Annotated in this window: 53 protein-coding genes and 1 pseudogene (2 of these 54 only partly in view); 39 read left to right on the top strand and 15 right to left on the bottom strand. The window is 61.4% G+C overall.

The annotated features are described in order from the left end of the window. The 11 genes from AB4O22_RS14220 to AB4O22_RS14170 form a co-directional block, all read left to right on the top strand. Window positions 1–414 carry the final stretch of an aromatic ring-hydroxylating dioxygenase subunit alpha gene (locus AB4O22_RS14220; protein ID WP_223471244.1) on the top strand. Its footprint begins 630 nt before the window's first position, so only the last 414 of its 1,044 coding nucleotides appear in the window; its start codon lies beyond the left edge, outside the window; the stop codon is at window positions 412–414. Next, window positions 414–1,367: a PDR/VanB family oxidoreductase gene (locus AB4O22_RS14215; RefSeq protein WP_460096543.1), complete on the top strand. Its 954-nt coding sequence runs from the start codon at window positions 414–416 to the stop codon at window positions 1,365–1,367. The genes AB4O22_RS14220 and AB4O22_RS14215 overlap by 1 nt, the downstream gene beginning before the upstream one ends. 63 nt (window positions 1,368–1,430) lie before the next feature. Then, a complete protein-coding gene (locus AB4O22_RS14210; RefSeq protein ID WP_003200380.1) occupies window positions 1,431–2,003 on the top strand; it encodes a cupin domain-containing protein in 573 nt (190 codons plus the stop codon). After that, window positions 2,000–2,992 (top strand): fumarylacetoacetate hydrolase family protein, encoded by a 993-nt coding sequence (locus AB4O22_RS14205; protein WP_003200383.1) that lies wholly within the window; start codon window positions 2,000–2,002, stop codon window positions 2,990–2,992. The genes AB4O22_RS14210 and AB4O22_RS14205 overlap by 4 nt, the downstream gene beginning before the upstream one ends. After that, on the top strand, window positions 2,983–3,990 hold the full coding sequence (locus AB4O22_RS14200) for an NAD-dependent epimerase/dehydratase family protein (RefSeq protein ID WP_460096541.1): 1,008 nt from the start codon (window positions 2,983–2,985) through the stop codon (window positions 3,988–3,990). Before AB4O22_RS14205 ends, AB4O22_RS14200 begins: the two co-directional genes overlap by 10 nt. Next, the gene (locus tag AB4O22_RS14195) at window positions 3,977–4,762 is read left to right on the top strand and encodes a cyclase family protein (protein ID WP_223471241.1); all 786 of its coding nucleotides are present in this window, start codon (window positions 3,977–3,979) and stop codon (window positions 4,760–4,762) included. The genes AB4O22_RS14200 and AB4O22_RS14195 overlap by 14 nt, the downstream gene beginning before the upstream one ends. Further along, window positions 4,759–5,673 (top strand): LysR family transcriptional regulator, encoded by a 915-nt coding sequence (locus tag AB4O22_RS14190; RefSeq protein ID WP_046062819.1) that lies wholly within the window; start codon window positions 4,759–4,761, stop codon window positions 5,671–5,673. Before AB4O22_RS14195 ends, AB4O22_RS14190 begins: the two co-directional genes overlap by 4 nt. Window positions 5,674–5,772: 99 nt before the next feature. Beyond that, window positions 5,773–6,783 carry an ornithine cyclodeaminase family protein gene (locus tag AB4O22_RS14185; RefSeq protein WP_460096539.1) on the top strand — a complete coding sequence of 337 codons (1,011 nt, stop codon included), beginning with the start codon at window positions 5,773–5,775 and terminating at the stop codon, window positions 6,781–6,783. Between the two features lie 28 nt (window positions 6,784–6,811). Beyond that, window positions 6,812–7,828 (top strand): dihydrodipicolinate synthase family protein, encoded by a 1,017-nt coding sequence (locus tag AB4O22_RS14180; protein WP_223471237.1) that lies wholly within the window; start codon window positions 6,812–6,814, stop codon window positions 7,826–7,828. A 16-nt stretch (window positions 7,829–7,844) separates the two neighbouring features. Then, window positions 7,845–9,314 carry an NAD-dependent succinate-semialdehyde dehydrogenase gene (locus AB4O22_RS14175; protein ID WP_460096537.1) on the top strand — a complete coding sequence of 490 codons (1,470 nt, stop codon included), beginning with the start codon at window positions 7,845–7,847 and terminating at the stop codon, window positions 9,312–9,314. Between the two features lie 315 nt (window positions 9,315–9,629). Next, window positions 9,630–10,763 (top strand): FAD-dependent oxidoreductase, encoded by a 1,134-nt coding sequence (locus AB4O22_RS14170; protein WP_223471233.1) that lies wholly within the window; start codon window positions 9,630–9,632, stop codon window positions 10,761–10,763. Window positions 10,764–10,861: 98 nt separating this feature from the next. Here the strand turns inward: AB4O22_RS14170 and AB4O22_RS14165 are convergent, their stop codons facing one another. Further along, window positions 10,862–11,596, bottom strand: coding sequence for an EthD domain-containing protein (locus tag AB4O22_RS14165; protein ID WP_460096535.1), 735 nt, complete (start codon window positions 11,594–11,596; stop codon window positions 10,862–10,864). A 267-nt stretch (window positions 11,597–11,863) separates the two neighbouring features. Then, window positions 11,864–12,004, bottom strand: coding sequence for a hypothetical protein (locus tag AB4O22_RS14160; protein WP_155252598.1), 141 nt, complete (start codon window positions 12,002–12,004; stop codon window positions 11,864–11,866). 734 nt (window positions 12,005–12,738) lie between these two features. Between AB4O22_RS14160 and AB4O22_RS14155 the strand changes: the two genes are divergently transcribed. Together AB4O22_RS14155 and AB4O22_RS14150 are read left to right on the top strand one after the other, a co-directional pair. Further along, on the top strand, window positions 12,739–13,758 hold the full coding sequence (locus AB4O22_RS14155) for a substrate-binding domain-containing protein (RefSeq protein ID WP_028236553.1): 1,020 nt from the start codon (window positions 12,739–12,741) through the stop codon (window positions 13,756–13,758). Continuing rightward, entirely contained in the window at window positions 13,746–16,769 is a 3,024-nt protein-coding gene (locus AB4O22_RS14150) for an EAL domain-containing protein (RefSeq protein ID WP_460096534.1), read from the top strand. Before AB4O22_RS14155 ends, AB4O22_RS14150 begins: the two co-directional genes overlap by 13 nt. Window positions 16,770–16,814: 45 nt before the next feature. Here AB4O22_RS14150 and AB4O22_RS14145 read toward each other — a convergent pair whose 3' ends face one another. The 4 genes from AB4O22_RS14145 to AB4O22_RS14130 all read right to left on the bottom strand — a co-directional run bounded on the left by AB4O22_RS14145 (window position 16,815) and on the right by AB4O22_RS14130 (window position 20,438). Further along, entirely contained in the window at window positions 16,815–17,303 is a 489-nt protein-coding gene (locus AB4O22_RS14145) for a hypothetical protein (protein WP_460096533.1), read from the bottom strand. Between the two features lie 191 nt (window positions 17,304–17,494). Beyond that, window positions 17,495–18,295, bottom strand: a complete 801-nt coding sequence (locus AB4O22_RS14140; RefSeq protein ID WP_223471225.1) for an autoinducer binding domain-containing protein — start codon at window positions 18,293–18,295, stop codon at window positions 17,495–17,497. An 80-nt stretch (window positions 18,296–18,375) separates the two neighbouring features. Continuing rightward, on the bottom strand, window positions 18,376–18,960 hold the full coding sequence (locus AB4O22_RS14135) for an anthranilate synthase component II (protein ID WP_003200640.1): 585 nt from the start codon (window positions 18,958–18,960) through the stop codon (window positions 18,376–18,378). Beyond that, window positions 18,957–20,438 (bottom strand): anthranilate synthase component I family protein, encoded by a 1,482-nt coding sequence (locus tag AB4O22_RS14130; protein WP_460097822.1) that lies wholly within the window; start codon window positions 20,436–20,438, stop codon window positions 18,957–18,959. Before AB4O22_RS14130 ends, AB4O22_RS14135 begins: the two co-directional genes overlap by 4 nt. A 645-nt stretch (window positions 20,439–21,083) precedes the next feature. Here AB4O22_RS14130 and AB4O22_RS14125 point away from each other — a divergent pair. The 7 genes from AB4O22_RS14125 (at window position 21,084) to AB4O22_RS14095 (ending at window position 27,462) form a co-directional block, all read left to right on the top strand. After that, window positions 21,084–22,436 (top strand): phenylacetate--CoA ligase family protein, encoded by a 1,353-nt coding sequence (locus AB4O22_RS14125; RefSeq protein ID WP_460096532.1) that lies wholly within the window; start codon window positions 21,084–21,086, stop codon window positions 22,434–22,436. A gap of 8 nt (window positions 22,437–22,444) precedes the next feature. After that, complete coding sequence (locus AB4O22_RS14120; protein WP_223471223.1) at window positions 22,445–22,990, top strand: GNAT family N-acetyltransferase; 546 nt, start codon at window positions 22,445–22,447, stop codon at window positions 22,988–22,990. A 1-nt stretch (window position 22,991) separates the two neighbouring features. After that, window positions 22,992–23,675 carry an iron-containing redox enzyme family protein gene (locus AB4O22_RS14115; RefSeq protein ID WP_003200648.1) on the top strand — a complete coding sequence of 228 codons (684 nt, stop codon included), beginning with the start codon at window positions 22,992–22,994 and terminating at the stop codon, window positions 23,673–23,675. Window positions 23,676–23,678: 3 nt separating this feature from the next. Continuing rightward, on the top strand, window positions 23,679–24,290 hold the full coding sequence (locus AB4O22_RS14110) for a flavodoxin family protein (RefSeq protein WP_003200650.1): 612 nt from the start codon (window positions 23,679–23,681) through the stop codon (window positions 24,288–24,290). A 5-nt stretch (window positions 24,291–24,295) separates the two neighbouring features. Then, the gene (locus AB4O22_RS14105) at window positions 24,296–25,201 is read left to right on the top strand and encodes a DMT family transporter (RefSeq protein ID WP_003200651.1); all 906 of its coding nucleotides are present in this window, start codon (window positions 24,296–24,298) and stop codon (window positions 25,199–25,201) included. Beyond that, window positions 25,188–26,072 carry an alpha/beta fold hydrolase gene (locus AB4O22_RS14100; RefSeq protein WP_460096529.1) on the top strand — a complete coding sequence of 295 codons (885 nt, stop codon included), beginning with the start codon at window positions 25,188–25,190 and terminating at the stop codon, window positions 26,070–26,072. The genes AB4O22_RS14105 and AB4O22_RS14100 overlap by 14 nt, the downstream gene beginning before the upstream one ends. A gap of 184 nt (window positions 26,073–26,256) precedes the next feature. Next, window positions 26,257–27,462 (top strand): DSD1 family PLP-dependent enzyme, encoded by a 1,206-nt coding sequence (locus tag AB4O22_RS14095; RefSeq protein WP_460097821.1) that lies wholly within the window; start codon window positions 26,257–26,259, stop codon window positions 27,460–27,462. A gap of 44 nt (window positions 27,463–27,506) precedes the next feature. On the opposite strand, the gene AB4O22_RS14090 is transcribed toward AB4O22_RS14095, so the two are convergent. Next, window positions 27,507–28,727, bottom strand: a complete 1,221-nt coding sequence (locus AB4O22_RS14090; RefSeq protein WP_460096527.1) for a multidrug effflux MFS transporter — start codon at window positions 28,725–28,727, stop codon at window positions 27,507–27,509. Window positions 28,728–28,952: 225 nt separating this feature from the next. Between AB4O22_RS14090 and AB4O22_RS14085 the strand changes: the two are divergent. The 11 genes and pseudogenes from AB4O22_RS14085 to AB4O22_RS14035 all read left to right on the top strand — a co-directional run bounded on the left by AB4O22_RS14085 (window position 28,953) and on the right by AB4O22_RS14035 (window position 40,768). Then, window positions 28,953–30,015, top strand: a pseudogene (locus AB4O22_RS14085) (M28 family peptidase). A 181-nt stretch (window positions 30,016–30,196) separates the two neighbouring features. After that, window positions 30,197–31,615, top strand: a complete 1,419-nt coding sequence (locus AB4O22_RS14080) for an LLM class flavin-dependent oxidoreductase (RefSeq protein WP_223471213.1) — start codon at window positions 30,197–30,199, stop codon at window positions 31,613–31,615. 4 nt (window positions 31,616–31,619) lie between these two features. Beyond that, window positions 31,620–32,591, top strand: coding sequence for an AMP-binding protein (locus tag AB4O22_RS14075; RefSeq protein ID WP_223471212.1), 972 nt, complete (start codon window positions 31,620–31,622; stop codon window positions 32,589–32,591). Next, window positions 32,588–33,358, top strand: a complete 771-nt coding sequence (locus tag AB4O22_RS14070) for an ABC transporter ATP-binding protein (protein WP_003200664.1) — start codon at window positions 32,588–32,590, stop codon at window positions 33,356–33,358. Before AB4O22_RS14075 ends, AB4O22_RS14070 begins: the two co-directional genes overlap by 4 nt. Then, window positions 33,336–34,235, top strand: a complete 900-nt coding sequence (locus AB4O22_RS14065; protein WP_460077209.1) for a branched-chain amino acid ABC transporter permease — start codon at window positions 33,336–33,338, stop codon at window positions 34,233–34,235. Before AB4O22_RS14070 ends, AB4O22_RS14065 begins: the two co-directional genes overlap by 23 nt. Window positions 34,236–34,239: 4 nt before the next feature. Beyond that, window positions 34,240–35,304, top strand: coding sequence for a branched-chain amino acid ABC transporter permease (locus AB4O22_RS14060; protein ID WP_003200668.1), 1,065 nt, complete (start codon window positions 34,240–34,242; stop codon window positions 35,302–35,304). Between the two features lie 78 nt (window positions 35,305–35,382). Next, on the top strand, window positions 35,383–36,723 hold the full coding sequence (locus AB4O22_RS14055; RefSeq protein WP_223471211.1) for an ABC transporter substrate-binding protein: 1,341 nt from the start codon (window positions 35,383–35,385) through the stop codon (window positions 36,721–36,723). Window positions 36,724–36,788: 65 nt separating this feature from the next. Continuing rightward, complete coding sequence (locus tag AB4O22_RS14050) at window positions 36,789–38,123, top strand: ABC transporter substrate-binding protein (RefSeq protein WP_460096524.1); 1,335 nt, start codon at window positions 36,789–36,791, stop codon at window positions 38,121–38,123. 64 nt (window positions 38,124–38,187) lie between these two features. Further along, complete coding sequence (locus AB4O22_RS14045) at window positions 38,188–38,964, top strand: ABC transporter ATP-binding protein (RefSeq protein WP_223471209.1); 777 nt, start codon at window positions 38,188–38,190, stop codon at window positions 38,962–38,964. Window positions 38,965–39,135: 171 nt separating this feature from the next. Then, window positions 39,136–40,368, top strand: coding sequence for an SfnB family sulfur acquisition oxidoreductase (locus AB4O22_RS14040; protein WP_460096522.1), 1,233 nt, complete (start codon window positions 39,136–39,138; stop codon window positions 40,366–40,368). 10 nt (window positions 40,369–40,378) lie between these two features. Further along, the gene (locus tag AB4O22_RS14035; protein ID WP_223471206.1) at window positions 40,379–40,768 is read left to right on the top strand and encodes a hypothetical protein; all 390 of its coding nucleotides are present in this window, start codon (window positions 40,379–40,381) and stop codon (window positions 40,766–40,768) included. A 223-nt stretch (window positions 40,769–40,991) separates the two neighbouring features. Here the strand turns inward: AB4O22_RS14035 and ssuD are convergent, their stop codons facing one another. From ssuD to AB4O22_RS14010, 5 genes are all read right to left on the bottom strand, one after another. After that, on the bottom strand, window positions 40,992–42,128 hold the full coding sequence (ssuD, locus tag AB4O22_RS14030) for an FMNH2-dependent alkanesulfonate monooxygenase (protein WP_460096520.1): 1,137 nt from the start codon (window positions 42,126–42,128) through the stop codon (window positions 40,992–40,994). Window positions 42,129–42,245: 117 nt separating this feature from the next. After that, entirely contained in the window at window positions 42,246–43,349 is a 1,104-nt protein-coding gene (locus tag AB4O22_RS14025) for a sigma-54 interaction domain-containing protein (protein ID WP_460096518.1), read from the bottom strand. Between the two features lie 8 nt (window positions 43,350–43,357). Continuing rightward, complete coding sequence (locus AB4O22_RS14020) at window positions 43,358–44,545, bottom strand: acyl-CoA dehydrogenase family protein (RefSeq protein ID WP_038856383.1); 1,188 nt, start codon at window positions 44,543–44,545, stop codon at window positions 43,358–43,360. 59 nt (window positions 44,546–44,604) lie between these two features. Next, window positions 44,605–45,168, bottom strand: coding sequence for an FMN reductase (msuE, locus tag AB4O22_RS14015; protein WP_223471669.1), 564 nt, complete (start codon window positions 45,166–45,168; stop codon window positions 44,605–44,607). A 275-nt stretch (window positions 45,169–45,443) separates the two neighbouring features. Next, window positions 45,444–46,085 carry a LysE family translocator gene (locus AB4O22_RS14010; protein WP_053162357.1) on the bottom strand — a complete coding sequence of 214 codons (642 nt, stop codon included), beginning with the start codon at window positions 46,083–46,085 and terminating at the stop codon, window positions 45,444–45,446. A 210-nt stretch (window positions 46,086–46,295) separates the two neighbouring features. On the opposite strand from AB4O22_RS14010, the gene AB4O22_RS14005 reads away from it, so the two are divergent. The 4 genes from AB4O22_RS14005 (at window position 46,296) to AB4O22_RS13990 (ending at window position 49,126) form a co-directional block, all read left to right on the top strand. Continuing rightward, a complete protein-coding gene (locus AB4O22_RS14005; RefSeq protein ID WP_460096516.1) occupies window positions 46,296–47,069 on the top strand; it encodes an SDR family oxidoreductase in 774 nt (257 codons plus the stop codon). A gap of 133 nt (window positions 47,070–47,202) precedes the next feature. Continuing rightward, window positions 47,203–48,096 carry a LysR family transcriptional regulator gene (locus AB4O22_RS14000; protein WP_223471671.1) on the top strand — a complete coding sequence of 298 codons (894 nt, stop codon included), beginning with the start codon at window positions 47,203–47,205 and terminating at the stop codon, window positions 48,094–48,096. A gap of 56 nt (window positions 48,097–48,152) precedes the next feature. Beyond that, a complete protein-coding gene (locus AB4O22_RS13995; protein ID WP_223471672.1) occupies window positions 48,153–48,422 on the top strand; it encodes a YceK/YidQ family lipoprotein in 270 nt (89 codons plus the stop codon). Window positions 48,423–48,511: 89 nt separating this feature from the next. After that, window positions 48,512–49,126, top strand: a complete 615-nt coding sequence (locus tag AB4O22_RS13990; RefSeq protein ID WP_003200694.1) for a LysE family translocator — start codon at window positions 48,512–48,514, stop codon at window positions 49,124–49,126. An 86-nt stretch (window positions 49,127–49,212) separates the two neighbouring features. Here AB4O22_RS13990 and AB4O22_RS13985 read toward each other — a convergent pair whose 3' ends face one another. Then, entirely contained in the window at window positions 49,213–50,082 is an 870-nt protein-coding gene (locus tag AB4O22_RS13985) for an NmrA family NAD(P)-binding protein (protein WP_223471673.1), read from the bottom strand. A gap of 143 nt (window positions 50,083–50,225) precedes the next feature. Here AB4O22_RS13985 and AB4O22_RS13980 point away from each other — a divergent pair, with 143 nt between their 5' ends. Beyond that, window positions 50,226–51,101, top strand: a complete 876-nt coding sequence (locus AB4O22_RS13980; RefSeq protein WP_003200698.1) for a LysR family transcriptional regulator — start codon at window positions 50,226–50,228, stop codon at window positions 51,099–51,101. A gap of 12 nt (window positions 51,102–51,113) precedes the next feature. Here AB4O22_RS13980 and AB4O22_RS13975 read toward each other — a convergent pair whose 3' ends face one another. Next, complete coding sequence (locus tag AB4O22_RS13975) at window positions 51,114–51,572, bottom strand: winged helix-turn-helix transcriptional regulator (RefSeq protein WP_038856378.1); 459 nt, start codon at window positions 51,570–51,572, stop codon at window positions 51,114–51,116. 125 nt (window positions 51,573–51,697) lie between these two features. Between AB4O22_RS13975 and AB4O22_RS13970 the strand changes: the two genes are divergently transcribed. Beyond that, complete coding sequence (locus AB4O22_RS13970; protein WP_460096515.1) at window positions 51,698–52,984, top strand: MFS transporter; 1,287 nt, start codon at window positions 51,698–51,700, stop codon at window positions 52,982–52,984. On the opposite strand, the gene AB4O22_RS13965 is transcribed toward AB4O22_RS13970, so the two are convergent. Further along, window positions 52,909–53,799: a LysR family transcriptional regulator gene (locus AB4O22_RS13965; protein ID WP_003200706.1), complete on the bottom strand. Its 891-nt coding sequence runs from the start codon at window positions 53,797–53,799 to the stop codon at window positions 52,909–52,911. The genes AB4O22_RS13970 and AB4O22_RS13965 overlap by 76 nt on opposite strands. A 169-nt stretch (window positions 53,800–53,968) precedes the next feature. On the opposite strand from AB4O22_RS13965, the gene AB4O22_RS13960 reads away from it, so the two are divergent. Both AB4O22_RS13960 and AB4O22_RS13955 read left to right on the top strand, forming a co-directional pair. Next, window positions 53,969–55,051 (top strand): 4-oxalomesaconate tautomerase, encoded by a 1,083-nt coding sequence (locus tag AB4O22_RS13960; protein ID WP_003200708.1) that lies wholly within the window; start codon window positions 53,969–53,971, stop codon window positions 55,049–55,051. 41 nt (window positions 55,052–55,092) lie between these two features. Then, on the top strand, window positions 55,093–56,092 hold the 5' portion of the coding sequence (locus tag AB4O22_RS13955; RefSeq protein WP_003200711.1) for a dicarboxylate/amino acid:cation symporter. 326 nt of this gene lie beyond the right edge of the window; the window shows 1,000 of its 1,326 coding nt (coding positions 1–1,000); it begins with the start codon at window positions 55,093–55,095; its stop codon lies beyond the right edge, outside the window.

The raw sequence follows: 56,092 nt of genomic DNA, 5'->3' as shown, positions 1-56,092 counted from the left end.
CAGGGTACGCCGGTGGACCGTTGGATCGATGTGCGTTGGGATGCGCCTGCGAACATGTTGCTGTTTTCCGGTGCAGTGGCGACCGGTCTCCCCAGGGATAAGGGCGTTTCCACACCGATTCCGCACCTCTTCACCCCGGAGACCGAGACCACGACTCACTATTGGTTCTCAGTCTGTTTTCCCAAGGCAATGGGCGAATTCGCCGAGCGATTCGCTGACGAACAAGCGGCCGCGATCAACCGGCCCTTTACCGATGAAGACTTGCCAATGCTCGAGGCTCAGCAACGCATGATGGGCGATGCTTCGTTCTGGGACTTGAAACCGGTCCTGCTGATCGGTGATGCAGGCGCCATCCGCGCGCGGCGTGTACTCGATCGGATGATTGCTGCCGAGCAGCCTGCGGGTGCCAAGTGATGATTGAAGTCATCGTCACCCGCAAGCGTCGCGAAGCCGAAGGCATCTACAGTTTCGAACTGGCCCCGGTCGACGATTCCATGCTGCCTGCCTTCAGCGCCGGCTCGCATATCGACGTGTATCTGCCCAATGGCCTGGTGCGCCAGTACTCGCTGTGCAATCACCCCGAAGAACGCCACCGCTACCTGCTGGGGGTGTTGCTCGACCCAGAGTCTCGCGGCGGTTCACAGGTCATGCACGAGCAGGTGCATGAAGGTAGTCGCCTGCGCATCAGCGAGCCACGCAACCTGTTCCCGCTTGAGCATGGCGCGGGGCACAGCGTGCTGTTCGCGGGCGGTATCGGCATCACGCCGATCCTCTGCATGGCCGAGCGCCTGGCGCGGATCGGCGCGCCTTTCGAGCTGCACTACTGCGGTCGCTCGGCCGGGCGCATGGCCTTTGTCGAGTACATCCGCCATTCGGCGTTTGCCAATTGCATGCACGTTCATGTGGACGATGGTGAGGATGCCCAGCGTCTGGACAGCGTTCGGGTCTTGTTCGCGCCGGCGAGTGACCGTCACCTGTATGTCTGTGGCCCTAACGGTTTCATGGAGCACGTGCTCGGCACGGCGCGCGCGCAGGGCTGGGCCGAGGCGCAATTGCACCGTGAGTACTTCAGCGCTGCCGCTGCTCCGATGGGTGAGGCGGACGGCTTCGAGGTGCAACTGGCCAGCACCGGACAGTGTTTCCAGGTGCCGGCCGCGCTCAGCGTTGCCCAGGTGCTGCAGGAGGCGGGTATCGATATTCCGTTGTCCTGCGAGCAGGGCATCTGTGGCACCTGCCTCACGCGCGTGCTGGAAGGTGAGCCGGACCATCGCGACATGTTCTTGACCGATGCCGAGCGAGCCCGCAACGACCAGTTCACGCCGTGTTGCTCGCGTGCCAGGAGCGCGCGGCTGGTGCTCGATCTTTAAGGTTTTTCCATGAATCCATTTTTACCTGCTGCTGTGCTTCGCCAATTGATTGAGGAGTCGAACATGCAACAACTTCCTGGTTTCAAACGCGTGGTCACCGGGCACGATGCCCAGGGCCAGGCGGTGGTCGCGCTCAGCGGCCCGACGCCCAACAGCTTCGCGCTCAAGGCCGTACCCGGCACGGTCTTCCATGAGATCTGGAGCAGTGGCGCCAGCCCGGCCGTGCTGGATAACGGCGACGACCCCACCCGCAAGCCGCTTCAATTGAGTCCGGCACCCCTGGGCAGTGTCATCCGCGTGGTGGATATCCCGCCTGACAGCATGCAGAACCAAATCAGCGCCGAGGAGGCCGCGGCGGCCTTCGCCGAAATTGGCCAGGCCCATGCCGGCACGGGGCAGGCGGATTCAAAGCACAAGCTGATGCACCGCACCGAAACCCTCGATTACGGCGTGGTCACCGAGGGTGAAGTCTGGCTGGTGCTCGATGGCGAGGAGGTGCATCTCAAACGCGGTGACATCGTCGTGCAGCGCGGCACCAACCACGCCTGGAGCAATCGCACCGAGCAGATGGCCCGCATGCTCTTCGTGCTGCTCGATGGCCGCTTCGCCCCCGAGCTGCAAGGAGAACCGGCATGAAGCTCAGTACTCTCAAGAATCACAGCCGTGACGGTTGCCTGCTGGTGGTGTCCCGCGACCTGGCCTGGGCGGTGGATGCCAGCGATATTGCCGCGACGCTGCAGGATGCCATTGAGCAATGGCCGAGCGTCGTAACCGATTTGCGCGCGCGGTATGAAGCCTTGAATGAAGGCACGCTGACCGGTGCCTTCGCCTTTGATCCGCAGCAAGCCGCCGCCCCCTTGCCGCGTGCCTGGCAGTGGCTGGACGCCTCGTCTTTCCTCAGTCATGGCGAGCGGATGCAGAAGGCGTTTGCGCTTGATCCGATCGAAGGCGTTGAACACACCCCGCTGATGTACCAGGGTTGCGGCGATGATTTCCTGGGCCCCCACGACGACATCGTTCTACCGAGTGAGGCCCACGGCATCGACTTTGAAGGCGAGTACGCGGTGTTGGTCGATGACGTGCCCATGGGCTGCTCGGCAGAACAGGCCGCCAGTCATATTCGACTCATTCTGCAAGTCAACGATATCAGCCTGCGTGCGCTCGCCCCCCGTGAAATGAAGACTGGCTTCGGTTTTATCCAAGCCAAGTCCTCATCCAGCTTTGCCCCGGTGGCGGTCACCCCCGACGAGTTGGGCGAGGCCTGGCGCGATGGGCGTGTGCACTTGCCGCTGAAGGTTGAATGGAATGGCAAGTGGTTTGGCCATGCCCATGGCGGCGCCATGCATTTCGGTTTTCATCAGTTGATTGCCCATGCGGCGCTGACCCGGCGCCTCAGGGCGGGCTGCCTGATCGGCTCCGGCACCGTCTCCAATGCCGACCCCACGGTTGGCGCTGCCTGCATCGCCGAACGTCGTGCCGTCGAGATGATCGAGCGAGGCGCGCCACAGACACCTTTCATGCGCTTCGGTGATCGCGTGCACATGGAAGTCTTCGACCAGCAAGGGCAATCGGTGTTCGGGGCGATAGACCAGTGTGTCGTGTGTGGAGGCCTCCCATGCGCGTGATGATTACCGGGGCCAATGGTTTTGTAGGCCGGGCGCTGGTGAAACGATTGCTCGAAACCAATGAGTTACTAGGCCGGACGATCAGTACGTTGATCCTGCTGGATAAAGAGCTGGTGGGCTTTGCTGACGATAAGCGCCTGCGCCGGCATTGCGGCAGTGTGACCGACGCCGCGTTATTGCGCCGCGCGTTGGCCGATGGCGTTGATGTGGTTTTTCACTTGGTCAGCATCCCGGGTGGCGCGGCCGAGCAGCACTATTCGCTGGGCTATCAGGTCAACCTGTTGGCAAGCCTGGAATTGCTTGACCAGTTGCGCGAACAGCCGGGCCGGCCGGTGCTGGTGTATGCCAGCAGCGTGGCGGTGTACGGCAGCGACCTGCCGGCCCGCATGGATGAGCGTGCGGTGCCGAGCCCGCAGTTGAGTTACGGCGCGCACAAGGTGATGGTGGAAATGGCGCTCAACGACCTTGCCCGACGAGGCGAGGTGGACGGTCGTGCCGTGCGCCTGCCCGGCATTGTCGCGCGTCCACGTGAACCCAATGGACTGCGCTCGGCGTTCATGAGCGACCTGCTGCACGCCTTCGCGCAAGGCCAGCCATATTGCTGCCCGGTCTCACCGCTGGCGCAGGCATGGTGGATGTCCGTGCGGTGTTGCGTGGATAACCTGCTACGGGCCGCCGAACTGCCGGCTGCCGAGCTCGGTGAGTCACGCGTTTGGCAACTGCCGCTGTTGCACCTGTCCATTGCCCAGGTCATCGATGCCTTGGCCGCGGCCTATGGCCAGGAACGCCGCGCATTGATCAGCTTCGCACCGGATGCCGGGCTGCAAGCGTCGTTCGGCAATTTTCCGGCGATGAAAACCCCTCTGGCCCGCGCCCTTGGCTTTCGCCATGACGGCTCGGCAGCCGCCTTGATACGTAACAGTTTGAACACGGCTACCCCGACGCGTCGTGCGCGTGGGCGGGTGGCGCTTGGAGTGAGCGAAAATGCAATCAACTAGACGCCGCCTCGTGGACCTGTCCGTCACCCTGGACAACAACCCTTACACCGATCCACCGCCGTTGCTGCCGAAAATCGACTACATGGACCATCAGCAAGGCTGGCCGGAGATGGCCGCGATGTTTCCCGGCCTGTCCAAGGCGCAACTGCCCGGCGACGAGTCCTGGGCGGCCGAGCGCCTGCAGATCACGACGCACAGCGGTACGCACATGGACGCCCCTTGGCACTACGCCTCGACCACGGACGGTGGCAAGCCGGCTTTCGGCATCGACGAACTGCCGCTGGACTGGTGCCTGCAGCCGGGTGTGAAGCTGGACTTTCGTCATTTGCCGGATGGCCATGTGGTCAGCGCCGCCGAGGTGCGGGCTGAGCTGGCGCGCATCGAACACGTCCTCCAGCCGTTGGACATTGTCCTGGTCAACACCCGCGCCGGGGCGCTGTTTGGCCAGCCTGGGTATCTGGATGCCGGGGTTGGCATCGGCCGCGAGGCCACGTTGTATCTGCTCGAGCGCGGCGTGCGGGTGGTCGGCACCGATGCCTGGAGCTGGGATGCGCCGTTCAAGTACACGCGCGAACGTTTCGCGGCCACGGGCGATGCTTCGATCATCTGGGAAGGGCACAAGGCCGGACGCGACATCGGCTACGGCCAGATGGAGAAACTGGCCAACCTGGAATGCCTGCCGGCCCATGGTTTCCAGGTGTCCTGTTTCCCCTACAAGATCAGGCACGCTTCGGCTGGTTTCGTCCGTGCCGTAGCGATTTTCGAGGAATGAGCGTGACTGCGGACGCTGCTTTGACGATTGTCGATCCTCGATGGACATTGTTTGTGCGGGTCGCGGCAGCTGGAAGTCTCAGTAAAGCGGCTGTTTTACTGGATATGCCGCAGTCCATGGTCAGTCGAAACATTGCTCAGCTCGAATCGCAATGTGGCGAGCGGCTGTTTCATCGTACTGGCCGTGGAGTGCTCCTGACTGAGTTTGGGGAGCAGTTGCTGCCTTGCGTATCGAGTCTTATCGCGGACGCCGAAGGCCTGGCCGATGACATTCGTACCCGGCGTGGAAAGCCGGTGGGGGAGGTGGTCGTAGGGATGCTGCCTTCGGCGGTCCGGCGGTTTGCCGGTACGCTTTTCGCGGCGGTACAAGCACAGATGCCGGGTGTGAGATTGCACCTGATCGAGGGCGCGAGTGCGCAACTCGAAGAGCAGTTGCAGGATGGTCGTCTGGATATGGCGCTGGTTCTGCGCGAGAACGAAGCCAGCATCGGCGAGGCGTATCTACTGGCCAGGCTGGCGCTGCATTTGATAGGGCCAGCCAGTGATCCGCTCCTTGCCGAGCGAGACATTGCGTTAAAGCGGCTATCGGGATTGCCACTGGTAGTCCCGGGGCGTCCCCATCTGTTAAGGGCCAGGCTCGATCATCTGGCCGCCGAACAGTGTGTGGAGTTGTGTGTTGCCGTGGAAGCCGACTCCGTCCAGCTCCAGTACGAAGTCGTCGCGGCTGGCGGAGGTTATGCGATTGCCTCTGTGCTGCCGGGCTCGCTGGATCAACGACTGATTTCATCGCGCATTATCGAGCCCGTGCTGGAGCGCTTTGTCGTGCTGGTCGAGTCGCCCCGTCGCCCCTTGACCCGTGCTTCCCGGGAAGTGCGACGGCTGATTTGCAATCTGTCCATGCCATCGATTTGAGCGATAGCTGCTTTCGATCCCAAGCAGTATCCGGTGGGGTGCGCGCCTCGTAGGGTGTCAGTCAATCAATGATTGATACCCGATTGCGAGGTTAGCGATATGCATCATACCCAAGAGTCCCAAGTCATTACTCCGACGCTTTTTCTCAGCGACGCCGATGTTGCCTCGCTTGCCGACTGGAGCACAGCCGTTGCCGCGCTCGCGCAGGCGTATGCCTGCCCTACGACGGATGCCACGGTGCCGCCTCGTTCCATGGCCCGCGGCGACGGTATCTGGCTACGCAGTTTGACTGCTGTACCTCCCGCTGGCGGCCAAATGGGCTGCAAGTTGATCGCGGCGTCCATGCGGGCTCGCTGCGCCAGCTACCTGATCGCATTGTTCGACCAGCAAACCATGGCGCTCAGTGCCCTGATCGACGGCAATCGGGTGACGGGGTTGCGCACCGCTGCAACCGCTGCGCTGGCGGTCGATCTATTGGCGCCTCAACGAGCGCTGCGGGTGGGCGTGATTGGTGCCGGGTTTGAAGCGCGTGGCGCGCTTGACTGCCTCAAGGCCGTGCGCGATGTCGCCCGTGTCAGGGTGTTCAGCCCAACGCCCGCGAGTCGCGAGCGCTTTGCCGAAAGCTTCAGGCCGGGGCTGGATATCCAAGCGGTGAACACTGCGCAAGAAGCCGTGCAGGACTGCGACGTGGTGATTTGTGCCGCACGCAGCCGTGACGAGTCTCCGGTGTTGCAAGGGGCATGGCTTTGTGCCGGCGTGACGGTCGTATCGTTGGGTTCCACCTTGCCTGAGCAACGGGAGGTTGACCCGGTCACGATGGAGCGAGCCGTCTGCATCGTCGCGGATATGCCGCAAGAGGTACTTCACGATACCGGCGACGCCATTGCTGCGATCAGCGCCGGTGTTTATGTCGCCGACAAACTGGTCGCGCTGTCGGATCTGGTCGCGGGTCGCGTCAATCCGCGCCAGAAAGAAAGCGACATCGTTCTCTACAAATCGGTTGGCTCGGCGCTGCAGGATGTCGTCATCGCACAAGCGTTGTACGAGCGCGCCAGGCAACAAGGCCTCGGCATCGAGCTGCCTGCCAGCATTGTCCCTGTCTCGAAATAACCCCTCCACTGTTCGAAGGAAAATCATCATGGCCACTTACAAGAAAGCTGATGCCCGCGCCTGGGCCCGTGAATACCTGGTGGGCTGCTCGGCTGTCACCATCCCCAGCTTCAGTGCTGATCTGAAGCGCCTCAATGAGCGTGGCATCCGCCACGACATCGAGCACACGGTTGGCCTGGGTTACAGCAGCACGTTGCTCTGCAGCGAGCTGACGATCTCTGCCCAGGAAAACGCTCAATTCACCGCCTGGGCTCGTGAGTCGGGGAAAAACCTGATCCTGTTCTTCCACGCGGCCTTTGGCACGCTTGCCGAGAATGTCGAGGCGGTGAAGCTCGCCGAGAATGCCGGTGCGGACATCGTCCTGCTTTCCTATCCACCACAGTTCTGGCCGACCAGCGAGCAGGAAATCTACGACTACACCAAGGCATTCTGCGACGCGACGGACCTTGCCGTCATGCTCTTCCCGATTCCGCTCTGGGGCTTTGAGCGCGTGCATCCGGCGGGTATGTCGTTGGAGTTGGTCCGTCGCCTTCTGGCCGATTGCCCGAATATCGCGGCCATCAAGTCCGAGCAAGGGTTCCCGTTGCCAGCGGGCATTTGCGAGATGTACTACCACTTCCGTGATCAGGTGGTGATCAGTTGCCCGATTGAAGGTGACGCAATCCCGTTGATGAGCCTGATGAAACTACAGTTTTCCGGCACCAGCAACACCGCCTGGATGAGCGACTATTACCCGAAAGCTTTCGAACTGGCCCGCACGGGCCGCTTCGAAGAAGCGATGGAGCTGTATTGGAAGGTCAACCCGGCACGCAGTGCCAATGGCGCCGCTGCGCAAAGCTATGCCGGCGGTACCGGGGTGCTCAATCGCACGATGTGGAAATACCAGGACTGGCTCGCCGGCTTCAACGGCGGCCCACTGCGTGCCCCGGCGATGCGCGTGCCGGATCGCCTCATGAAATCTTTGCGCCAAGGGTTGGTTGCGGCGGGCCTGCCGGTGACTTCGGATCCGGATAGCGCGTTCATGATCGGGCGTCACCCTTGCTGATTAAGAGGATTGCAAAGTGAAGCATTTACTTAAGGATCCGACGCTGTGGCGCACCGGTGCCTACATCGCCGGCGAGTGGTTGAACGAGACGCCGCACGGTCGGTACACGCTGCGTAATCCGGTGGATCAAGCGGTGCTGGCCGAGTTGCCACGCTGCCGCGAAACTGAAGTTCGGCACGCTATCGATACGGCGCATGCGGCCTTTGGTCCATGGCGACGCTTGACGGCTAAACGCCGCGGCGAGGTGTTGCGCCGTTGGTATGAGTTGATGGTTGAACATCGTGAGGACATCGCCACGCTGATTACCCTGGAGGAGGGCAAGCCGCTGGAGGAGGCGCGGGGTGAAGTCGATTACGCCGCGTCGTTTGTGCGCTGGTTTTCCGAAGAAGCCACACGGGTGCGCGGTGATTTGATTCCCGGCGTTAAGGACACGCAGCGCATTGTGGTACTGCGCGAACCCATCGGGGTTTGCGCCGCGATCACGCCGTGGAATTTTCCCGCGGCCATGATCACGCGCAAGGCCGCTCCGGCGCTTGCGGCGGGCTGCACGATGGTCGTGAAACCGGCCAGCCAGACGCCCATGACCGCCCTGGCCCTCGCTGAACTTGCGCAGCGCGCGGGTGTGCCGGCTGGTGTGTTCAGTGTGATTACGGGGAATGACACCCGAGACATTGCCGGTGAACTCACGGCCAACCCGTTGGTGCGCAAACTCACCTTCACCGGGTCTACGGAAGTGGGCCGCTTGCTGTTGGCGCAAGCGGCGCAGACGGTCAAGAAATGCTCCATGGAGTTGGGCGGCAACGCGCCGTTCATTGTCTTCGACGATGCCGATCTTGATGCGGCAGCCGACGGGGTGATGTTGGCCAAGTTTCGCAATGGCGGGCAGTCCTGCATCGGCGCGAACCGGGTGCTAGTGCAGTCAGGGATCTATGACGCACTGGCCGAGCGCATCCTCGAGCGCATGGCACGCTTGACGGTGGGCAATGGCCTGGAGCCGGGTGTACAGGTCGGGCCGTTGATCGATGACGCGGCGGTACGAAAATCCCAGGCCCTTGTTGATGATGCGCTGGCGCAAGGTGCTCGACTGCTGTCCGGCGGCAAGCCTCATGCGCTGGGTGGGTGTTTCTTCCAGCCCACCTTGTTGGCTGATGTGACTCATGAAATGCGGGTCGCTCGCGAAGAGATCTTCGGCCCGGTCATGCCACTGGTGCGTTTCGACAGTGACGACGAAGCCATTGCGATGGCCAATGACAGCGAGTTTGGCTTGGCGGCGTATCTGTACAGCCGTGATGCGGCACGCATCTGGCGTAACGCCGCGCGCATCGAGTCGGGCATGGTGGGCATCAACTGTGGTTTGATTTCAAATGAAGTCGCACCCTTCGGCGGCGTGAAGCAGAGTGGTCTGGGGCGAGAGGGATCTCACCTTGGGATCGACGAATTCCTTGAAGTTAAATACCTCTGCTGGGATGGCTTGGAAAGCGTTTGAACTAACGTCGTGAAAGGCCGATGGATAGCGGTTCGCATGAGCCGCAGTTCGCCGGCCCTTTTTATTTGTTCTGCCGCAAAGGCAGGCATCCCGGTCAAGGCGCCCGGCTCATCTGCGAGACCCATCGCCGCCAGCGATACCTCGGATTGTGCAAAGCGATTTCAGCGCTGATATCCGATTCGATAGTCTCGTGGCTGATCCGGCATTTGCGTCGGCATTCCATGTTTCTGCGGCATTGACGCGATGACGCCGCAGCGCTTGTCGGTGCGCCATGCAATGTCTGCCCGAGTGAATAAGAATAATTAGGAGAGCGTGATGATTGCAGCAGTCAGTAAGGTCCTGGTGATCGGAGGAGGGTTCTCCGGTATGACCGCGGCTATCCAGCTCGCCCGTCAGGGCATCGAAGTGGACCTCGTCGAAATCGACCCTTTGTGGTGTCCTTTGGGAGCGGGAATTACGCTCAGTGGGCCCACGCTGCGAGCACTTGATACGGTTGGGATTCTGGAAAGGGTCGCTGGGGAAGGGTACCTGTCGACCAATTTCGACGTGTTTTCACCGGTGGGCGACCTGATCGTGCAATTGGCGCTTCGACCGCCGGTCAGCGATAAACCGATTCCCTGTGGTGGCGGTATCCTGCGCCCGGTGCTGGCTCGAATCTTTGCCGACAGGACGCGGGAAGTGGGTACCCGAGTACGCCTCGGCATCACCTATGACAGCGTCATCGAGCGTGACGATGGCGTTGAAGTGTCTTTCACCGACGGGACCACTGAACGCTATGATCTGGTCGTCGCCGCTGACGGTGTGCATTCGCGCACACGAAAGGACTTTTTCCCGGAAGCACCCTCGCCAAAACCCATTCATCAGAGCGTCTGGCGCGCGGTGCTGAAACGTCCGCCGGAAATCGTACGGCCCAGTCATTGGCTGGGGCGCACCAAGGTCGGCGTCAATCCGATTTCTGAAACGCATATGTACATGTTCCTCATGGAAAACCGCGAGTTTTCCGAGTGGATCGATCCGGCCAGTTGGCCAGGCGAAATGGCGCGTCTGCTGGGTGAGTTCCCCGCCCCGATCCTGCAAACGCTTGTGCCGCAACTGTTCGAACCGGGTGCCAATATCGACTACCGTCCGCTGGCCAATTTGTTGGTGCCGTTGCCTTGGCATAAGGGCCGCGTTGTGATGATCGGGGACACGGTGCATGCCACCACACCCCATCTGGCGTCCGGGGCCGGGATTGGCATCGAGAGTGCCATCGTGCTTGCTGAAGAACTGTTCGCCGACAGCGATCTACAGGCTGCCCTGAGCCGGTTCGAAGCGCGGCGTTGGGAGCGTTGCCAACTGGTGGTCGAGAACTCTGCACGGCTGTGCGAGATAGAAAAAAGTGCGGGTGACAAGGATGAGCATGCCCAGATCATGCGAGAGTCCACTGCTACGTTGGCTGAACCTATCTGAGTGATTCAGTCCCTTCGGCTGGATGCCCTTGAATCACTTCAGCATCCAGTTCGAAGAGGGGCAGTGGACTTGATGCAGTTAATTAACTCATTAAATGTTTACTGGCCCAGATCGAAAATGATGACCTCCTTGACGTATACGAAAAAAGATTCCGACGGTAGCAAGACCCCTACGTCAGACAGCTGCTGGAACAGTGCTCGCTGATACTGACGAAAAACAGAAAGATCGGCTTCATTTTCAAACCACAGGCTGGAGGTGCCTTCGTATACCGCGATGTCTGGCCCGAAATAGGATGTCACTTGGTCACCCTCGGGGAGGTATCTGGAGCGAGTGTGCCGACGAAGCGCTTTTTGGAAGTCCGGGTATTGATTGGCAACCGTGTCGTGAGCTGATTCCCAGGCGGTGAAAAAGGCCTCCAGTTGCACCGTTGGGTTCTTTTTCAGGAAGACGATCGCCTTCCATTTGGAGGGGGCGGCACCGGCATTGGATATCTCGACTTCATCCATCAACTGAGCGGCCTGTTTTGACAGGTCGGCGAAGTTTTTTGCATCAGGCCCAACAGTTTGTTGGGTATAGGGATCGCTGAAGGTGTGAATCAAACCTGACATATCATCAAAAAATAATTCCGTGACGGAGTCCCGGTGAAATGTTTGTGTGTAGACGTTATCGGAGTCAACGCCAAACGCCGAGTCGATGACATGATTTTGCACGTATCGTTTGACGCCCAAGGGGTTAGCCCGGGCGATTTCTCCATGCTGGTGTTCTATATAGTTCAAGAACTCAGCATGCGTCATGCCGGGTTTGCGGCGTACGGCAGCTAGCATTTTAATCATGAGGGCACTCGCGTCTGGTTGGGGTTGATGACATTGGTCTTATCGTTCTAAACATTGGATGCACTTTTGCAGGCGGTATTCACCGTGGTGATGTTTTAGAAACAAGATAAGACCAACGTTGTCCTCCAAACCAATCAGGGTTTCTGCTAGCAGGTATCACGTAAGAACATGCTTGATGCGTCTTTACCTGGCTGAGGCCTCTGCCAATGCTGTGCGTATAAGCCCGGCCCTTTCCTCCGCCGGACCCTTCCGGCGAAAAACATATTGCTAAGGCTGGGCTGCGGTCTTGGTGGAGACAATCTTGCCGTAACCTTCTACCGGCAGTGTCTCATGGACCACCAACGTACGTTCTTTGCGACACTTGAACTTCACCCCTTTGCGCGGCGCCATGACTCTGGCCGTCTCCATGCACATTGCCTTGGAAGCAAAGGTTGGCCCTGGTTGTCGTTCATCGACACAGCCTTCGAAGCCACTGCAGATCGTCATCACAACAAAATAAACAGTCATCATCTCGGTGTTGCTCCATTGAGTGATGCGATTGATTACTTCCTGTAGTCCAGGTCGGTGGCCTAAACGTTTTGCGGGGTTGCTTGCGGATGATGAGCTTCGATTTGAACCCCCAGCAATGGCACATTGGTACCGTGCGTCGGGAAACCGTCACTGTATTAATTTATTTTTATTGGGTTGGTTTTTATGCCAATAACTTGGCGCCATGGCGGCTGTAGTAGACGCTTTGAGGAGCGGTCGGGATAGCCTGCAGGCACCGATATTCAGGCGTTAAAAAGGAAAGGGGTGGGATAAAGGGAAATGCCGCTCAGTTAAGAAACGAAACCTGTGGGAACGGGCTCGCTCCCGCTGGAAATTCCCTTTACCCACAAAGGAGCTGATGGCAGCAGAACCGACTATTCTTTCGGAACACTGCATTCTTGGCAAAAAGGGACGTCATGCCAGACATTGATCGCACCACCGGCCCCAGACACGGCATCACATGCGGTGATCGAACCTGTTCGATTGGGCCCAGGTTAGTAAGGCGCTGGCGACTGCGAATGGCCTCAATAGCGGTTTCCTGTGTTTTCATGGCCACTTCCGGATACGGTCAGGACCTGCCAACCGCAGCGGGTCTCGAAAAAGCCACGGTCACGGTGATTCAAGCGCAGGAAATCGTTTCCAAGGCCACCCTTGGCGCCGTTCGCTGGAGCGGCCCTGAATCCGGCCCGCAAGCCCAGCGGGGCAAGAACATCGCGCTTGTCGCAGAAGATTTGCGTAACGGAGGCATTGTCGGTGTCGCGCAGGGTGCCCGGGAGGCCGCCAGCGCGTTGGGCTGGACGCTGAAGATATTCGATGGTGCCGGCTCATCGGCCGGACGCGCAAAGGCGTTCTCCGATGCCCTGGCCGCGAAGCCCGACGGCCTTATTCTGTGTGGCTCCGATGCCCTTGAGAACAAGGCGGCGCTGCTGCTCTTCGCCAACAAGGAGGTACCGGTGGTTGGCTGGCACGCCGGAGTACGCCCGGGGCCGATTGACGGTACGCCGGTGGCCATGAACGTCACCACCGACCCGCTTGAAGTGGCGCGCCTCACGGCCATGGCGGCAGTGGCGCAGTCAAACGGACGCGCCGGCGTGGTCATCCTGACCGACTCCAAGTACAGCATTGCCATGGCGAAAGCCAAGGCCATGGAAGACGTCATTCGGGCCTGTCGTGAATGTACGTTGCTGGAGGTGCGCGATGTGGCGATCTCCGAAAGTGGCGAGAAGATGCCGGCGATCACCAAGGAATTGCTTCAGCGCTATGGCAAGCGCTGGACCCATACGCTGGCTATCAATGACATCTATTTCGACTACTCGATTGCCTCGCTGACCAGCGCCGCCATACCCAGTGATGGCATCAGCCTGTTGTCTGCCGGTGACGGCAGCGCTTCGGCTTTCCTGCGCATACAGGCAAAGACCTACCAGACCGTTACGGTGGCCGAGCCGCTCAACCAGCACGGCTGGCAAGTGATGGATGAATTGAACCGGCTGTTTGCAGGTCAGCCAGTGAGCGGCTTCGTCGCGCCGATTCATTTGGTCAATAACGACAATATCGCCTTCGATGGCGGGAAAAAATTCCAGTACGATCCTGACAATGGCTATCGAGACATCTATCGCCACCAATGGAATCCCTGACGTTGGATATGACTTCCCGGTTTGGACGCCAGCTCTTGCCACAATCGCTGCGCGCACAATTCACCCTGGCGTTCCTGACGCTGGCGCTGCTGATCCTGGCAGGCGGTGCTACGGCGGTCTACGCACTGCGCACCTCAAACAGCGCCACTCGCCAGTTGACGGATGAACGACTGGTCCGCATGCAAAATGGGCAAGACATGGTGCAGCGCACCTTGCTGATCGAACGCCAGACCGACCAGCTTCTGACCACCCGTTCCCCGGACATCCTGCGCTCAAGCTATGCGGCGACCGTCGAACAGCTTGAAGCGCTCGATCAACTGGTGCAGCAACTGACTGCCGCAAACAGTGGCGTGGCGATACTCGACATGCATCAGTCGAGTCAGATGTTCCGCAATACCGCCAACATTGTTGCGCAACTGCGAGAAAGCCTGCTGCAAACCGAGGTCACCTTCGAGCAGGCCCTGGAGGATCACACCGCTCGATTGACGGCGACCAACACCCGGGCCAGCCTGGAGCTGGCGGTGCTGCTTTTCGATCTGCCGCAGGCGGTTGACAGTGAGGCCGTGCAACAGCTGCGGGCCCGATATGAGCGCCTGCCACGCACCGCAGGCGCATTATCCGACGCTGACGTGCAGACGCAGGATCTCTTCTCCCTGCGCCAGACGCTCATCGATCAACATAACGTCCTGCAGCGCTTCAACGAGCAACTCAAGAACGAGGCCGGGGGCCTCGTCGCGGTGGCCCGTACGCAATCGAGCGCCTACACCCAGGACTATCGCGAAGCGGTGCAGCGTCTGGTCGAGGCCTCGAATCGCAGCCAGCAATGGGTGCTGATCATGTTGGGCGCCAGCCTGGTGTTCGCCTGGTTCGTGACCCGGGTTTTCATGGGCCGTCATGTGCTCGTGCGCCTGAATGAAATAAGCCGGCAATTGCGTCAGGAACACACGGACAAAACGCATTTGATGATGGCCGACCATGGGAAGGACGAGATCGGCAACATGGCGCGGGCGGTGAATCAATTTCTCGAAGACCGGCTTCAACTGGAGAAAAGAACGGCCCAACTGAGTATCGCCACAGAACGGCTTGCCGTGCAAAACGACCGATTGGAGCAAGAAGCGATCATCCGTACCGGACAAGGTCATGTCCTGGAGCTGATCGCCAGGAGCACCGAGCTTACAGAAGTCCTCGACAGCCTGGCTCACCTGGTCGAGTCCCAACTGGAGGGCATGAAGGTGTCCATCCTGCAGCTGGACGAGGAGGGCAAGCACCTGCTGCATGGGGCTGCACCCAGTTTGCCGAAAGCCTATTGCCAGCTCATCGATGGAATTGAAATCGGTCCGAACGTTGGTTCATGTGGCACCTCGGCCTATCGACGAGAGCCGGTAATCGTCACGGACATCGAGCAGGATCCACTATGGGAAGCATACCGTTCACTCGTTGCGCCCTATGGATTTCGCGCCTGCTGGTCGACGCCGATCCTGTCCCATGAGCGAAAGGTCTTGGGTACGTTTGCCTTGTATGCCAACACCGTGCGTAGCCCCAGCGCGGCCGAGACGCAACTGATTGACCTGGCGACACCGCTTGCCGGCATTGCGATAGAACGCCAACTGACCGAAAAACGCATTCGCTTCATGGGCGACCATGATGCACTGACCGGGCTGCCGAATCGCACGCTGCTCGAAGACCGCCTCAAGCAGGCGATGCTTTATGCCCAGCGCTATAACCGGCTGGTGACAGTGGTGTTCCTCGACCTGGACAAGTTCAAACTGGTGAATGACAGCCTTGGGCACAGTGCCGGGGACGAACTGCTGAAAACCGTCGCCCAGCGCCTGCTGGGGTGTGTACGGCGTACCGACACCGTCGTGCGACTGGGTGGCGACGAGTTTGTGATCATCCTGTTCGACCAGCCCTCGGACCTGGACGGCGTGACGCCAGTCCTGCACAAAATCCAGGAAGCCATCCTGCGGCCGATTCAACTGAGCGGTCATACGCTCCACGTCACCTGCAGCATGGGATTGGCCACGTACCCGGCCGACGGCGGCGATACCGACACGTTGCTCAGCAATGCGGACGCCGCCATGTACCGGGCCAAGGAGCTGGGGCGCAACAGCTTCCAGTTCTATACGAGCGAGATGAATAACAAGGTCCAGGGCAAGCTCGCCATGCAAGATGGGCTGCGAAGCGCACTCTACAACGACGAGTTCCTGTTGTTGTACCAGCCACAAGTGGATTTGCAGTCAGGCCAGATCATCGGCGTGGAGGCATTGATCCGCTGGCAGCATCCCGAGCTGGGCATGGTCTCTCCCATCAAGTTCATTCCCCAGGCCGAAGAGACCGGGCTGATCGTACCCATCGGCGACTGGGTGATTCATACCGCCTGCAGGCAGAACAAGGCGTGGCAGGATGCCGGCTGGCCGCCGATCACCATGTCGGTGAACATTTCGGCTCGCCAGTTCATCGAAAGGGACCTGATCGACCGAGTGATGCATGCCTTGCAGGAAACCGGACTGGACCCGATGTACCTCGAGCTGGAGCTGACCGAAAGCCTGATCATGCAAGACCTTCAGCAAGCCATCAGCAAAATGAAGGCCCTGCAAGCCATGGGGATCAGCCTCTCGATCGACGACTTCGGCACCGGCTATTCCAGCCTCGCGGCATTGAAAAGCTTCCCGATCGCGAGGCTCAAGATCGACCAGTCTTTCGTGCGCGATCTACCCGACAACGAGAACGACAAAGCCATCGCCACCGCCGTGATTTCGTTGGGGCACAAGCTGAACCTCAAGGTCATTGCCGAAGGTGTGGAAACCGAGGAGCAGCAAACCTTCCTGCGTGAAAACGGCTGCGATGAAATTCAGGGGCACTTTTTCAGCAAGGCGGTCAGCGCGGAGGAAATCAGCCGGTTACTGCGTACGTCCAGAGTGTCTGAACCAAGCCGCCTTGCCAGCCCTGGTTCGGTCAGGCAAAAAAAACGCGATGTAAAACGCCCGAGCGGTCCAGTGTCCGGACGTTGATGACTCTGCCTTTCTGTATTTCCGGAGAGAGGGTATCACCGGATCTCAGGAAGCATCCTGCTCATAGCTGCAACCCACGTAGAGATCGCTGTCCTTGTCTTCCGTGGAGACCACTCGCAGGGTAGCGCCGTTACCGAGGCTGCGCTGATAGTCAACGTAGCCGTCGGTATCCAGGGTCTTTTGCAGTTTCAGGGTGCTGGCGAGCTTCTCTGCATCGGCCTTCGGGCTGCTGCTTTTGGCCTGGAGGAAGAAGCTGAAGCGGTCGGTCATCACCAGGGTGGTCGACGACACGCCGTGCACCTTCAACGCCGGGGTGGCTTGCCAGGCGCCGCCGCCCCACGGGCTGTGCGCTTCATCCTTGGTGAGCGTCAGTTGCTCGGCATCAACCAGGTCGTTGAACTCGCCCACCTGCTGCGCGTTGGCCTGGCACTGCGCCAGGGCCTTGAACAAATCGCTGTGGCTCGAGCCAGCGGCCGAAACAGTAAAGGTGGACAGGCACCCGGCCAGGGCGACGAGACCAAGAGAGATTTTCATGCCGACATCCTTGTTTCAGTTCAATAACAGGTGATGGATACCCGAGGTCAATGGCTGCAGGCTTCGGGGAATGAACGTGCTGCCCGGCTGTACAAGGGCCTGCGCTGCAGGTCGGAAGCTTGCCATTGCTGACTTGAATATGCCATCAGGTTATCCCTGAGGATGGACTGTCGTAGAAACCACTTTTGTGCTCATTCCTGGCATCGGTAAGTCGGCGAGATAACGGTCGGCATGACCAGCCCACAGGCCACCGCGGCACTGACGGCCTGCTGGCGGCTTACCGAACCCAGCTTGCGTCGGGCATTGAGCAGGTGGAAGTCGATGGTGCGTTCGGAGCAGGTCAGGATGTGGCTGATCTCCCAAGTGGTCTTGCCTTCGCTGGCCCAGTACAGGCAGTCCATTTCCTTGGGCGTCAGGTCCTGGCGCGGTTGGGCAGGCCGCTGCAACTGATGTCGTATCCCGGCGAGCAGGTAGGGGATGAGCATGAACAGTTGGTAAACGGCGGGGTTGGAAAAACCCTTTTGTTCGGTGATCTGTGTGTCGTCGAAGGCCACGCTCAGTGTTCCCCTGAGCATTTCGTAGCGCAGCGGGATACTCACGCCGCTGCGCAGGCCGTGTTGCTCGCGTTGCTCCCAGAAGTGCCGGGAGCGTCCCCGGGCGCGCCGTCGCTCGCTGTCCCAGAAAAGCGGCACCAGTTCGCGTCGACAGTGCCTGAGTATCGGGTCGATCTCGATCAGCCCGTCACAGCGGTAGTGTTCCAGCCAGCGTTTGGGAAAGGTGGTGATGAGGCCGGCCAGAGGGTCGGTATCCCTCGGCGCTACCGGCCCCAGGCTGATGAGGTAGCTGCCGAAGCCGAGTTGGCGCAGCACTTTGTTCAGCAGGCGCTCCCAATCGCAACGGTTGGCATCCTTGGCGAGGCTCGTGAAGGCGGTCAGCGTAGCGGCACGCTCGGCCTGGGTCCGGCCGCAGGCGGGGGAGTGGTGTTTGTCCATAAACGGATCGCTCTAGTTGTAGCAGGAATGAAGCAGTCGCAGTACGGGGAAGGAAGGGGCGCATGCCCCTTCCGGGAGGATCACTTGTGCACGTGACACCGGATGAAACTGCGGAACAGGTCCAGGCCGTTTTCGGTGAGGATGCTTTCAGGGTGGAACTGCACGCCCTCCACCGGCAGGTGGCGATGGCGCACGCCCATGACATAGCCGTCGTCCGTGGATCTGGACGTGATCTCCAGGCAGTCGGGTAGCGGCTGCTCGCTGATCATCAACGAGTGGTAGCGGGTCGCCCGAATCGCATGTGCCTGGGTGTGGTCATAGACGCCCTTGCCATCGTTCTCGATCGTGCTCACCTTGCCGTGCATCACGTGTGGGGCCCGGCAAACCTGGGCACCGAAGGCCAGGCCGATGGCCTGGTGACCCAGGCACACACCCAACAGCGGCAGGCGCCCCTGAAAGTGCCTGATCACTTCGATGTAGCCCACGTCGGCCGGATGCCCAGGCCCAGGGCCCAGCACGCAGAAATCCGGCGAGAACGCTTCAATGCGCTGGATGAGGTCCGGTACGTCGTGGCGCTCGACATGGGTTTCCAGCCCCAGTTGTTCCAGATACTGGCTGATGATGAAGACGAAGCTGTCATAGGCGTCGATCAAGAATACTTTCACAGTGCGATCTCCTGGCCGGTCACTGCCCGGTAAACGGAACCCATCTTGTACAGCGTCTCTTTCCACTCAAGCTCTGGCACCGAATCGGCTACCACCCCGGCGGATGCACGCAAGTGGTACGTGCCCTCGTCGAAGACCGTCGAGCGAATGCACAATGCGGTGTTGACGCTGCCATCGAAACCGACCAGGCCAAGGGCCCCGGCATAAATGCCCCGGCGGTTGCTCTCCATTCCCTCGATCAGCTCCATCGCCCTGACCTTGGGCGCGCCGGACATGGTGCCTGCGGGGAACGAAGCCTTGATCACGTCGTAGGCATCCAGGCCTGGGCGCAGCAAGCCGCGAACGTTCGACACCATGTGGTAGAGGTGCGAATACTCTTCCACCAGCATGAACTCATCGACCTCCAGCGAACCCGCCTGGCACACGCGACCGATATCGTTGCGACACAGGTCGATGAGCATCAGGTGCTCGGCGCGCTCCTTCTCGGAGCGGGTCAGCTCCAGGACCAACTGAGTCGGATCGACGCCAGGTTTCTTGCCCACGGTGCCGGCGATCGGGCGCATCTCGATCAAGTCGTCCTTGATCCTGACGAACAGCTCGGGGCTGGCGCCGATCAGGTCGATACCACCTACGTGAGCCAGGTACATGTAAGGGGAAGGGTTGCGCAGGCGCAGGTTCTGGTACACGTCGAACGGTGAAACCTGCGAGCGGATGCGAATCTCATGGCCGAGCTGGATCTGGTAGACGTCGCCGGCGCGGATGTGCTCCATCGCCACTTCGACACGCTCGACGAATTGCTCCGGGGTCACCGTGCGCTCTTCCTCGAAGCCCTCGGGGTACGGTAGCGGAGCCAGCGACTCGGCTGCCGGGGTTGTGCTCAGGAAGGGGTAGTCCTCCAACGTACGGGGCGACCAGAGATCGTGGTTGTTGATCAGGGTTTCGACGATGCCATTGCTGTGGAAATAAACCAGGGTCTGATAGACCGACAGGGCAATGAGCGGGTAGTCGTAGGTCTGTTTGGCCAGATCGGGAAGTCGCTCGATCAGGCGAACGCAGTCGTAGGAGAAATAGCCGAAGAAGGCCAGGCTGGAAGGGGCATTGGCCGCCGGTTGGAACGTTGCCTGGATCGCCCGGAGCAGGTTCCACGCCGACTCGCTGTCGGGTAGATGGATCTTGTGTTGCGGGTCGACCTGCATGCCCGCTTGCCGCAGGCTGGCGGACAGATGTTCACACAGGGCGGCGCAGCCTCGCAGATGGGCCTGGCCCTCGTTGATACACACTTCGAAAAGCGGTTCGAGCCCGATGATCGTCGCCCGGCGATCACGGCTTGGGCCGGACAGTGATTCAAGAATGAAAACAGACTCGCGACCCAGTTGTTCCAGTGCATTTGCATATATGCCAAGTGCATCCGTAGGTCGACGTTCTTCGCGGCGAAGAACATTCACGCCAATTAGATTTTTATTCACGGTTAATACCATATTCAAGGTGTAACGATTCAGGCGCTCGATTAAGAGAGCGCCACGGGAATATAAAGCGCGCAGGCACTTTAAATGCGTGTTGACGGATGTTCTGAATAGACGGGGCGGACGCTGTTCATGTCGCGCGCACTAAAAAGCTCGCAATGGATTGCAGCCAATTGTTGCGCAGGGCACAAGGCGCGAGCGCCTTCGATTTCAGAGGGGAAAGATCAGGACGTTGCTGGCAGGCAGCAGACAGGCTCCGGTCTTCGCTAGATTAGCGACGCCAGATATTGCTTTTGAAGATGGCCAGAATGGCCCGGGAACAGCTGTCGGGATAGCTGTGGGAGGAACTGATAGCAGAAAGGTGATAGTACATTTTTAGACATCCCAGTCTTGGCTAAGCACTGCGGGAATAATTGGCAGTGCGGCGAAATTACCAGCGTGCCCTGGGGCTGTCAACTGCTGAGGGAATATTAATATTTCATTCATTTCTGAATGTCGACGAGGCGAAGAGCTATCCCTACGCGTATGTAACCGCGCGTGCTTTTAACAAGAAACTCGTGCGCGCACAACTGCGAGATAGCGCAGCTGGGTATTTGTAAGTTCTGTTACTAACGTAGCGGCCGTTGAGTTCCAGTAACCCATCAAACCTGAGCGGCTGAAATGAAAGAGCATTTAGAGACATTCAAGAAGCGGTACGATCCGATTTATCATGCCTATTGGACCGACATCCTCAGCGACACCGAGCTGGCGGCCTGGCACCAGGCACAGTTGCGGGAAGTGGTCGGCCACGTGAAGCGGTCCTCGCCGTTCTACTCCAGGCACCTTGCCCAGGTCGACGAGCGTTCGCTGACCTTGGATGACCTCGCCACCCTGCCATTCACGACCAAGGATGATCTGCGCGAAGCAGGCTTCGACATCTTGTCCGGTCCGCTGGAAGACAGCATCTTCTATTACGAGACCACGGGAACCACCGGGCCCGCCACGCCATGCCCACGGGACCGCAAGGAAAGCTACGCGAGCAATCGCCAGCTGGCGATGGCCTACCAGGCCGTGATCGAAAAGCACTTCCCGGGCGAAAAGACCGTGGTCGGCATCATGGGACCTACCGAGGTCCATTCCTTCGGTGACACCCTGGGTGATGTCTGCACCCAGCTCGACCTGTGCAACGCCAAGATCTGGCCGCACTCACCGGTGATCGGCTGGCCCAAGGCACTGCAACTGCTCAAGGACCTGCGGATCGGTGTGCTCGCATCGGCGCCGGGGCTGTTGCTGGCCATGGCCAAGGAAGCCGAGCGCCAAGGCTTGAACCCACGCGAGGACTTCGCCCTGCGCGCGTTCATGATGAGCGGCGAGCTGTGCACCCCTGCATTGAAGAACAACCTCTACAGCCTGTGGGGCGCGCAGGCCTACAACAGCCTGTATGGCTCCCAGGAAGCGATGATCATCGCGGCCTGCAACGCCAACGACCAGTTGGTGCCGCATCGCCTCAACTACATCATCGAGGTGCTTGATCCCAAGTCCGGGGAAAGCCTGGGCTGCACCGGTGACGGTGAGTTGTGCGTGACCATGCTGATCCCTGGCAGCAAGCCGTTGATTCGCTACCGCACGGGCGACCTGGTCTCGATCCAGTCGCGCCCCGGCTATCCGCAATCGATGCGCCAGACCGTCAAGGTCGTCGGTCGGGTGAAGGATGCCGTGCAACTGAACGATCGCGCCTTCTCGGCCGCACAGATCGAGCAGGCGCTGCTTGAAGGCGTCGAACAATGCCTGGGTTACCAGATCATCCTCAGTCGCGCCAATGATCGCGACACCGTCATCGCCAAGCTGGAAATGTCGCGCTTCTTCGAAGGCGATCGTGGGCGTCTGGTGCTGCTGATCAAGGAGCGCCTGCGCGAACGGCTGGGGGTCGATGCGACGGTTATGGTGGTGGGCGATCTGGCCGAGCATGTGAACCTTGGCAGTTGGTTCAGCTGGAAAGAAGCGCGCATCGTCGATCAGCGTCAAGGCCAGTGAGGTCAGCGATGAGCCTGTCTGTTCGCGTGATCGACAACGCCAATGAACTGTTCGAGTCCGTCCGGCAACTCAGGAGTCGCTACCTGGGGACCAACCCGGCACGGGAGGATGACTTCGAGCGCAGGGAGCAGGTGCGCGACGCCTTGTCCTATCACTTGGTCTACCTGGACAAGGGCGAAGTGGTCGGGACATTGCGCGTTACGCCGTTGGGCCATGGCCTGAGCTTCGTCGAGCGAGCGGTCGACGTGCAGGCCTATTTCGAACAATCGACGGATGCCTTCGATGCCAATCGCCTGGTGCTGGACGAGCGATACCGCGGCGGTCGGCACCTGCGCATGTTTCTCCTGCAAGCGGCCATTTGGCTGAAAGCCAACACCCACCTGCGATTTATCTCGGCACTGTGCCGCGGCCAATTGGCTGCGCTCTATGTCGGCCTGGGCGGGCGCGTGCTGGTGGATGACGTTACCTGGACCGGGGAACAGGTCGAGCGGCGCTACAGCCTCGTGTACCTGGAACTCGAAAGTGTTTACCTCAATGTTAAAGGAGCCAATTGAAATGCAAGCATTCTTCAAGGAACTCGACGCTATCGTCGACGCAGGCTGGGCCCAGATCAAGCAGGGCGCCTACTGGAAATTCAGCCTGGACAACCCAACGCCGCCAGCCCTCTACCAACAGCTCATGCTGCAGGTCTACCACTACACCCGCTACAACTCGGTGAACCAGGCCGCCTGCGCCTTCAGTGCCGATCCAGAGGAAACGACGCTGCTGCGCTTCGTCTACAAGCACGCCCTGGAAGAGCTGGGTCACGAGCGCATGGTGCTGCGTGACCTGGAGTCGGTCGGGCTGCTGCCGCAGGCCATGCCGGCCCCCCTGGCGCCGACCCAGGCACTGATCGCCTTTCTCAACGATGTGGCTATCCGCAAGGGGCCGATCGCTCGCCTGGGCTACAGCTACTGGGCCGAGGACGTCTACGAGCACATCCAGCCTATCCTGGAACGGTTCCGTGCCGACCTGGGCTTGAAGGATGAGCAGATGACCTTCTTCGTCGCCCACTCGACCATCGACGAGAAGCACGCCGAGGAAGTGCGTATGGCGATGCAGCGTGCGGTGAAGACCGAAGAGGATCGTCGTCAGATCAAGGAAGTGGCACGCGTCACGCTGTGGCTGACCGGGCAGTTGATGGAAGAGGCTTTGCGCGCCTACCTGGCTGGCGAAGAAGGGTTGCGGGAGGCGTCCTGAATCATGAATCTGACCATCATTGTCGGGTCAAGCCGACCTTGTGGTGTCAGTGCACGGGTGGTGGCGCTGGTGCGCCGCCACCTGGGCGAGGAGGTCGCGGTCGATGACATCTGGCTCAAGGATTACCGGATCGACTACTGCGACGCCGACAACGCCTGTTCCGACCAGGACTGCCAAGTGCAGGACGACGTCGGGCAGTTGGTGGCGCGGCTGGACCGCGCCGATGCGGTGCTCTATCTCCCCGTCATGCATGCCTACGGCACCAACAGTCGCTTCCAGGCGTTTCTGGAACGAGTCGGCTATGGCTTCCTGCGGCCACGGGAGCGTCCGCTGCGCGACAAGCTTGCGGCGATTGCGGTCGTCGGCCGACGCTATGGGCACACGGCGGTTTTCTCCCAGGTCGCGCTGAATGTCCTGCTCAACAAAATGATTCTGGTCGGCTCGGGATTTCCGCCGTGCTTCCAGACCCAACTGGCCCACGATCCTGAAGCGGAACAGGCCCTGCGCGAGACATTGGACCGGCTCTGTGAGCATCACTGTCGACTTAACCCCCCAGCCCTTGCGACAGGCAAGCCGGAAAGAATCCTGCGGCCCATTCAATTTCAGAAGGGATAACTGTCATGCCATTGAAAGATTCATTGCTCGCGCTACTGGTCGCGTTTCTCTGGGGCGCGCAGGTTACCGCAGTGAAAATCGGCGGCGCCGAGTTGCCGCCTATCCTCATGGTCGCCATGCGCTACGCGATCATGGCGCTGTTTCTCCTGCCGCTGCTCAAGCGCGTCAAACGTGAACAGTTGGCGTCCGTGGCCCTGATCGCCACGATTACCGGGACCTTGCATTTCGGTTTGCTGTATTGCGGTATCGCCCGGGTAGACGCCTCTACCTCGGCGATCATCTATCAACTGGCGGCACCGTTTACCCTCGTCCTGGCATTCGCGTTACTGGGGGAAGTCCTGAAACTGCGACTCCTGGCGGGCATCCTGCTGGCGTTCGCCGGCGTCCTGGTGCTACTGGCTACGCCATCGGCGGGCGGGACGTTTATCGGCATGTTGCTGGTGGCGCTGGCGGCCTTGGCATTCGCTGCCGGGTCAGTGTTGACCAAGCGTCTCGGGCCCCTCGATCCGCTGGCCTTGAGTGCCTGGACGGCGGTCATCGCCGCACCGCAACTGTTGCTGTGGTCGTTCGTCCAGGAAGGCGAGCAATGGACACGCGTCTACACGGCCAGCGCCCAGGCGTGGTGGGCGGTGCTCTACACCGCGCTCAGTGGTGGTCTGCTGGGGTTCGGCCTGTGGTTCTGGTTGCTCGGCCGCAACTCGATGCAGCAATTGAGCCCGTACCTGCTCCTGGTGCCGGTGTTCGCGATCGCTGTCAGCCAGGTCATGCTCGCCGAAGGTTTCAGCCAGCGCCTGGTGATTGGCGCCGTGTTGACGCTGTCAGGTGTGGCGCTATGCCAACTGCGCCTGCCGGCAAGATTCTCCCTCAAGGCGGCTAGCAAAGGACAAGGGGTGGCGGATGAACCGCGTTGATCGACTGCTGCTCGGCACTTTGCGCCTGGTCCACCGCTGGCAGTTCGGTTTGAAGCTGCGCTGGCACAGCGGTGCGCATGGACGCCTGGCCTATCTGCAAAGCCCTGCACGGCAACAGCGGACGACACTGGTCATGCTCCATGGCTTGGGCGCCAGCAAGGATCAGTGGGGCCCTGCGATGCTGGGCATGGCGCGCCATCACCATTGCGTTTTCGTCGACTTGCCGGGGCATGGCCAATCCGTGTACGAGGCGGGTGCCGGCTTTGGACCCCAGGCAATGCTGGCGGAGCTCGAAGGCTTGCTGGAAACGCTCGTCGAGGGGCCCTTCGTGCTGGTCGGCAGTTCTTTGGGCGGGTGCGTGGCCGGGCTGTATGCCGCCAAACACCCGCAGCGTGTCAGTCACCTGGTCTTGCTGGCGCCTGCCGGTCTGGGCGAGCAAACGCTAGGCCCCACATTGAAAGCCGGCCTGCAAGGGGCGGGGACGGTGTTTGGCTATCGTACGGTCGAGGAGATGAAGCGCTTCTGGAGCCTGGTGTTCAAGGCGCCGCCCGAGGTAGGAGGACGCCTGGCCCAGGCCATGGCGGCCAGCGGCAAGTCGAGGTTTGCCACGGTGCAGCGGGTCGTCGAGGATTTTCGACGCGAAGGCCTGGACGTGCTGCTCGAACGGCTGCCACAGATTGCTTCGAGGACGTTGCTGATCTGGGGCCGGCATGATCAGGTATTCCTGCCGGCGACCCTGGAAAATCTGCTCCAGCAACTGCCTGATGCACGCGGCGAGTTCATCGAGGACTCCGGGCATGTGCCCTATCTTGAACGGGGCGCCGATGTGGTGGCGGCGATCACGCGGTTCATTGCAACGTCCAGGGGTTAGAAGGTTCGATCAAAGCCTGGCCGCCAAAGTCCCCTTTCTGACCTCCCATAGCCTCAACAGCCGGGTACCGCTGCCGTAACGTGCACTTGACTGCGCACGCAGAGGGAGCGTCCTGATGAATCGTAGAACCTTTATGCTCGGCGCCGCCGGAGTGGGTGCATTGATGGTCGGGGCGGGGGCGTTGTTGCGTCCGAGCGATCGCGGCAGCCCTTACAACGAGTATTTCCGCGCGCTGAACCAGGAGCTGAAGCGCCATGGGCCGATGCGCCCCGTGATGCTGATTGACCTGGACCTGCTCGATCACAATATCAATGTGGTCAAGCAATCCGTCACCCGTGCTGGTAAACATTTGCGCCTGGTGGAGAAATCCCTGCCATCACCGGGACTGCTGACGTACATCGCCAAACGTACCGATACCCGGCGACTGATGTCGTTTCATCAGCCGTTTCTCAATCACGACGCGGTGACCTTTCCCGAGGCAGACATTTTGCTCGGCAAGCCTTTACCGGTACGCTCGGCCGAGGTGTTTTACCAAACCCACAAGGGAACCTTCGACCCTTCCAGGCAACTGCAATGGTTGCTCGACACCCCCCGGCGGCTGATGGATTACCTGGCATTGGCGCAAGGCCTGGGCATCCGGATGCGGATCAATATCGAGCTGGATGTCGGCCTGCACCGTGGCGGAGTCGCTGACCACGCGCTGCTCGGCGAGATGCTGACGCTGATCAGTGCCCATCCGCAGCAGCTCGAATTTTCAGGTTTCATGGGGTATGACCCGTTTGTCGGCATGGGCGTGCCCAGGGTCCTCGGTTCGTCACAGGCGCTGTTCGACAAGGTGATGGTCATTTACAACGGCCATGTGAATTACCTGCGTGAGCACTTCCCTGCGCTTTGGCACGAAGGGCTCACGCTCAATACGGCTGGCAGCGCCAGTTACGCTATACATGAGCAGGAACGCTTGAGCAGCGAGGTCTCGGTGGGGACGGCATTTCTCAAGCCGACCCATTACGACCTGCCATCGCTGGCCGAGCATGTGCCGGCGGCCTTTATTGCAACGCCCGTGCTAAAGAGCACGGGGGCCGTCAACTTCCCAGTCCTGGATGACAAGTCCCGATTGTTCTCCTGGTGGGACCCTAATCAGCGCGCGACATTCTTCCTCTACGGCGGTAACTGGATGGCCGAGTTCGAGTCGCCCAAGGGGCTGCAAAGCAATGAGCTTTATGGTCGCAGCTCCAATCAGGAAATGGCCAATGGCTCATCGGCCGTAGGGTTGAACGTGGAGGACCAGGTGTTTTTACGGCCGACCCAGACTGAATCCGTGCTGCTGCAATTTGGCGATTTGCTGGCCGTGCGCGGCGGGAAGATTGTTGAAACCTGGCCTGTGTATTGATCGGAGCCTGAAGGTGAGCTTTTGGCTTGGCCGAGAAAACGCCCTCAAAGACGACCCCGAAACAGAAACAGCACCAGCGCCACCAGGCAGGCCGTCGTCTGAATCCCACCCAGCGTCGTGACCGGCGCGAAACTCAAGACCGAGGCCAGCCAGGTGGTCAGCGCAGCCGCACCCATGGAGAGAAAACCCAGCAGTGCAGAGGCCATCCCGGCTTCTTTGCCGAAAGGGCCCATGGTGATTGCCGTGCCCAGCGGATTGGCCAGGCCCATGCCCCACAGGAAGGTGATCATCGAGAGGGCATACCACCCAAGACCAGGCGCGGCGGGACCGACGAGCAGCAGGCCACCGCCGGTCATGGCGCAGGCAATGCCCACGAGTGTGGCGATTCGGGCGCCATGACGATGCGCCAGGCGCGGGGCCGCCATGCCGGCTGCGAACACCACGAATACCGTAGAGGCGAAATACAGGCCGGTCTGCAAAGAGGTCAGGCCGATACCTTGCATCAGGATGGCGGGCGCCGCCGCGAAGGAGGCGAACAGGCCGCTCATCAGCAGGCTCATTGAAAGGGCTGGGAGGATGAAGCGCTTGTCCAGCGCCAATCTGCCATAGGCGAGCACCACGCTCTTGGCCGAGTGCGGCGCCCGGCGATCGGCGGGATGGGTTTCTCCGAGGTCGCGCACGTAGAAAAAGGCCAATACCACGGCGGCCAGTCCCACCAGGATGAAGATGGCGCGCCAGCCGAGCGTGACGGACAGGACGCTGCCGGCCAGCGGCGAAAAACCCGGCGCTGCGGCCGTGGCGATCATCGTCAGCGACAGGGCCCGGGCGAGCGTCTCGCCTTCAAACAGATCCCGGGCGATGGCGCGCGACAGCACCGAGGCTGCGCACACCCCCAACGCCTGGACGACGCGTCCGGCGATCAGCACATCAAGGGTGGTGGCAAGGCCGGCGATGACGGTGCCGACCACGAACACCGAGAGGCCGCCAAGCACCAGCTTCTGGCGCCCGTAGCGGTCGGCCAGTGGCCCGACCACCAACTGGCCCAAGGCGAACGTGATGAAGAAGCTGGACAGTGTCAGGCCGAGCTCGCGAGCAGTCACGCCCAAGTCTTCGCCGATATCCGCGAACGCCGGGAGAATGATGTTGGTAGACAGCATGCTGATCGCCGCCAGGCCTGCCAGCAGCGCTACGACTTTGCCGGTCAATGGTTGTGTGGAGGCGTGCGGTTGGGTACTGGCAATCGCCAATGAAGTTTGGGCTTCCATACATCCTCCGGCGTCAAAATGATGGTCGTAATATTTTGCTGAATATGATGATCGTCATCTCTGGCGTCAAGCTAAATATCGGGAGGGCGCAGGTGTCGCCCTCAAAGCGGCAGCGTTCCGTTCGGGGCCGGACTGACCAGCGATGCTTGTGCGAATGAACTATTTGAACGGACGGGAAACGGGTGAGGTCTACGTTTTTCAAGCGTTGTGACAGGAACCTATCCGATGCCTTCAATGGACATTCTGCCGCTGCTCGAAGTACTGCTTCTGGCCCGCGGTCCCGGCGGGCAGGAAGACGAAGTCCGGGAAATATGCCTCAAGGAGCTGGCCAAGCACTGCGATGAGGCCTTTGTCGACGGGGCCGGCAACGTCCGGGGCCTGATCAAGGCTACGGAGGGGGGCTTCGCAGGCATCGCCCATCAGGGTCATGGCTCACCTTGATGAAATTGCCATGATCGTGAAGAAAGTAAGGCCTGACGGTAACCTTGAAGTCGTCGCGCTAGGCGGTGCCCAGCCCATCTGCTTTGGTGTGTGTCCGGTCGACATACTCGGCGATGGCCAATGCCTTCCCGGCGTACTGTCTTACGGTTCCATGCACAACAGTGGCGGTTCTGCCCAGGGGCGGGATGTGCTGTCAGGAGCGGTGAAGTGGAGCGATGTCCATGTGATTACCCGCTGTTCCCAGGAGGAATTGGCGTATGCCGGTGTCCGGCCCGGCGTACGTGTGGTACTCAGCCGACACTGGCGTCAGCCGTTCCAAGTGAAAGACACAGTCGCTGCTCACTTTCTGGATGACCGGGCGCCATTGGCGGCAGTGATCACCACGGCGCAGCAGTTGAAAAACCAAAGGCATGCGCTCAAGCAAGACGTCTGGTTCGTCTGCACGACACTTGAGGAAGAGTCCAACGCCGGTGCGCTCTATGCCTCTGCCCGCGTACCAGGCGACACCACGATCGCGGTCGAGGTGGGCCCGGTGCTGGAGGAATACGGGACGGTTTTATCGGCAGACCCGATTATCAACACCGGGGATCAGAAGGGCTATTACACCCGCTCTGTCGTGGACGCCCTGGTCAAGGCTGCACAGCGCTCGGGCTATCACCCACAAGTAGCGCTCCTGGTTGATTTTGCTTCCGACGCGAGCGCCATCCTGAGTGCTGGCCTGGCCGCTCGGGTGGGTTGCATCGCCATTCCGACGGAAAATACCCATGGCTTTGAAATGGTGCTCCATGAGGGGATCGTTGCGTGTGCGGCGACACTCACTGAGTACCTGCTTCATCCCGGTGGGTGAATACGCAGTGTCTGCCACCGGACAGTTGATCAACAAGGGTGTCCCCACACAGGCATTTCCATTGATGGAACGCGCATCTAACTGATTGTAAATAAACGACTTATCACTTGGCACGAATCATGTTGATAGAACAGTGAGAAGCACCGGGAAGTGGTGCTGAAGCTATCGAGCAGGAGTTCCCATGCCACGTGAAATTCGTTTGAATGCCTTTGAGATGAACTGTGTCGGTCACCAGTCGCCTGGTCTCTGGAGGCATCCCAAGGATCGCGCCTGGCAGTACAAGGACCTGGATTACTGGACCGACCTGGCCAAGCTGCTGGAGCGCGGCAAGTTCGACGGCATCTTCATCGCCGATGTGATCGGTATCTACGACGTGCTTGGCGGCAATGGTGATGCGGCCATCCGCCAGGCGACCCAGGTGCCGGTCAACGATCCACTGGCGTTGATCACGCCGATGGCGCTGGTGACCGAACACCTGGGCTTTGGCCTCACCGCCTCTTTGACCTTCGAGCACCCGTACCCCTTCGCCCGCCGGCTGTCCACGTTGGACCACCTGACCAAGGGGCGCATCGGGTGGAACATCGTCACCTCTTACCTCGACAGCGGGGCGCGTAACCTCGGGCAGAAGGCGCTGAGCGATCATGATGCGCGCTACGACTATGCCGACGAATACCTGGAGGTGCTCTACAAGTTGTTCGAAGGCAGTTGGGAGGAGGGCGCGGTGGTGCGCGACCGTGAGCACGGCGTTTTCAGCGACCCGAGCAAGGTCCACGAGATCCGTCACCAGGGCAAGCACTTTCAGGTGCCGGGCATCCACCTCTGCGAACCGTCGCCGCAACGCACGCCGGTGCTCTACCAGGCCGGGGCGTCGAGCCGTGGCAAGGACTTCGCCGCCGGGCATGCGGAATGTGTGTTTGTCGCCGCACCGTCCAAGGTGATCCTGAAGAAGACCGTGGCTGATATTCGCCGGCGTGCCGCCGAAGCCGGGCGCGATCCGCGCAAGGTGCTGATCTTCAACCTGCAAACGGTGATCGTCGACGAGACCGATGCCAAGGCGCAGGCCAAGTGGCGAGAATTGAAGTCCTACAGCAGCTACGAGGGCGCGTTGGCGCTGATCTCCGGCTGGACCGGCATCGACTTCGCTCAGTACCGACCTGACCAGGTCCTCAAGCACATCCACACCAACGCCATCCAGTCGGCGGTGGAAACCTTCTCTACCGCTGACCCGGACAAGCAGTGGACCGTCCAGGAACTGGCCGACTGGGTCGGCATCGGCGGCTTTGGCCCGTTGATTGTCGGCAGTGCGCAAACCGTGGCCGACGAGTTGCAGACCTGGGTCGAGGACACCGATGTGGATGGCTTCAACCTGGCCTACGCCCTGGCCCATGAAACCTTCCGCGATGTGGTTGAACTGCTGGTGCCCGAGTTGCAACAGCGCGGTGCGTACAAGACCGAATACCGCCCCGGTACTTTGCGCGACAAGCTGTTCGGCGACGGCCCGCGACTGCCGGGCAACCACCCTGGCGCCGGCTATCGGGACTTGAGTCGCCTGGCCCGGCGCACCCATCTCGCTGAACCGGTCTTGGCCGGCGAGGAGTAAGCCCATGAGTGTCTACGAACTCAATTCGCCACTGCCCGACAGCGTGACTGACAGTGCCCTGGCGGCCTTGCAACGCTGGGCCAGGGAGCGACCGACGCAGATCGCCCTGCGCCATCGGCGTCTCGGCATCTGGAAAGCCTGGCGTTGGATCGATGTGCAGCGCGAGGTCGAATGTGTTTGCGATGGTTTGCGCCAGCAGGGTTTTGCCCCAGGCGCGCGGCTGGCGCTCAGTGGTGCCTTCGAGCCGAGCCTGTTGATCCTGGCACTGGCCGCACGCCAACTGGGCGGGCACAGCGTGGTGATCGACCGCGACAGCCGTGGTGGGGATCTACAGCGCCAGTTACGCCTGGCCCGTCCGACGTTCGCCTTTGTCCAGCGCCGCGAAAGCGTATCGCACTGGCTGCAGTGTGGCCTGGATGAGGATTGGCCGCTGCGGCTGTATTCGGCCCAGGCCAACGCAGCGAGTCGCGGCCTGTGGCAAGTGCAGTCGCTGTCGGTGCTGTTCGTCAGCGAGGCGCCGACCGCACAGCGCCAGGGCTGGGCCCAGGTCGCCGAGGACACAGTGGTATGGGTCGACGAAGGCACCGAATGGTGCGATGGCTTGACCCACTTGTTCAGTCGTTGGCTGGACGGCGGCGAAGGCCTGGCATTTCCGGAAACCCGCGAGTCAGCCAGTCGCGATCGTCGCGAGATCGCCCCGACGGCCTTGTTGCTGTCCGCCGTGCGAGTCGAATCGCTGGCGGCGGAAATCGAGGCTCGCCTGCCACTTCCAGGCAGTTGGCGACGGCGCCTGTGCGAATGGACCCTGGATGATCCGCGGCGTGGCCTGCGACGCTGGCTCAAGGCGCGGGTGCGGCATCTGCTTGGCTTCCAGCGGCTGCGCCGGATCGAAGTGCCGAGCGCGCCCGCACACGCCGTATTGCAAGGACGGGCACCTCAATCGTGGTTGCAGGAGTACCTGGAGCGAGCGGCATGAGTGCGCTGCTGGAGGTGCGCAACGTGTCGCTGTCGTTCAGGGGTGTGAAAGCGATTTCCGACCTTTCGTTCAGCGTAAAGCTTGGCGAAATCTGCGCGTTGATCGGGCCGAATGGTGCGGGCAAGAGTTCGCTGCTGAACATCCTCAATGGGGTCTACCGGGCCGATGCCGGCCAGTTGTTCTTCGCCGCCGAACCGTTGCGCCGCCCGCATCCGCTGAAGGCGGCGCGGCTCGGCATCGGCCGGACGTTCCAGAACAATGCGTTGTTCAAGAAAATGAGCGTGGTGGACAACCTGCTTACCGGCCTGTCTCGCTTCCAGCGCACGTTTTTTCTCGAACAGGCCCTCGGCCTGCCGCGTGCCCGGCGCGAGGCGCGGGCGTTCGCCGAGCGTGCCGAGCGGGTACTGGAATTCCTTGAATTGCAGGCCTGGCGCGACGTCGCCGTGGGCAGCCTGGCCTACGGCCTGCAGAAACGCGTGGAGCTGGGCCGGGCACTGATCGCGCAGCCAACCCTGCTGTTGCTCGACGAGCCGATGGCCGGCATGAATGCCGAGGAGAAACAGGACATGAGCCGCTTCATCGCCGACATCAATCGCGATCTTGGCACCACGGTGATTCTCATCGAGCACGACATCCAGGTGGTCATGGGCTTGTCCAGCCATGTCGTGGTGCTGGACTACGGACGCAAGGTCGGCGACGGCTCGCCGGCCGAAGTCCAGGCCAATCCCGAGGTGATCGCCGCTTATCTGGGGGCGCCTCACCCATGAACTTTTTCTGGAAACCCTGATCGGCGGGTTGCTGGCCGGCACCCTGTATTCGCTGGTGGCCATCGGTTTCGTTCTGATCTACAAGGCCAGTGGCGTGTTCAATTTCGCCCAGGGCGCCATGCTGTTGTTCGCCGCGCTGACCTTCGTCAGCTTGCGCGAGCAGGGCCTGTCCTTTGCCCTGGCGTTGGTCCTGACGGTGTTGGTGATGATCGTCGGCGCATTGTTGATCGAGCGCCTGGTGCTGCGGCCGTTGGTCAACCGTTCGCAGATTACCCTGTTCATGGCCACCCTCGGCCTGTCGTTCATCATCGAAGGCCTCGCCCAAGGGCTGATGGGCGCCCAGGTGCGCGCGCTGGACCTGGGCATCGAGGACGTTCCGCTGTTCGTCGGCGAGATCATGATCAGTCAGTTCGACCTGATCGCCGCCGGAGTGTCGGTGCTGACGGTAGCGGTGCTGGCCTTGCTGTTCAACAAGACCCGCGTCGGTGTCGCCCTGCGTGCCGTGGCCGACGATACCCGTGCGGCGCTGTCGCTGGGCATCAACCTCAACCGCATCTGGCAGATTGTCTGGGCCGTGGCCGGCGTGGTCGGGCTGGTCGCCGGGCTGCTCTGGGGCGCGCGCCAGGGCGTGCAGTTTTCGCTCTCGCTGGTGGTGCTCAAGGCACTGCCGGTGCTGATCATTGGTGGCTTCACTTCGATCGGCGGGGCCATCGTCGGCGGGCTGATCGTCGGCGCCGCCGAGAACCTTGCCGAGGCCTACATCGGGCCGCTGATCGGCGGAGGCATCACGCCCTGGTTCGCCTATTTCCTCGCCTTGATCTTCCTCTACATCCGTCCGTCCGGCCTGTTCGGCGACCGGATCATTGAACGGGTATGACGCCATGACCGCTACTGTTCCGCGCCTCACTGCCAGCTTCGACGAGGCGCCCCTGACCCTGGTGCGTCGGAACTGGCGGCCGGGCCTGCTGCTATTGCTGCTGGTGGCCTTTGTCGGCCTGCCGTGGCTGGGTAACGACTATTGGCTCAATGCGATCCTGATTCCTTTCCTGGTGTTGTCGCTGGCCGGCCTGGGGCTGAACCTGCTGACTGGCTACACCGGCCAGACGTCGGTTGGCGCCGCCGGCTTCATGGCGGTGGGTGCGTTCGCCACCTACGGCCTGCTGTTGCGCGTGCCTGGCCTGCCGTTGCCGCTGGCGCTGCTTGGCGGCGGGGTGATCGCCGGGTTGGTCGGGCTGCTGTTCGGTATCCCCAGTTCGCGGATCAAGGGCTTCTACCTGATGGTCACCACGCTGGCCGCGCAGTTCTTCCTGGAATGGGTGTTCGCCAAGTTTCCCTGGTTCTACAACTACGCCTCGTCCGGCACCATCAGCGCGCCACGCCTGGAATTGTTCGGGCATAACCTGGCCACCCCGGTCGGCCGCTACCTGTTGACCCTCAGTTGCGTGGTGCTGCTGACCTGGGTGGCGATCAACCTGGTGCGCAGCCAGGTCGGCCGCAACTGGATGGCGATCCGTGACATGGACACCGCTGCTTCGGTGATTGGGATTGCGGTCGAGCGCGACAAGCGCATGGCCTTCGCCGTCAGTTCGTTTTACCTGGGTATCGCCGGGGCGCTCTGGGCGTTCGCCTACCTGGGGACGGCCAGTGCTGGCAGCTTCGACATCAACCGCTCGTTCCAGATTCTGTTCATCATCATTATCGGTGGCATGGGCAGCATTGCCGGCGCCTTCATCGGCGCGGCCTTCATCAGCCTTGTGCCGATCCTGCTCAGCCATGCCGGGCAATGGCTGTTCAACGGCAACGTCGACGCCGGGCAACTGCAGAACCTGCAGAAGGTGCTCTTCGGCGGTTTGATCATCTGGTTCCTGATCAAGGAACCGGAAGGACTGGCACGCCTGCTCGGCGATCTGCGCGAACGCATCAGAGTCTGGCCGCTGCGGTTCTGAGCGCCGACCCACGCCCCAACAGACCTTGACCCGACCAAGGGAAAGGAGGTTTCCAACACTGCACAAGAAGTACAAACCATGCGTAGAACTTTGCCTCGCCTCCTGTTCGCCAGTCTCTTCGTGGCTGGCGTCCAGGCCCTGCTGCCGACCGTCACCCAGGCCGCCAGCAACCAGCAATTCATCCCCATGGCCACTTACCGGGTCGGCGCCTATGCCTCAAGCGGTATCCCGTGGTGGGCGGGGGAAATCGACTATTTCCGTTACATCAACGAGGTCGAAGGTGGCATCAACGGCGTCAAGCTGGTCTGGCAGGAGTGCGAGACCGAGTGGAACGTCGATCGTATCGTCGAGTGCTATGAGCGCTACAAGGGTGGGCTGGACGGTGCGCCGACAGCGTTCTTCTTCACCCACAGCACGCCGGGTTCCTATGCGCTGATGGAGAAGGGCGCGGCCGACCGGATCCCGCTGATCGACGGGGCTGGCGGGCGTACCGAATCCACCGACGGCAGCGTGTTTCCCTATGCCTTCCCGCTGCTGCTCAATTACTACGGCCAGGCCTCGGTGGGCATCAACTACATCGCCGAGCGCGAGGGCGGTTTCGACAAGCTCAAGGGCAAGAAGATCGTCACCGTCTACCACGACTCCGCCTATGGTCGTGAAACCCAGGCGCCGATGACCTTGCTGGCGCAGAAGTACGATTTCGAGAACATCCAGATCCCAGTGGCCGATCCAGGCAACGAACAGTCCGCGCAATGGCGCCAGGTGCGGCAGATCAAGCCGGACTGGGTGTTCCTGCGGACCTGGGGCGTGTCCACTCCAGTGGGGATCAAGACAGCTGCGCGGTTCGGCATCCCGGTCGATCACATCATTGGTGATGTCTGGGCCGGCTCCGAGGCCGATGTGATCCCGGCTGGCCCTGCCGCCAAGGGCTACCAGGCGCTTGCGCCGTTCCCGGGCGGCGACGGTTTCGAGATCCACAAGCGCTTGCGTCAGTCGATCCTCGACACCGGCAAGAGCGACCTCAAGGACCGCAGCTATTTTGGCAAGGTCTACTACAACATCGGCCTGATCAACGCAGCCATCGCGGTCGAAGCACTGCGCACGGCCCAGGCGAAGTTCGGCAATCGCCCACTCAACGGCGAGGAAGCGCGCTGGGGCTTCGAGCACCTGGACATCGATGCCGCGCGGCTCAAGGCCAGTGGTTTCGAAGGCCTGCTGCCGCCGCTGAAACTGTCCTGTTCCGACCATGAGGGCGGCGGTGCGGCGCGCGTGCAGCAGTGGGACGGCGAGAAGTGGGTGCTGGTGACCGACTGGGTCCAGGCCGACCGCGCCACGCTGCGCCCATTGATCGAAGCCAAGTCCGCGGCCTACGCCAAGGAAAAGGGCATTACCCCACGAGACTGCGCCAGCGAGCAGTGAGCCGCCGTCGATAACTGTCGCCCGGCCGCCGTTGTGCGGTCGAGCACTCAAGCCGAGAAAAAATCATGCATGCAACCTTCAAACATAGCCTCGCCGCCTTCGGCCTGGCGCTCGGTGCCTGTGCGGCGCTGATCCCGGCTGCCCAGGCGGCCAACGAACAGTTCTTCCCGCTGGCTACCTTCCGGGTCGGCGCCTATGCCTCCAGCGGCATTCCGGTCTGGGCCGGGATGATCGACTACCTGCGCTACATCAATGAGGTGGAAGGCGGGATCAATGGCGTCAAGCTGGTCTGGCAGGAGTGCGAGACCGAATGGACGGCGGAGAAGGGCATTGAATGCTACGAGCGCTTCAAGAATGGCCTCAACGGCGCGCCGGTGGCGATCTACTCGCCCAATGGTGCACCAGCGGCCTATGCCCTTGCGGACAAGGCCGCCGCCGACAGGATTCCCTTGATCACCCTCGGCTATGGCCGCACCGAAGCCACCGACGGCAGGGTGTTCCCCTACAACTTCCCGGTCATGCTGACGTTCTACAGCGAGGCCTCGGCGTTCATCAACTATGTGGCCGAGCGCGAGGGCGGGCTGGACAAGCTCAAGGGCAAGAAAATCGCCACCGTCTACCACGATTCTGCCTACGGTCGGGAAACCCAGGGGCCGCTGGCACTGCTGGCGCAGAAGTACGGCTTCGAGAACATCCAGATCGCGGTGGCCGATCCGGGTAACGAACAGGCCGGGCAGTGGCGCCAGGTGCGACAACTCAAGCCGGATTGGGTGTTCCTGCGCACCTGGGGCGTGTCCACGCCAGTGGCGATCAAGACCGCGGCACGTTTCGGCTACCCGGTGGAGCGCATCGTCGGCGACATCTGGGCCAGTTCCAACGAAGACGTGCTGCCGACCGGCGAGGCGGGCAAGGGGTACCTGGCGCTGACACCCTATCCGGGCGGCGCCAACTTTGACATCCACCAGCGCATCCGCCAGTACATCCTCGACACCGGCAAGAGCGACCTCAAGGATCCGAAGAGCTTCGGCAGCGTCTACTACAACTCTGGCCTGGTGAACGCCGCCATTGCCGTCGAAGCGATCCGCGCCGGGCAGAAGCATTTCGGCAATCGCCCGCTCAACGGTGAGGAAGGTCGCTGGGGCCTGGAGCACCTCGACCTCAACGATGCACGCCTCAAGGAAATCGGTTTTCTCGGGCTGATGCAACCGCTGCGGTTGTCCTGCAACGACCACGAGGGCGGTGGGGCGGCCAAGGTGCAGCAATGGGACGGCCGGCAGTGGAACCTGATCACCGATTGGGTCCAGGCCGACCGCGCCGCGTTGCGCCCGTTGATCGATGCCAAGGCCGCCGAGTACGCGAAAGAGAAGGGCGTGACCGCCCGCGATTGCGCGGCGCAGTAACCAGGCACACAGCTCGCAAATCGAAACGCAACCGGGCGCGACTGCGCCCAAGGGGTAGGAAACCATGACCATTGAGGCCCTTGCGGGTACTGAGAATCGTGAGTTGCTGGCGGTGCAAGACATCGAAGTGATCTACGACGGCGCGATCCTCGCCGTGGCCGGGGTTTCCCTGCGGGTCGGACAGGGCGACATCGTCGCCCTGCTTGGCGCCAACGGGGCCGGCAAAAGCACCACGCTCAAGGCCATCTCCGGGCTGGTCCAGGCCGATCGGGCACAGGTCAGCCGTGGACGGATTGTCTTCCAGGGACAGGATTCCGCCGGGGTTGCGGCCAATTTGCTGGCACGCCAGGGCGTCGTCCATGTGCTGGAGGGACGGCATGTGTTCGCTCACCTGACCGTCGAGGATAACCTGCGTAGCGGCGGTTTCCTGCGCAAGCCGACGCGACGGGCGCTGGAGCAGGATCTGGAACGTATCTACGCCTGGTTCCCACGGCTGAAGACCAAGCGCAAGACCCAGGCCGGACTGACCTCGGGCGGCGAGCAGCAGATGCTTGCCATCGGCCGGGCACTGATGACCAAGCCTCGACTGGTGCTGCTCGATGAGCCTTCGATGGGCCTGGCGCCGATCCTTGTCGAAGAGATTTTCGCCATCGTCGCGCAGCTCAATGCCCAGGAGGGCGTGAGTTTTCTGGTGGCTGAGCAGAACATCAATGTCGCCCTGCGCCATGCCAGCTACGCCTACATCCTGGAGAACGGTCGGGTGGTGGGTGAGGGTGACGCCACGGAGCTGGCGGCGCGGGAAGACATCCAGCATTTCTACCTGGGTGGCAAGGTTCGCTGAGGGAGGCGCGATGCAACTGTTGGCTGGGCAACAGTCCGCCGACAACTTGCCGCTCACGGGGCTTTCATGCGTATCTGGGTGTCTCGTCAACTTATTGAATATAAAGAGTTTTTAAGTTTGGTACGGGCTGTGCTTTGGCTCTGGGTGAACCCGTTATGCATGGAGTAGCACATGACCGACTCACCGTCTTTCGATCTGCCTGGGCAGGCCCGTCCGGTGCCGCGCAGCCCGGCCCATATCATCCGTAGCGACGCCGAGGCCATCGAGGTGGCGCAGCGCCTGGCCGAGGATTTCTCCCGCGAGGCTGCCTTGCGCGACCGCGAGCGACGGTTGCCCTGGGAAGAGCTCGAACGCTTTTCCGCGAGCGGGCTATGGGCGATCCGCGTACCGAAGGCATACGGTGGCGCCGAGGTGTCCTATGCCACTCTCAGTGAAGTGGTCGCGATCATTTCCGCTGCCGATCCTTCCCTCGGCCAGTTGCCGCAGAACCATTTCGGTGTGCTCAGCAACCTCAGTCTGACCGGCAGCGAGGAGCAGAAGCGCCGTTACTACGCCAAGGTGTTGCAAGGCTATCGTTTCGGCAATGCCTTTTCCGAAGCGCGCAGCCAGTACGTCACCACCTTCCAGACGCAGATACGCTTCGACGGCGACACAGCCGTACTCGACGGCGAGAAGGCCTACTGCACCGGCGCACTGTTCGCCCATATCGTGCCGGTTGCCGGAGTGGATGAGGAAGGGCACGTCCATATCGCGCTCGTCCCACGCGATGCGGCGGGCCTGACGGTGATCGACAGTTGGGACGGTTTCGGCCAGCGCATTACTGCCAGCGGCCAGGTGCGCATCGCCGGCGTGCGGGTGCCAGCGAGCGACGTGGTGCCGGCCTGGAAGGCCTATGACCAACCCACCTCCGACGGCCCGATCTCGCAAATCATCCAGGCTGCGGTGGACACCGGCATTGCCCGTGGCGCCTTCGCCGAGACCTTGCGCGTAGCACGCCAGGCGCGTCCATGGGTGGACAGCGGGCTGCAACACGGCTGGCAGGACCCGCTTGGCCAAGCGCTGATCGGTGAGTTGGCCTGGCGCCTGCAGGCGGCCGAAGCGATTCTGCGGCGCGCGGCGCATGCGGTCGACCGTGCTGTCGCCGAGCCCTGCGAGGAGCGGGTGGCTGAAGCCTCGGTGATCGTCGGCCAGGCCAAGGTGCTGTCCACCGAGATTTCCCTGGAGGCGTCCAGCCGCCTGTTGGAGTTGGGCGGCACCCGCAGCGTATCGGCCAGTCAGGGGCTGGACCGGTTCTGGCGCAATGCGCGGACCCATACTCTGCACGACCCGGTGCGTTGGAAATATCACTTGGTCGGCAATCAGCTGCTCAACGGCATCAAGCCACAACGTCATTCCTGGAACTGAGGTATCGCGCATGTCCAACTTACATTCCCAAGGCCGTAGCGACCTGGCCCATGCTCGTCATGTCGAGGCTGCTTTGCTTGACTACCTGCGTGCCCAGAGTGCCCGTCATGAAGCCCTGGTGATCGCCGCGGTTGGCGAACTGCGCATCCGCATCGACGCTGCCGATGCCTTGCTGGAGTACGCCGACGAGTCCCAGTCGGCCGCCATCGCGTTTCGCCTGGCTGCCGCCGAGGCGGCGCGCCTGTCCGGTCATGTGTACTTCGAGTTGGCCGGTCGCAGCCTGCCGCGACCCTGGCCGGACAACCCCGAGCCGGCATTGCTGACCCAGCGTCGGCTGCTTGGCGACCATTACCTCAACGGCGCTGCGTTGGCCGATGGACAAGGGGATGGTTTGAGATAAGGACGGCGGCAGATGCCTCGTTCTGTGGGGGGCGAGCCTGCTCGCGATAGCGGTGGGTCGGTCAATTGATCGTTCCACGCTCTGCGTGGGAATGTCGCCAGGGACGCTCTGCGTTCCGCTTCTGGGATGTGACGCAGAGCGTCACCAGGATGCATTCCCACGCAAAGCGTGGGAACGATCAACACCCCAGAGCGTGGGCACGCTCCCTCGCCACGGATGCAGCTTAGTGAGCGGTCACTTTCTCCTGGCCGGCGCGGACGTCGAAGGCGCCGCCGGTGAAGGCTCCTTCCACGGTGACCTTGCCCTTGCCGGGCAACAGCGGGAACACCAGTTCGGCGAAGCGGTAGGCTTCTTCCAGGTGCGGGTAGCCGGACAGGACGAAGCTGTCGACGCCCAGGTCGGCGTATTCCAGCAGGCGTGCGGCGACGGTTTCGGGGTCGCCCACCAAGGCGGTGCCGGCACCGCCGCGTACCAGGCCAACACCGGCCCACAGATTGGGCGCCACTTCCAGCTTGTTGCGGTCGCCACCATGCAACGCCGCCATGCGCCGCTGGCCCTCGGAGTCCATCTTGACGTAGTTGGCCTGGGCGGCGGCGATGGTGGCGTCGTCGAGGTGGCTGATCAACTCGTCGGCAGCGTCCCATGCGGCTTCGCTGGTTTCCCGTACGATCACATGCAGGCGCACGCCGAAACGCACGCTGCGGCCATGTCTGGCAGCGCGGGTGCGCACGTCGGCGATCTTCTCGGCCACGGCCGCTGGCGGCTCGCCCCAGGTCAGGTAGGCGTCCACATGCTTGGCCGCCAGCTCGTGGGCCGCTTCTGATGAGCCGCCGAAGTACAGCGGCGGGTGGGGTTGTTGCACGGGAGGGAAGAAGTTCTGGGCGCCACGTACCTTCAGATGCTTGCCATCGAAGTCGACGGTCTCGCCTTGGAGCAGGCGCCGCCAGATGGTCAGGAACTCGTCGGAGGCGTCGTAGCGTTCGTCGTGCGTGAGGAACACACCGTCGGCCTCCAGTTCGGTAGCGTCGCCGCCCGGTACGACGTTGAGCAGCAGGCGACCACCACTGGCCTGGTCCAGGCTGGCGGCCTGGCGTGCCGACGCCGTGGGGTTGCCCAGCGAAGTGCGCAGCGCTACCAGCAGCTTGATGCGCTGGGTCACCGGAACCAGGCTGGCGGCGGTCACCCAGGGATCCAGGCAACTGGCCCCGGTGGGAATCAGCAGGCCATCGTAGCCGAGCTGATCGGCGGCCACGGCGATCTGGCGCATGTAGGCGTTGGTCGCCGGTCGGCCGCTGCCGGAATGGCCCAGGTAGCGGGTGTCGCCGGAGGTGGGAAGGAACCAGAAAATATCCAGGCTCATGAGGTTTGATCCTTGTGCGGTTGGGAGTCTGGAAAGGCGCATAGGTCCTTCCGGTATCGCAACGCTTGGCGTATTGGGGCTTTGTCGGCCGGGCCGCATCGCCTGGTTTTATTTTGATTAGATCGACAGTTGCAGGGCTCGGCCCGGGCGTGTTTTGGCGTCCGGACGGCGCCGGTTGACCACCAACTCGCCGATGGCGATCAGTCGCGCTCGCGTGACGTTGCGACTCAGGCCCAGCAAGCTGGCTGTGCGCACCTGGTTGCAGTGGCAAAAGCGGTAGGCGGCGCGCAGCAGGCTGTCTTCAACCTTCTCGTGGAGGCCGCCGGCCTGTTCTTCGAACAACCGGTGGAAGGTGCGCAGCAGTTGTTCGTCGGCGCTCTCGCCGAGGCTGGCCTGCGGTTGTTCCTGGCGCTCGATCCGCAGGGACGACAGGCGCAGGTCGTCTTCCTGCACCAGGCCGTTGCGGCATACCAGCAGGGTGTGGTGGATGACGTTCTCCAGTTCGCGAATGTTGCCCGGCCAGCCGTAGTCCACCAGTTTGCGCTCGGCTCCCGAGGTCAGGCGCACTTCGCCGTAGCCCAGGCGGTTGCAGTAGGTCTTGATGAAGTGGCGGGTCAGCGGCAGGATGTCGCCCGGCCGCTCACGCAGCGGATAGAGTTGCAGGCTGACCACGTCGAGACGGTAGTACAGATCCTCGCGGAAGTGGCCGGCACCGATGGCCTTGTCCAGTTGCACGTTGGTGGCAGCGACTACGCGCACGTCGATCGGGATGCTCTTGCGCGAGCCCAGGCGCACCACCTCGCGCTCTTGCAATACACGCAACAGCTTGACCTGTATGGCCATCGGCAGGTCGCCGATCTCGTCGAGGAACAACGTGCCGCCATTGGCCTCCTCGAACCAGCCGGCCTTGGCGGCGAGGGCGCCGGTGAAGGCACCTTTCTCGTGGCCGAACAGCTCCGCCTCCACCAGCGATTCGGAAAAGGCTCCGCAGTTGACGGCGACGAAGGGCCCGGCGCGTCGGCCGCTGAGGTTGTGGATGTGGCGTGCGACCAGCTCCTTGCCCGTGCCGGTCTCGCCAATGATCAGGACGCTGGCCTCGCTGGGGGCGACCTGTTGCACGTGGGCGAGCAGCGCCTGCGATCTAGGGTCTTCGAAGACCTGTGCGGTCGCCCGGATCGAGGTAGCCAGTGTTGGCGAAGGGGGGAGAGTCAGCAGTTGCATGGGCATCCCTATGAGTAGAAGGAGGGGGTAGGCCGCGTCTGGTTCAGCGCCCATTCACCCAGTTCGTGGAGTTTGTAATCCACCGGGTCGTGCAGGCTCTGGGTGCGCAGGTTGCGCCAATGGCGGTCGAGACGCAGCGATGCATGGGTGGCGCGGGCTCCGGTGACTTCGAACAGACGGCTACAGATATCCAGGCCGGTGCGTACGGCGGCGACTTTGGCGGTGGCGATGGACAACGCCAGTTGTGCGCGTTCCTCGGCACCCAGCGCGTGCCCCTTGTGCCAGGCCTCATCGAGCTGCTCGGCGGCACGCTCCACCAGCAGGCGCACGCTTTCCAGGCCGACCCAGAACTCACCGTAGTGACGCAGCACGTAGGGGTCTTCGCTGACATGCTGAGCCTTGGAGCGGAACCACGGACGGCCTTCCTTGAGGGTGTACTGACGAGCCTCTTCCAGGGCGCCTTCGGCGATGCCGAGGAAGATATGGGAGAAATGCAATTGGGCGATCAACGGGCGCAGGCAGGCGAAATGCGTGCTCAGGGGGCCGGGGTCAAGCAGCAACTCGTTCTCTTCCACGCGCACCCGTTCGAAGGTGGCGCTGCCACTGTCGGTCTGGCGCTGGCCCATATTGTCCCAGTCGCCGTGCAGGGTGATGCCGGTGCGGCCACTGGGGATCGCGGCAATCAGCAGTTTGCCGCCGGCGCTTTCGTCGATGGCCGAGGCGATCAGCATTTCCGAGTCGCTGGCACCGGAACAGAAGCTCTTCTTGCCGGAAAATTCCCGCCAGCCGTCAAAGGTCTTGACCACGGTACGGGTGTCCAGGGGGTTCAGTGCATTGCCCCAGAACCAGTTCTTGCGGGCGGTCTGTTCGAACCAGGGTTGCCACTGATCGGGGCGCGAAAACAGGCGCACGGTGGCCAGCATCAGGTGCTGGAAACCGAAGACGTGGGCGATGGAACTGTCCACCTTGGCGAACTCGCGCACCACCCCAAGGGTTTCGCTCCAACTGGCGCCGAGGCCGCCAAACTGGGTTGGAATGCTCAAGGCCAGCAGGCCGCTTTGGCGAATGGCGTCGCGTTGCTCCTTGGGCGTGCCGCCGGCCTCGTCGCGCTCTACGGCGGTTTCGGCGAATTCCACCGCCAGGCGGCGGGCGGTCTGCAGCGGGGTCAGTACGGTTGGCTGTTGTTGGGTTCTCACGCGATATCCCTCGCAAAAAGGCCTTCCAGGCAAATGCAGTCGTGATTCATGCGGGCTCCTCAGGCGATCTTGCGCAGGGCGTGTGCCTGGCCGGAAAACAGGCGAGCGGCGCGCGCGGCCGCCAGCTCGATGCGCGACTGCAAGGTCTCGCTGACGATGCGGTAGTCGGCGAAATCGGTCTCGCTGGCGTACACGCCGATGGGCAAGGTGAGTGACTGGAAGAAGCTGAACAGCGGGCGCAATTGGTGATCGAGGACCAGGGCATGACGCTCGCTGCCACCGGTGGCGGCCAGCAGTACCGGCGTGTTGACCAGGGCGTCCTGACCGACCAGGTCGAACAAATGCTTGAACAGGCCCGGATAGGTGCCGCGATAGACCGGTGCGGCCACCACCAGCAGGTCGGCAGACTCGATCAAGCGCAGTTCGTGCTCGACGGTTTCCGGCAATTCCTTGCGCCACAGCGCGCCGCCCAGCGGACGGGCAATGTTGCCCAGTTCGATCAAGTGGGTATCGATGACCAGATGCTGGCCGAGCTCGCCCAGGATGGCTTCGGTCAGTGCCAGAGTGCGGGAGGGGCGGGAGGTACCGCCGGAGACGGCGACGACTTTCAGAGGAGTGCTCATCCTAGGTGTTCCTGTTGGACTGTTGATCGGGGTACATGAGCTTGAGCAAGGGCCGTACCAATGTGAAAAGCCCAGTGTTTACTGGGCTTCGTGGGGTAGGAGAGGGGGGTGACTGTTGATCTGGCGGATGAATTGTTGAGTGGCTGTTGCACAGGCAACAGTTGAGCCGATGTTCCTGTGGCAACAGTTTTCAGTGCTGGGATTGATGCACGTCGAGCAACGGCTTCAGTTCTTGTTTATTCAGCAAGTTGGGGCGGGACAAACATGCAGCCGTCCTAAACAGCCGGCCGCCGCATCGCCAGAATGGCCGCACCGAAGCCGATGAACGTCGAGCCAACGAGCCTGCTGATCCACACGGAAAACGCGGGCCGTTTCAGCACGCCTTTGGCCTGGGCCGCAATGGCGGCATACAGGCTCAAGGAAACCAGCGACAAGCCTGCGAATATCGACGTAAGAATCAGGAACTGCGGCAGCAGTGCGTCGCTCTGGTCGATGAATTGCGGGAACAGGGCGGTGAAGAACATCGTCGCCTTGGGGTTGGTGATGGCTGTCAGGAAGGCCGACTTGTACAGCTTTGAACGCGATGGCTTGCTGGTCGTGCCGTCCGCTTGCACGTCCTGCGCGAGTATCGGGCTCTTTTTGAACAGCTGCCTGGCGCCCAGGTAGAACAGATAACCCGCCCCCAGGACTTTCACGGCGTTGAACAGCCATTCGGAGCTGGCGAGCAAAGCGCCCAGCCCCAGCATGGCGGCGGCCGACAAGCAGAACAGCCCGCTGGCGTTGCCCACCGACGACCACACCGCGTAGCGCGGCCCGTAGGCCAGGCTGTTATTGATCGCCATCAAGGTGGCAGGTCCGGGACTGGCGATGGCGATTGCCGCGACCAGGGTAAAGGCGAGAATTGAGTGCAGTTCCATTGATCACATTCGCGACTGATTGAGAGGATGTGCATCCTACAGGAGAACCGGGGGTTGGCTGAATACGGCCTCAACAAGGTTTCTATCGGTGTAGCCGCGCAGCAGCGATTGGCCGGGTATCCTGAACAGTGCATCCAGCGCCCGCCCGCTTATCTTTGCCCGGCACCGCCCTAGACTGGCAATTCCTCAACCAGTGGAAGGAGTCTCGCCATGCCAGATCATTCAATCAACGGTAAAGTCGTGCTGATCGCCGGGGGCGTGAAAAACCTCGGCGGCTTGATCGCCCGTGACTTGGCCCGACACGGCGCCAAGGCCGTGGTGGTGCATTACAACAGTGCTTCCAGCCAGGCCAACGCGAACGCTACCGTGGCCGCAATCGAGGCCCTTGGAGCAAAGGCCGTGGCGCTGCAAGCGGACTTGACCACGGCCGCTGCCGTAGAGAAATTGTTCAATGATGCAGTGGTGGCGGTGGGACGGCCGGACATTGCGATCAACACCGTTGGAAAGGTCTTGAAAAAGCCCATGGCCGAGATTACCGAGGCCGAGTACGACGAGATGATGGCGGTCAATGCCAAGGCTGCGTTCTTCTTTCTCAAGGAAGCTGGAAAACAGCTCAACGATAACGGCAAGATCTGCACCATCGTCACCTCGTTACTCGGTGCATTTACCCCGTTCTATGCGGCCTATGCCGGCAGCAAGGCTCCCGTCGAGCAATTCACCCGGGCCGCAGCCAAAGAATTGGGGGCCCGCGGCATTTCGGTAACGGCCGTAGGGCCCGGCCCGATGGATACGCCGTTTTTCTATCCGGCCGAGGGCGAGGATGCGGTCAACTACCACAAGACGGCTGCGGCATTGTCACCGTTCTCGCGCACCGGCCTGACGGATATCGAGGACGTGGCGCCCTTCATCCGCAACCTTGTCAGCGATGGCTGGTGGGTGACCGGTCAAACGATTCTGATCAATGGCGGTTACACCACCAAGTAATCGAGCAAAAAAGCCGTTGTGCCTGCGCAACGGCGATTACCCTGTTACCTGTAAATCCATCGCCATGGTGTCGTCATGAACGCCGATCAACTTGTGCTTCATCACCCGTTGCGCCCGTTCGAGCATTGAAACCATGGACAGAATCGAGCAGTACCGCATCTTCGTTCTGGTCGCCGAGCTCGGCAGTTTCATTCAGGCGGCGCGGTTGATGAAACTGCCGCGGGCCACCGTGTCGGCTGCCGTTCAACAGCTTGAGGCCAACGCGGGTACTCGGCTGTTGAATCGAACCACTCGCAAGGTGTCGCTGACCGCTGATGGCCGCCAGCTACTGGTGAGGGCGAGCCAGGTGCTGCTGGACGTCGACGAGATCGACCAGTTGTTCCAGAACAGTCAGGAGCAGGTCTCGGGCCGCCTCGATATCGATGTGCCCAGCCGTATTGCCCGGCGCATGATCATCCCGGCGTTACCCGATTTCCTGCGCCGCTACCCGCAATTGCAACTTGGCCTGCGCTCGACTGACCGTGCAATCGATCTGGTGCAGGACGGCGTCGACTGCGTCATCCGGTTTGGCACCCCACAGATCAGCAGCCTGGTGATGAAACCGTTGGGCCAGGTGCGACTGGTCAATTGCGCCAGCCCCGCGTATCTGGCCGAGTTTGGCGTGCCCCAGCATCCCGATGACCTGAGAGACGGCCATGTGTGCATCGGCTACATGACAACGGCGGGTGCAAATGAAGCTTGTTGGGAGTACGGCGAACGGACACTGGCCTTGCCCTGCCGCCTTGTCGTCAACAACGCGGAAAGCTACATCGCGGCGTGCTGTGCCGGGCTTGGATTGATTCAGGTGCCGTTATTCGATGTCCAGCACCTGCTCGATTCGGGCGCCTTGGAGACAGTGATGGACAGCTATCGCCCCGCACCCATGACGGTTTCGGCGCTCTACCCTGATCGACGTCAGAGCTCACGGCGTCTCGGGGTGTTCATCGAGTGGTTCGCGACCCTGCTGGGGCCTGGCCTTGAGCGCTGAGCCGTCGGGGCGGCTTTAATGCTACAGTCCGGCCTTTCCTGGGGGAGGGGCGCGTCATGCGGATCGTAGTAATGGTTTTGACGATGGCGCTGCTGGGCGGATGCGCCACGGCCAACGAAACCTTTGGCATGGGACAGCTCTGCGGCCGCCATCCTTACTGCGGTGCGGCGACCGATATCGAGATCATCAAGGCCTCGACGAATGACAACGACGTGTATTCACGCGCGCTGGCACCGTTTGCCGTCGTCGACCTTCCTTTCAGCATCGTCGCCGATACGCTGATCCTGCCTTATACGATTTTTCATATGAGGCCTGCCGAGGAGTAGGTGTATTGCCTCGATGGGTTGAATCCGTGGGGCAGCAATGCGGCATTTTTGGTGACGATCACCGCCTACAGATTTCGCGAGGGACGCACATGATCGACGGTTCCGCTGTCTTGACAGTTTTTTTGGTCTACCTGGCTGGTGTCGTGATTCCTGGACCGAATTTCGTCGCGGTGGTCCATAAGGCGGTGGCGGCTACGCGCTCTGAAGCGCTGGCCTTGGTGGCGGGAATCGTACTGGTCAACCTGTTCTGGTCCACCTGTGCGATTGCAGGTCTCGGGGTTGTATTTGCTGCGCTCCCTTGGGCTGCGCTGGTTGTAAAGGTTCTGGGCGCAGCCTACCTGATGTGGTTCGGATTCCGACTGCTGATCAACGCGGGGAGGAATGCGCCGGGCCCGCTGAATGATGCCGTCGCCGGTAGTTGCCGCCAGTCCTTTATTCAGGGGGTGATCACCAACATTGGCAACCCCAAGTCCATGGCTTTCTATGCCGCTGTTTTTTCAGCCGCGGCTCCCGCCCACGTTTCGCCAGGCACGTTTTTGTCGATGCTGGCAGTTGTCGTGGTGGTTTCAATGGCCTGGTATGCAATGGTCGCAATTGCGCTTTCGCAACCGAGGATTGCTTGCGCCTATCAAGGTAGGAAAAAAGCAATTGATCGACTGTGTGGTGGTTTGATTTTGTCTCTGGGGATTCGCCAGCTGGTTTAGCGAGTAGCCGTTGCTGGAGCAAGCCTTCCTCGTTGCACGCCAGGTCGGTGTTCCGCTGACCGACCTGGCGCATACTGCCCAGCTGTTCAAACCCCTGCGGTGGCCTCGCGGACGAAGTCTTCGTAGGTGCGCAACGGACGCCCGAGGATGGTTTGTAGCCGTTCCACGGTTCCTTCAGCAGCCTGCATGCCAAACGTCTGGATACCGGACATCATCAGGCGCATGTCATAAGCCAGCCAGGCGGGACCGTACGCGGCCAATTGCGCTTCGAAGGCGGCCACATCGTCACCGCCGTAGGCGATCTCGCGACCCAGGGCGGAACTCCAGATATTCGCCGCGGCGGCACCGGTCAGTGCTTGTGGGCCGACCAGCTCGAGGGTTACACGGTCCAGGGCCAAAGGTGCCCTGTCGCGTCGCAGCAACTCGGCAGCGGCGATATCGGCGATGTCGCGGGCATCGATCATCGAGACGCCCGCCGAGCCGATCGGCATCGGGTACACCGAGTAGTTCTGAATCGTCTGCTGGACCATCAATTCGTTTTGCATGAAGTACGCCGGGCGCAGGATGGTCGCCGGGATGTCGAGGCTTTCGATCATGCGCTCGACCGTGTGCTTGCCGGTGAAGTGCGGAACGTGGGTGAACTTGTCAGCGTGAATCACCGACAGGTAGACGATGCGCTCGATGCCGGCCTCGCGAGCGAGGTTCAAGGTGATGAGGGCTTGTGTCACCTCGTCGGGGGTCACGGCATTGAGCAGGAACAGCGTACGCACCGACGCCAGCGCCTCGCGCAGCGAAGGCACGTCGGTGAGGTCGGCAACGACTTCAGTCACGCCCGCCGGGAATGTTCCCTTGCCAGGCTGGCGCACGAGGGCTTTGACGTCGGCGCCTGCGTCGGCGAGGCGCTGGATGATGAGTGAACCGATGGTGCCCGTGGCGCCGGTAATGAGAATGCTCATGTTGAATCTCCTGCAAAAGGGTGGGTAGCCGGAAAAGTCCGCTACGGCCTTGTCGGCCCGTTGCGATGATCAAACGATATTCCGTTGCAGAAACAAAACGAAGACGCCAGGATGTAGACACTCCGTTTCAAAAGTGGAACAGCATGAACCTGAACGCGCTGATCGATTTCACCCTCGTCGCAACGAACGAGGGGTTGGGAAAAGCAAGCCGTGCGAGCGGAATATCCAAGGCAACCTTGTCGCGCCGCATTGCCGACCTCGAGGAGCAATTGGGCGTCAGGCTGATCGAGCGCAGTGCGCGTGGTCTGAAGCTCACCGAGGCTGGAGAGCTGCTGCTGAGCAGGGCCGAAGGGCCGTTGGCCGAGGTGGTCGAAGCCATGGCGGCGGCGAAGGAGGGCGTATCGACGCCTCGCGGACGCTTGCGTGTCGCTGCCCCGGTCCTGTTTTCGCAGCTTGCGATGGGCGGCATCGGCGCAGCGTTTTGTGCGGCTTACCCGGACGTCACGATCGAGGTCATTTCGGAGGATCGCGTGGTTGATCTCGTCGAGGAACAATTTGATGTCGCCATCCGGATCAACCCCAGCCCGGACAGCGATTTAGTCGGTCGCTGTTTCGCCAAGGACCGGCTGGTGGTGGTGGCCGCGCCTGGATTACCTCGGCCTGCACCCGGCGCCATCCGCTCAGTTCCCGGTGTTGTGATGTCCAGTTTCGAGCCCACCCATTGGACACTCGATGGCGGCAGCCTGATTCTGGAGCCGATCCCCAGGCTGCGCTTCTCTTCGTTCCTGATGATCCGCGATGCGGCCATCGCCGGTGGTGGGGCTGCCCTCATTCCACAGTCCATCGCATGGAACCAGTTGGCCAGTGGCGAGTTGGTCCAGTGGGGCACGGTATCGGGGAAGGAAGCCGAACTCTGGGTCTTGCACACGTCCCGGCGTCTTGCTGCACCGAAGGTGCGCGCATTTGTCGATTTCATGTGCGCCAGGTACCCGGACATGTCGTTGGTACTGAAGGGGTAGGGACGATCAGTCTCACGTCGGGTTGTCGGCAATGAGCCTCACCCTGTGGCAATCGGCCGGTCCGAGTTTCTGACCGCTTGAGGATCGAACATCCATCGGCATGAGGGCCTGCCCGGACGTGTTGTCCAACAGCGCGGAACGCGTTTCTCCCGGCTCGAACAGGAAGCGTTCGCCCCACTGTCGCAGGCTGACCACGACCGGAAAGATCTCTCGGCCTTTGTCTGTCAGGACGTATTCCTTGTAGGCGCTTCCATCGGATGCGGGTCGAACGTCGAACACCCCGACCTCGACCAACGCTTTGAGTCGCGAAGCCAGAATGTTCTTGGCCACGCCCAGGCTCTTCTGAAATTCGCTGAAGCGGCGAATGTCGTCGAATGCATCACGAATGATCATGAGCGACCAGCGATCGCCAATCACGTCCAGTGTCCTGGCTACCGGGCATTCGCTGTTTTGCGGTGAAGCGTTTTCCATTGTATTGACCTCCTGAAAAAGCATCGCAAGTCCGGTCGATGTCTGTGGTTGCAAATTGAAACCTGATCAGGCAACAATCCAGTCAGGTTTTCAATTGAAACCAGTTTAGCGCCAAGGAGACGTGCATGACAGCAGATGTCGATTGTTGCACCCAGCAGCCTTCGGGAAATTTGAGTGACGACCAATATGCCGGGCTTTCGCCGGCGCTCACGTTATTGTTTTCCGTGACCTGCGCACTGGCCGTCGCCAATGTCTACTTCGCCCAGCCCTTGCTCGCCTCGATGGCCGAGAGCCTGGGCGTCGCGTCAGGATTTATCGGGGTGGTGGTGACGGCCACTCAGGTGGGTTACGCGCTGGGGTTGCTGTTCATCGTCCCGCTGGGGGACAGGGTCAACCGTAAACGCCTGGTTTTCGCGCAATTGGTGTTGTCCGCGCTTGTGCTGGCGGTCGTCGGTGCCGCCCAGCATTGGTTGGCTTTGCTGGGGGCCATGATCGTGATGGGCTTGCTGGCGGTGGTTGTCCAAGTGCTGGTGGCCTATGCCGCCGTGCTGTCTACGCCCTCCCAACGGGGGCAGGCCGTGGGAACCGTCACCAGCGGCGTGGTCCTGGGTATTCTCCTGGCGCGGTTTACCTCTGGAGTGATTGCCGATCTGGCGGGCTGGCGCGGGGTTTATTTCGTTTCCGCGGGATTGATGCTGACCATCGCGGCAGTGTTCTGGGCAGTGGTGCCTGCCGCCGTGTCGTCACCTGACCGGCAGCCTTACCTGGCGCTCATCCGGTCGCTGTTCAAGCTGTTCATGACCGAGCCGGTGCTACGGATCAGGGGGCTGCTGGCCTTGCTGATCTTTGCAGCGTTTTCGGTGTTATGGACCGCCATGGTGCTGCCGTTGAGCGCCGCGCCGCTGACGCTTTCACATACGGCCATCGGCCTGTTTGGCCTGGCTGGCGTCGCCGGGGCCCTGGCAGCCAGAAGGGCCGGTCGCTGGGCCGATCAAGGCTTTGGACAACGCGTTACCGGCTGGTCGCTGGGGCTCCTGACGCTCTCCTGGCTGCCTATCACGTTTACCGAAACCTCCCTGATCGCACTGGTGTGCGGCGTGGTGTTGCTCGACTTCGCGGTGCAAGCCGTGCATGTCACCAACCAGAGCTTGATCTTCGCAGCACGGCCCGACGCGCAAAGTCGCATGGTCGGCGCGTACATGTGTTTCTACTCGGCGGGCAGCGCGCTGGGCGCGGCGGCCGCGACCCAGGTTTATGCGCTGTGGGGCTGGATGGCGGTCAGCCTGCTAGGCGCCTTGATCAGCCTCGCCGCGTTGGCAGTGTGGAGGCTCTCGCTTCATTGCGGCCACTGCTCAAGCAGGATCGAGACGAACTTCTCCGCAGCCGGGGAGAGCGATGCGCCCCGGCGGTAGACCAGGCCCAGCGAGCGGTTTACCACCGGCTCGATCAGCGGCACGCTGACCAGCGTTGGATGATCCCCGGCCGGCATCGCCAGGCTGGGCATCGCCGACACGCCGAGGCCAGCCTCGACCAATCCCAGCGACGTGGACAGGTGCTGCACTTCGTAAAACCATTGCGGGCGCCAGCTCAGGCCCGACAGTGCGTGGTCCAGCAGCATGCGGTTGCCGCTCAGGCGACCAACACCGATCAGCCGATAATCACTGAGTTCCGACCAGGTAACCGCACTGCGTTCAGCCAATTCATGATCGCGCCGGCAGGCCAGCACAAAGGGTTCGTTGACCAGGGGCACGAACTCGATGTCCGGGTGCTGGCCGCTCATCATGTTGATGCCGAAGTCGGCTTCGCCGCGCAGAACCGCTTCGAGCCCTTCGTTGGCGCTGAGGTCGAGCAGGCGGATGCGGATTTTCGGGTAGCGCTCGTTGTAGAGGCGGATCACCGAAGGCAGGAAATAAAACGCTGCCGTGGGAATGCAGGCCAAAGTTACCCGGCCGATCTGCCGCTCCGCCAGCTCGCGGATGTTGAGAATCGAGTCGTCGAAATCATCCAGCAGGCGCCGCGCCTTGGGCAGGAAATCACGGCCGACGCTCGTCAGGCTGACCTTGCGGGTGGTGCGATCGAGTAAAGCGGTTCCCAGGCCTTCCTCGAGTTTTTTCATCCGTCGGCTCAAGGCTGGTTGCGACAGATGCAGCGCGTCAGCGGCTTCGTGGAAACTGCCGAGTTCGGCGATTTTCACGAAAGATCGTATGTCCTGGAGTTCATATTCCATGTGCTACCTCACCGGGGAAGGGCCGTGCGCGATGATAATTAGCGTAAAGCAATTCATTTGTGAAACGCAATAATAGCTCTGATCTTTGCATTGGAAACACTTTTCAAACCCTGCCACTCTTGTTTCCAGAGCATCAATTATCCAGATTGATCAACAAGAGTTAGTGAACATGCAGCGAATTCCTTGTGTGCTAATGCGCGGCGGTACGTCCAAAGGCCCGGTATTTCTCGCCTGGGATCTGCCGGTCGCCATCGCCGAACGTGACGAGCTGCTGCTCAACCTGATGGGCTCGGGCCATGAGTTGGAAATCGACGGCATCGGTGGCGGCAGTCCACAAACCAGCAAAGTGGCGATCGTCAGCCCATCGCTGCACCCTGATGCGGATGTCGATTATTTGTTCGTCCAGGTCATGGTTTCCCAGCGTCGGGTCGATACCGCCCCCAACTGCGGCAACATGCTCTGCGCCGTCGGCCCGTTCGCTATCGAGCAGGGACTGGTCAAGCCTTCCGGCGACCTGACCCGGGTGCGTATTCGCAACCTCAATACCGGGACCTTCGTGAATTCCGAAGTGCAAACCCCGGAAGGCAAAGTCCGCTATGAAGGCGACACCGCCATCGATGGCGTGCCCGGCACAGCGGCTCCGGTGCAACTGACCTTTCTCGATGCGGCGGGCAGCAAGACAGGGAAACTCTTTCCCACTGGACAACCCCAGGACCTGATCGACGGCATCCCGGTGACCTGCATCGACATGGCGATGCCGATGGTGATCGTTCAAGCCAGTCAGCTTGGCAAGCGCGGCGATGAAAGCCCCGCTGAGCTGGACGCCGATAAAGCCTTCCTGCAGCGCCTGGAGTCCCTGCGCCTGAAAGCCGGCCTGGCCATGGGCTTGGGTGATGTCAGTGACAAGGTCATTCCCAAACCGGTGCTGGTGTCTCCGGCCAAGTCTGGCGGGACGGTCCAGGTGCGTTATTTCATGCCACACAACTGTCACCGCGCCCTGGCGATCACCGGTTCCATCGGCTTGGCCACTGCGTGTGTGACCGAAGACAGCGTCGTCGCACAGTTGCTTGGCATCGTCAGCGAGCCGCGCTTGCAACAGGTTCGGATTGAGCACCCAAGCGGCGGCATTGATGTCGTACTGTCCTACACCGGTGAAAAGGGTGAGACCATTCGGGCTTCGGTAGTACGTACCGCGCGCCGGCTTTTCTCAGGTTACGTCTACGCCACGGCGTCCCAGCGGCTGGCCGGATAGCCCAGGCAGCCAGGGTCTTTTGCATCAGAACAATTCTAAAAATGGGTGATGCCATGAAAGTTGTTAAATCGCTCTACTTCCAGATCATCTGCGCCGTGCTGCTGGGCGTGGTCGTCGGGCACTTCTGGTCGCAACAGGCAATTGCCCTGAAGCCGCTGGGTGATGCCTTCATCAAGCTGATCAAGATGATGATCGCGCCGGTGGTGTTCTGCACCATTGTCACCGGCATCGCCGGCATGAGCGACAAGCGCTCGCTGGGGCGTTTGTTGAGCAAGACCATGCTGTTGTTCCTGGCGCTGACGGTGATCAGCCTGATCATCGGCCTGGTGTCGGTCTACCTGTTCAAGCCCGGCGCGGGCATGAACATCGATCCGACGCAGTTGAGCACCCAAGGATTGTCGCAGTACACCGAATCCGCCGCGAAACTGAGCGTGGTGGACTTCTTCATGCACATCATTCCCGACACCTTTATCGGCGCCTTCAATAAAGGCGAGGTGTTGCCGGTGCTGTTTATCGCGGTGCTCTGCGGTTTTGCCCTGTCGTCCTTGGGTGAGCGCGGCAAGCCGGTGCTGGAGGTCCTGGAATCAGCTTCGCACATGGTCTTCAAGATTTTCTCCTACCTGATGCGTTTCGCTCCGATCGGCGCTTTCGGGGCCTTGGCCTTCACGGTGGGGCAGTACGGGATCACGTCGCTGGGCTCGCTGGCCAAGCTGATCATGACCTTGTATATCGCCTGCGCCTTCTTCGTCTTCGTGGTGTTGGGCAGCATCTGCCGCGCACATGGCTTCAGCCTCTGGAAGCTGCTGCGTTATCTGCGTGAAGAATTCCTGGTGGTACTGGGGACGTCCTCGACCGAACCGGTGATGCCGCGAATGTTGGAAAAACTCCAGGCCCTGGGTTGCAAGAAAGGCGTCGTGGGGCTGGTGCTGCCGACAGGTTACTCGTTCAACCTCGACGGCACGGCGATCTACCTGTCGCTGGCGGCGATCTTCATTGCCCAGGCCTGCAACATCGACCTGACGCTGACCCAGGTCATCAGCA

The sequence above is a fragment of the Pseudomonas sp. S3_B11 genome, assembly GCF_054667715.1.
The sequence above is the reverse complement of the archived record's forward strand: the minus strand, read 5'-3'. Positions and strand labels throughout refer to the sequence as shown.

Bases quoted from the DNA above. Each gene is read 5' to 3' on its own strand.
- AB4O22_RS14215 (WP_460096543.1), top strand. From the start codon at position 414: ATGATTGAAGTCATCGTCACCCGCAAGCGTCGCGAAGCCGAAGGCATC.
- AB4O22_RS14210 (WP_003200380.1), top strand. From the start codon at position 1,431: ATGCAACAACTTCCTGGTTTCAAACGCGTGGTCACCGGGCACGATGCC.
- AB4O22_RS14205 (WP_003200383.1), top strand. From the start codon at position 2,000: ATGAAGCTCAGTACTCTCAAGAATCACAGCCGTGACGGTTGCCTGCTG.
- AB4O22_RS14200 (WP_460096541.1), top strand. From the start codon at position 2,983: ATGCGCGTGATGATTACCGGGGCCAATGGTTTTGTAGGCCGGGCGCTG.
- AB4O22_RS14195 (WP_223471241.1), top strand. From the start codon at position 3,977: ATGCAATCAACTAGACGCCGCCTCGTGGACCTGTCCGTCACCCTGGAC.
- AB4O22_RS14190 (WP_046062819.1), top strand. From the start codon at position 4,759: ATGAGCGTGACTGCGGACGCTGCTTTGACGATTGTCGATCCTCGATGG.
- AB4O22_RS14185 (WP_460096539.1), top strand. From the start codon at position 5,773: ATGCATCATACCCAAGAGTCCCAAGTCATTACTCCGACGCTTTTTCTC.
- AB4O22_RS14180 (WP_223471237.1), top strand. From the start codon at position 6,812: ATGGCCACTTACAAGAAAGCTGATGCCCGCGCCTGGGCCCGTGAATAC.
- AB4O22_RS14170 (WP_223471233.1), top strand. From the start codon at position 9,630: ATGATTGCAGCAGTCAGTAAGGTCCTGGTGATCGGAGGAGGGTTCTCC.
- AB4O22_RS14165 (WP_460096535.1), bottom strand. From the start codon at position 11,596: ATGATTAAAATGCTAGCTGCCGTACGCCGCAAACCCGGCATGACGCAT.
- AB4O22_RS14160 (WP_155252598.1), bottom strand. From the start codon at position 12,004: ATGGAGACGGCCAGAGTCATGGCGCCGCGCAAAGGGGTGAAGTTCAAG.
- AB4O22_RS14150 (WP_460096534.1), top strand. From the start codon at position 13,746: ATGGAATCCCTGACGTTGGATATGACTTCCCGGTTTGGACGCCAGCTC.
- AB4O22_RS14145 (WP_460096533.1), bottom strand. From the start codon at position 17,303: ATGAAAATCTCTCTTGGTCTCGTCGCCCTGGCCGGGTGCCTGTCCACC.
- AB4O22_RS14140 (WP_223471225.1), bottom strand. From the start codon at position 18,295: ATGGACAAACACCACTCCCCCGCCTGCGGCCGGACCCAGGCCGAGCGT.
- AB4O22_RS14130 (WP_460097822.1), bottom strand. From the start codon at position 20,438: ATGGTATTAACCGTGAATAAAAATCTAATTGGCGTGAATGTTCTTCGC.
- AB4O22_RS14125 (WP_460096532.1), top strand. From the start codon at position 21,084: ATGAAAGAGCATTTAGAGACATTCAAGAAGCGGTACGATCCGATTTAT.
- AB4O22_RS14120 (WP_223471223.1), top strand. From the start codon at position 22,445: ATGAGCCTGTCTGTTCGCGTGATCGACAACGCCAATGAACTGTTCGAG.
- AB4O22_RS14115 (WP_003200648.1), top strand. From the start codon at position 22,992: ATGCAAGCATTCTTCAAGGAACTCGACGCTATCGTCGACGCAGGCTGG.
- AB4O22_RS14110 (WP_003200650.1), top strand. From the start codon at position 23,679: ATGAATCTGACCATCATTGTCGGGTCAAGCCGACCTTGTGGTGTCAGT.
- AB4O22_RS14105 (WP_003200651.1), top strand. From the start codon at position 24,296: ATGCCATTGAAAGATTCATTGCTCGCGCTACTGGTCGCGTTTCTCTGG.
- AB4O22_RS14100 (WP_460096529.1), top strand. From the start codon at position 25,188: ATGAACCGCGTTGATCGACTGCTGCTCGGCACTTTGCGCCTGGTCCAC.
- AB4O22_RS14090 (WP_460096527.1), bottom strand. From the start codon at position 28,727: ATGGAAGCCCAAACTTCATTGGCGATTGCCAGTACCCAACCGCACGCC.
- AB4O22_RS14080 (WP_223471213.1), top strand. From the start codon at position 30,197: ATGCCACGTGAAATTCGTTTGAATGCCTTTGAGATGAACTGTGTCGGT.
- AB4O22_RS14075 (WP_223471212.1), top strand. From the start codon at position 31,620: ATGAGTGTCTACGAACTCAATTCGCCACTGCCCGACAGCGTGACTGAC.
- AB4O22_RS14070 (WP_003200664.1), top strand. From the start codon at position 32,588: ATGAGTGCGCTGCTGGAGGTGCGCAACGTGTCGCTGTCGTTCAGGGGT.
- AB4O22_RS14060 (WP_003200668.1), top strand. From the start codon at position 34,240: ATGACCGCTACTGTTCCGCGCCTCACTGCCAGCTTCGACGAGGCGCCC.
- AB4O22_RS14055 (WP_223471211.1), top strand. From the start codon at position 35,383: ATGCGTAGAACTTTGCCTCGCCTCCTGTTCGCCAGTCTCTTCGTGGCT.
- AB4O22_RS14050 (WP_460096524.1), top strand. From the start codon at position 36,789: ATGCATGCAACCTTCAAACATAGCCTCGCCGCCTTCGGCCTGGCGCTC.
- AB4O22_RS14045 (WP_223471209.1), top strand. From the start codon at position 38,188: ATGACCATTGAGGCCCTTGCGGGTACTGAGAATCGTGAGTTGCTGGCG.
- AB4O22_RS14040 (WP_460096522.1), top strand. From the start codon at position 39,136: ATGACCGACTCACCGTCTTTCGATCTGCCTGGGCAGGCCCGTCCGGTG.
- AB4O22_RS14035 (WP_223471206.1), top strand. From the start codon at position 40,379: ATGTCCAACTTACATTCCCAAGGCCGTAGCGACCTGGCCCATGCTCGT.
- ssuD (WP_460096520.1), bottom strand. From the start codon at position 42,128: ATGAGCCTGGATATTTTCTGGTTCCTTCCCACCTCCGGCGACACCCGC.
- AB4O22_RS14025 (WP_460096518.1), bottom strand. From the start codon at position 43,349: ATGCAACTGCTGACTCTCCCCCCTTCGCCAACACTGGCTACCTCGATC.
- msuE (WP_223471669.1), bottom strand. From the start codon at position 45,168: ATGAGCACTCCTCTGAAAGTCGTCGCCGTCTCCGGCGGTACCTCCCGC.
- AB4O22_RS14010 (WP_053162357.1), bottom strand. From the start codon at position 46,085: ATGGAACTGCACTCAATTCTCGCCTTTACCCTGGTCGCGGCAATCGCC.
- AB4O22_RS14005 (WP_460096516.1), top strand. From the start codon at position 46,296: ATGCCAGATCATTCAATCAACGGTAAAGTCGTGCTGATCGCCGGGGGC.
- AB4O22_RS14000 (WP_223471671.1), top strand. From the start codon at position 47,203: ATGGACAGAATCGAGCAGTACCGCATCTTCGTTCTGGTCGCCGAGCTC.
- AB4O22_RS13995 (WP_223471672.1), top strand. From the start codon at position 48,153: ATGCGGATCGTAGTAATGGTTTTGACGATGGCGCTGCTGGGCGGATGC.
- AB4O22_RS13990 (WP_003200694.1), top strand. From the start codon at position 48,512: ATGATCGACGGTTCCGCTGTCTTGACAGTTTTTTTGGTCTACCTGGCT.
- AB4O22_RS13985 (WP_223471673.1), bottom strand. From the start codon at position 50,082: ATGAGCATTCTCATTACCGGCGCCACGGGCACCATCGGTTCACTCATC.
- AB4O22_RS13980 (WP_003200698.1), top strand. From the start codon at position 50,226: ATGAACCTGAACGCGCTGATCGATTTCACCCTCGTCGCAACGAACGAG.
- AB4O22_RS13975 (WP_038856378.1), bottom strand. From the start codon at position 51,572: ATGGAAAACGCTTCACCGCAAAACAGCGAATGCCCGGTAGCCAGGACA.
- AB4O22_RS13970 (WP_460096515.1), top strand. From the start codon at position 51,698: ATGACAGCAGATGTCGATTGTTGCACCCAGCAGCCTTCGGGAAATTTG.
- AB4O22_RS13965 (WP_003200706.1), bottom strand. From the start codon at position 53,799: ATGGAATATGAACTCCAGGACATACGATCTTTCGTGAAAATCGCCGAA.
- AB4O22_RS13960 (WP_003200708.1), top strand. From the start codon at position 53,969: ATGCAGCGAATTCCTTGTGTGCTAATGCGCGGCGGTACGTCCAAAGGC.